The organism is Porcipelethomonas ammoniilytica (assembly GCF_025567485.1).
GTDB lineage: Bacteria > Bacillota > Clostridia > Oscillospirales > Ruminococcaceae > Porcipelethomonas > Porcipelethomonas ammoniilytica.
This window is the reverse complement of the sequence record NZ_JAOQKH010000011.1, coordinates 1-57,671: the sequence shown is the minus strand read 5'-3', so window position 1 is coordinate 57,671 and position 57,671 is coordinate 1. Positions and strand designations below refer to the sequence as shown.

Genomic DNA, 57,671 nt, shown 5'->3' with positions numbered 1-57,671 from the left:
AAAGAACGGATTCTTTTATTGTATTGGCTATTTCTATTCTATAAGAGTTATTGATGTAGTCTAAATTAATTATTATATCATAATCATTGCATTCGGTATACGCTTCAATTGCATTATCTAACAGATTGGCTATAATAGTACATAAATCAATTATGTCTATGTTTGCTATTTCCTCATTTTTACGGAACGTTTCATCAGCCGTACACGTAAAATTAACATTTTTTATTCTACTTTTGCATTTAGTGTATTTTTGTTGTATGATAGCATTTAAATATACATTTTTAATATCGGTATGTAAAATATCTGTTACTTGTAAATCATTGATAATTTGTGAAAAATGTTTTTCTAACTTTGCATAATCATGTTCCTGCAAAAGTGTTGTGGTAGTTAGTGCTACATTTTCCATATCATGTTTTATTTTACTGATCTCTGCTTCTTGTTTTATATAGTTATCTAAATTTGTTTTCATAGCCTGATTTTCAAGTTGGTAAAATTTTATTTCTTCCGCTTTATATCTGTTTTGTGCGGAACGCAACAAACAGTGTAAAACTAATGCATTTATAGTAAGCGCTGTTAAAGAGCTTACGGTGATAACAATAGGTTTAAATTGATTTATGTTTGTCTGGAAAATATACAGTCCGATTGCAAATGAGATTGCGCTAAGCAATAGCATGGAGAACCACTCAAAGTTATTTAGCCTGAAATCAGCGTGTTTTAAATTGCGTTTGTACCATTTATAAAATGCAAAAGTTAATAGAAAATATAATACTTTAGTCAATACTAAAATAACAATTCTGATGAATCCTTGCATATAAATAGTTGTGTGTACCGAACTATTTAAAATGCCGCTGAATATAAGCATAACAGGAATATTAATTAAAAAAATCATATAATTGCTGATGAACGATATATAGCATTTCAGAAACACCGTTCCTTGCAAAAACAGCAATGCGTATATAAAACTAATAAGTATTTGCAGTATGCCGGGGAATGTTTCTGCGATTTTGGGCGGCAAATAATTAACAAGAAAGATACAGTCAATAAACACTGCCAATGTATAAATTATATATTGTAAATATTTATGTCTAGGGTTTTTATAACCCAATACCAAAGTTGTAAAGCCGGTGATTATAATGCACTCTACTAAAGATGCAGCATTTTCAATCAAGCTCCACATATTTATATTTGATTCCTCCTAAGATATAAATATTTATTTAATATGTCATGATATTTTCTGTCACTGTAATTTAATTTTTCTCCATTTTTCAAAATGACTTTATCTTTAATGGTGTCTATGTATCCAAAATTAACAATTGTATTTCTCATTATTTGTATAAATCTGCTTAATTTAAAGTTGTCAGTTAAAGCCGCCATTGTATTTCGTTCGCGCAATACTTTATCTTCTAAATAATAATATGCATAGTGCTTTTGTATCTGTATATACATGATATCTTTGACTAAAACATTTAATATTTTGCCATCGTTGTGAATTTCATAACTAAGTTCATTGTATTTTTGTTCGGCAATTAGTGCGTCAAATGCGGCATATATTTTTTCTTTCCCTGCAATCTTATATATGTATTTATATATTTTCAAATCACATGCAGAATCCCCGTGACTATTGTTGCTGGAAAGAAACATTAAAGTCATATCATTGTTGAATTTTCTAATGTCCTTTGCAGCGTCTATGCCGTTGTAATCTGGCATTTCTATGTCTAGTACTGCAACATCAATTTTATTGTCTAGCGAACAACATTCACTGACAAGATTTTTTGCGTCATAAAATTTAAAAATGGAGCAGCTTAAACCATTTTCCTCAAAGTATCCGTTTACGATTTTCGAAAAATAATCTACAAAAACAGGCTCGTCGTCACATATAGCAATATTCAAAAAAAATCCCTCCTTTATGTCTATTATAGCAGGAGGGAAGAAGTAAGTCCACTGGTATTTTGTGGTATCTAAATTTTGAATAATTGCTAATTTTATAGCGAAATATCCATTATTTTTTAATGATGTTAGTGCCCTCATAGTGCCCTAACTTAGCTAAAAAGCAAAAACAACGCCGCTTACAATTCCTTGTAAACGGCGTAAATACGGGGATTTGAAATGGTCTGAGTGACGGGACTTGAACCCACGGCCTCTACCACCCCAAGGTAGCGCGCTACCATCTGCGCCACACCCAGACATAAGGTAAACAAGCAGTTTACCATTTATAAGATTATATCATATTGGATTTATTTTGTCAATAGAAAAAATTGAAAAACATATAAAAATATTTTGACGTTTTATCAAAAAAATGATATAATAATATAATCAGTATCCATTTGATAAAACGCTTTCATCATTGTCCAGCCAATCTGCAACATTAAATATAGTGTAGCTGTCTTTGGTATTTCTGACAATTACTCTTTCAATACCTGCGTTTATAATAAATCTTTTGCACATAAGGCATGGTTCTATTGCCCCGTCAATTTTACCAGTTTTGGCATCATGACAGGCAAGGTAAATGTCTGAACCCATAAGATCTGCTCTTGAGGCTGAAATAATAGCGTTTTGTTCAGCGTGTACTGCACGGCACAGTTCGTATCTCTGACCTTTTGGAATGTTCATGGAATCGCGGAAACAGTTTCCCGAATCGGAACAGTTGATTCTTCCTCTGGGAGCACCGTTATATCCGGTTGAAATAATTTCGTCATTTTTAACGATTATAGCGCCGAAGTTTCTTCTGATGCATGTACTTCTTTCCAGGACTGTTTCGGCAATATCAAGATAATAGTTTATTTTGTCACGTCTTTTCATAAAATTCTCCAGACATTTTTATTTTATTATATAGTATTTTTACCGATTATGCAAGAGGTGAGCAAATTTTTTTGTAAGGAGTATTGTTTCAATGTTTAAAAGTCATAAGAAGCTTAAAATATTCTGTGTATTATATAGTATTATATTAATAATAAATTCAGTTTTTGTTATAAGACGGCAAATAGAAAGATATGATAAAAATATAGTAAGTCTGGAAAGTTTAAAGATTAAAAGTATTATGTATATTGGAAAGCCCACATGGAATGACTGCTATGAAGAATTCCGTATAGATGACAAAGAGGCGGCTAATGAGCTTTCGGATTATCTGAATTCTTTGGAACTGATTGAAGAAACGGAATCTTATTTTACTGCCTTACGGGAAAAGTATGTAAGAATATATACGCATTCTTATGACATTACAATTTCAGGAAATTATTTATCGGTACATAAAAGCGAAGACTGCGACTGTGTTTACACTGATTATTACATAATAAATTCACGCTATAATTATATAACAGGCAGCAGTACAGCATATAATTTTATCAGTAAGACGATAAGGAAATACGGAGTGGAAATATGAAAAATCTTACAAATATTAATGTTATAAAAGGACTTCTTGAAAAATACGGATTTACATTTTCAAAAGGACTGGGACAGAATTTTTTAATTAATCCGTCTGTATGTCCCAAAATGGCGGAATACGGTTTTGCGCAAAAGGGGTATGGTATAATTGAGATAGGGACAGGCTTCGGTACATTGTCAGCCGAGCTTGCAAAGGGTGCAGACAAGGTTGTGGCAATTGAAATTGATTCAAGACTTATTCCTGTTCTTGATGAAACAATGGGGGAGTTTGATAATTTTAAAGTAATAAATGCTGATATTATGAAAACTGACTTAAGTGCTCTGATTAAAAGTGAATTTCAAGGTATGAAGACTGCGGTTTGCGCAAATCTTCCTTATTATATAACGTCACCGGTAATTATGATGCTTCTTGAAAGCGAGATTCCTGTTGAAGCAATAACTGTTATGGTTCAAAAGGAGGCAGCTCAGAGACTGTGCGCAAAAATGGGTACAAGGGAATCCGGAGCAATAACTGCGGCAGTAAATTATTACGGTTCTGCTAAGCTTTTGTTTCATGTTTCAAGAGGAAGTTTTATGCCTGCGCCTAATGTTGATTCTGCTGTAATACAAATAAGACCGGACAGTAAATACAGAGATAAAATACAGGATAAAGCTCTTTATTTTAAAGTGATCAAAGGAGCGTTTGCACAAAGACGTAAAACCCTGGCAAACTCTCTTTCTTCTTCCATGGAGATTTCCAAAGATAAAATTTACGGACTGCTGGAACAATGTGGATTGGAAAAAAACTCCAGATGTGAACAGCTGACAATGGAAAACTGGACTGATTTTGTAAATCTCCTAAAAAATAGTATATAACCGCAAATTATTATCTGCGAATCCAAAAGATGCCTCTTGCATATGACATTATATTCACCTGTACTTGTATATAATAATATAAGATGCTGTAACAGACAGTAAATAAAAATGGCAGGTGCAAAAAGATGTTAAAAGAAATGGTTATGGAAAAAAATAAGCACATAAGCTCAGCGGTTCTGACAGCGGCTGCATTCATCGGAGCAGCACTGCTTTCGTATTCTACCATGAGTTCGGTTACTTCACCGGTCTGCTGCGGACTTGCAGGAGCATTGTCCCCGGGCTATGCGGCTGCGGTTTTTGCCGGAAGCGCCCTTACATATCTTATAAGCGGTACGGCAGTAAAAAACGGATTTATAATTTGTTCTCTGCTTCTTATACTTGTAGGCAAATGGCTTATGAAAGACGAGAATGTTCCGAAATTCTGCGCAATAGTTACCTTTGTAAGTATGGCCTTTTCAGGTATTGTATTCGGTGCGTTGGTTGACAGAAATATGATGAACGTATTGTTGAATATATTTATTTCAGCTTTGACAGGAACGGCGGCATATTTCATAAAACGTGCGGTTGATATAGTAATTTTTTCAGATGTTTTCAGACTTGAAAAGAAAAATCTTACTGTTTTTGCAGTTGTTTATACTATTGCAGTTTCAGCCTTATGCGGAATTTCAGTTTCCGTGATTAATCTGGGAAGGATTGCCGGAATAGTATTAGTTCTGTTAGCGGCAAAAAGATTCAGGTATTCAGGTGGAGTCATAAGCGGAGTTCTTACTACGGCAGGAATATTTATAAGTTCTCCCGAACTCGGATTACCTGCGGCATTTCTCGGTATTGCCGGACTTGCCGCAGGTTATGCGGCGGATTACAGCCGCATAACTATTGCCGCAGTTTTTCTTGCGGTTGACTTTTGCGGTCAGCTTCTTACCGGTATGAACGACGCTTCGTTTTGTATGCAGGCGGACGCTGTTGTGGGCGCAATAATTTTTATGCTTCTTCCGGCAAAAATTGTAATGTCCGGCGGTATTGTACTGGACGGGGATTCCGACGGAAGCGGAAGCGAAGTAATTCGTGCGGAAATGGATTTTGCCGCACTGTCGCTTTTGGATGTAAGAAAAAATGTAGAGGAAATTATTGAGGCTCTTGAAAGAAAATCTGCTCCTTACAGCGCAATAAACGAGGTTAGCTCCAGAGTATGCGGAAAGTGCAGAAACAAGCTTAATTGCTGGGAAAAAAATTATGAAAAGACAAATTCTTACTTTATTAAAATTGAAAAGCAAAAGGATATGGATATCGAATTTTTTCCCTCCGGACTGGAATGCTGCCGCAAGCGTGAAATAATAGATAACTTTGCAAGATGCAGAAAAGAAGAAGCCGTAAATAAAATGATGTCTGCAAGATTAAATGAAAACCGCAGCTTTTTGTTTTCACAAATGGAAACCACAGAGGATATTATTTCTTCAATATCTGAAAATCTTAAATTCAGCTACAGCAAAACTATGACCCGTGACCTGTGCGCCGCACTGGATAAATACGACGTCAATTATTCTACTGCTATAGCTTATTATAATCAAAATGAAAGACTTATTATTGAGATATATACTAAAAATGCTGAACAGGAAGACGCTGAGGCAATTTCTGATATTTTAAGCTGCGAATTGCGTGTGCCTATGGAATTTTCCGAACCTGTTTCATGCTCTGGAGAAACCCGTTTAAGATTTAATCAGCAGACAAAGTACAAGATCCAGTATGCGTCGGCTCAGAGCAGTGCGGAAGAAAATCAGCCTTCAGGCGATAGCTGCGGATTTTTCTGCGATGGTCTTGGAAACGCTTATGTGTTTATTTCTGACGGAATGGGCAGCGGAAGTCAGGCGGCAGTTGATTCCAGAATAGTATCCAATTTGTTTAAGCGTCTTGTGCGGTCTGGTATCGAATGCTCTGCGGCGGTAAAAATGATTAATTCAATTATGCTGGCAAAATCAAATGAAGAAAGCTTTGCAACACTGGACATAGGTAAAATCAATCTTGAAACCTGTGAGCTGACACTTTATAAATCAGGAGCTGCTTCAACTTTAATAAAGTATTCCGATTCAGTTATGATGTTTAATTCACCGTCAAATCCTATAGGAATAATACCTGATTCAAAAATTTCTCAGCGTGAATGTAATTTTAACGAAGATGATGTTCTTGTTATGCTGTCAGACGGCGTTGACGAATCTATGTATGTTTATATAAAAGAGCAGCTTCAGACTGTTTATGATCTTAAAACTATGACTGAAAACGTATGTGCGGGAGCTAAGAAAAAGTTTTCGGAAATCCCCAAAGACGATATAACCGTTGCGGCGGCAAGGGTAGTACTCAGAAGCGGAAACTAAAAATGTTAAATAATAAGCATTTTTGCATAAATATTGTGTTTTAAAAAAACAAGAATTTTGGCATTGTGCACTAAATTATACAACTGAAACTATATAAAATATATGAAGTTTATTTAATTTGACTAAAAAAGCTTGAATACTTGACAGAATAATGTTAAAATATATGTAATAAGGAGGAATTAGAATGAATAAAAACTATTCCAGCAAATTACCGGAAACTTATAAATTTCCTTTATATCTGTTTTATCAGGGCAAAAATTGTGAGGCATATAAGTTTTTCGGCGTTCATGAAGTTGAAAAAGATAATAAAAAATATCATTGCTTCAGAGTATGGGCGCCAAATGCCGTAAGCATTTCAGTAGTCGGGGATTTTAACGACTGGAACAAATCCTCAGCCCCTATGAAGCAGATTTCAGACGGCGTATGGGAATGTTTCCTGCCGGCGTTAGAACAATTTTCAAGCTACAAATATTGTATAGAAACTAAAAAGGGTGAATTCCTTCTTAAATCGGATCCTTATGCAAATCATTTTGAAACAAGACCGGGAACTGCATCAAAAATTTTTAAAAGCAGTTATGAATGGTCCGATAAAAACTGGATGAAAGAAAAATCAGAAAAAGTAATATATAAAAGTCCGGTTAATATTTATGAGGTTCATCTTGGTTCGTGGAAGCTTAATGAGGAAGGCAAACATTTCGGATATATTGATTTTGCACGCAATATTATTCCGTATATGCAGAAAATGTCCTACACTCACATAGAACTTATGCCGCTGACTGAATTTCCTTTTGACGGTTCGTGGGGGTATCAGGTTACCGGTTATTTTGCTCCTACGTCACGTTTCGGAACTCCTGATGATTTTAAACGTATGATCGATATGTTCCATGAAGCCGGTATAGGCGTTATTCTTGACTGGGTTCCTGCGCATTTTCCTAAAGATGCCAGCGGGCTTTATGAATTTGACGGTACCTGCTGCTATGAATACACGGATGAAAGAAAACGGGAGCATAAATCATGGGGAACCAGAGTTTTTGATTACGGTAGGGGAGAAGTATGCTCGTTCCTTATTTCAAGCGCTAACTACTGGATTTCAGAATACCATCTCGACGGTATAAGGGTTGATGCTGTGGCTTCTATGCTTTATCTGGACTATGACAGAAGAGACGGAGAATGGTGCCCTAATATTTACGGCGGCAAGGAAAATCTTGAAGCTATAGAATTTTTAAAACATCTTAATGAAGCTGTATTTCAGAAGAATCCGGACGTTCTGATGATCGCTGAAGAATCAACGGCTTGGCCTTTGGTTACAAAACCTACCGATATGGGCGGTCTTGGATTTAATTTTAAGTGGAACATGGGTTGGATGAACGATATGCTGCAATATATGTCATTGGATCCGATTTACAGGGCGTTTAATCATGATAAGCTTACATTTTCATTTTTTTACTGTTTCTCGGAAAATTATATTCTTCCCATATCTCATGACGAGGTTGTACACGGAAAATGCTCAATGCTGGAAAAAATGCCTGGTTCATATGAACAGAAATGCAGTTCTTACAAGGCATTCCTGACATATATGATGGCGCATCCAGGTAAAAAGCTTTTGTTTATGGGTCAGGAATTTGCCCAGACATGCGAATGGAATTATGAGTCTCAGCTTGATTGGGGCGCTCTTGAAGATGAAGGACATAAAAATATTCATTTATTCTCGGAAAAGCTTAATAAATTTTATCTTCAAAATGCTCCGCTGTGGCAGAATGACGATTCATGGTCAGGATTCAGCTGGATCTCAAACGATGATTACCAGCAAAGCGTTATTGCATTCAGACGTTTTGACGATAACGGAGATGAAATTATTGTTGTATGTAATTTTGTTCCGGTTGAAAGACTTGACTATAAAATCGGCGTTCCTTATGAGGGCGAATATAAACTGCTTTTTAATTCGGACGCTGCTGAATTCGGCGGTAGTAGTATAACAGCGAAAACTATGAAGTCCAAAGCATATATGATGCATGGATTTGATGACAGTATTTCTATAGATCTGGCGCCGCTTTCTGTAATTTATCTTAAACCTGTTCCTAAACCAAAGAAAAAAAATACTGCTGTTGAAAAATCAGACAATAAAAAAACAAATAAAGTAAAAGCTGTCGGTATAGATTCTAAAGTTGATAAAAATAAAAAGTAATAATATATGAGTAAATTGCCGTAAAACCAGTGCGGCAATGGTCAGGAGGATATAATGTATATAAAAAAGGAATGTGTAGCTATGCTGCTTGCCGGAGGTCAGGGAAGCAGATTATATGCTTTGACTCAGGATATGGCAAAGCCGGCTGTGCCTTATGGAGGAAAATACCGCATTATTGATTTTCCTCTTTCAAATTGTACTAATTCAGGAATAGATACAGTCGGAGTACTGACTCAGTATCAGCCTCTGGTGCTTAATGACTATATCGGCAACGGTCAACCATGGGATCTTGACAGACTAAACGGAGGAGTACATGTTTTACCGCCGTATCAGACGTCTTTCGGAGCTTCATGGTATGAAGGTACAGCAAACGCTATCTATCAGAATATGAGCTTTATAGAAAGATACGATCCGGAATATGTTATTATTCTGGGCGGTGATCATATTTATAAAATGGATTATTCAGAAATGGTGAATTTTCATAAAAAGAACAATGCTGATTGTACTATTGCCGTTCAGGAAGTTTCAATGGAAGAAGCTACAAGACTGGGTATTATGACATGCGATCCTGATTTCAGAGTTGTTGATTTTGAAGAAAAACCTAAGAAGCCTAAGTCTACGCTTGCTTCAATGGGCATTTATGTATTTACATGGTCAAAACTAAAAAAATATCTTACCGATAATGAAAATGCCAATACGGGATCAAAAGATTTTGGTAAGGATATTATTCCTTCAATGCTTGGAAATGATGAAAGGCTTTTTGCTTATTCATTTGACGGTTACTGGAAAGATGTAGGCACACTTGACAGCTTATGGGAAGCAAATATGGATTTATTGAGTCCAAGCGTTCCTTTGGATCTTTATGACAACAACTGGAAAATTTATTCAAGAAATAATAATATGCCGCCTCAGTATATAGGAGATACCGCAGACGTTGAAAATTCAATGATATCCGAGGGAAGCACTATTAACGGAAAGGTTGATTTTTCTGTGATTTTTTCCGGTGCAACAGTTGAAGAAGGCGCTACTGTTAATTACAGTATTATTATGCCGGGAACTGTTATAAAATCCGGCGCAGTTGTTGAATACGCTATTGTCGGTGAAGACTGTGTTGTACATGAAAATGCAAAAATCGGTCTTAGTCCGGAGACAGTTGAAAACCGTGACGAGTGGGGTATAGCTGTTGTAGGACATAATGTTGAAATATCAGAGGGAGCAGAAGTTCTTCCTAAACAGATAATATCAAAAAATGTGTAAGGAGGACAATTTAATATGATTTCTACAAATGATGTTTTGGGTCTGATATTTGCAAGCATGCATGATGACGCAGTAATAGACCTTACAAAAAAAAGAACGATGGGTTCAATTCCTTTCGGGGGAAGATACCGTCTTATAGATTTTCCGCTGTCTAATATGGTAAACTCGGGTATTACAGAAGTTGGCGTTATAACAAAATCTAATTACGGTTCACTGCTTGATCATCTGGGTTCCGGAAGAGAGTGGGATCTTTCAAGAAAAAACGGAGGTCTCCATCTTTTGCCGCCTTTCAGCCATGTTGACAGCGGTATTTACAGAGGCAGACTTGAAGCTCTGAATGGAGTTTGGGATTTTGTTGAACATACTTCCGCTGAATATGTGGTTATGTCTGACTGTGATGTGGTAACGACAATTGATTTTAAAGACGTATTGAATTATCACATTGAAACAGAAGCAGATATTACTGTCGTAACAGGAAAAAGCTTTTATGACAGTTCAAAGGAACAGTCTGCAACAGTTATCGGCGTTAATGAAGAAAACAGGATTAATGACGTTATGCTTAATCCTCAGATAACCGGTGAATGCAATGTGTGTCTAAATATGTTTGTTGTAAGCTGTGAATTTTTGAAAAAGATAGTTGTTGATTCTGTAAGCAGAAGTAAATACAGCTTTGTAAAAGATATTCTTCAGGCGTATAAGGACGAATATAAATTTATGGCATATGAGCATAAAGGATATTTTTCTAATATTGATACAATGTCAGGATATTATGAAGCAAATATGGAATTACTTGACACCGACAAGAGAAACAGTCTGTTTACTAAGGCAGCGCCGATTTATACTAAAATCAGAGATAATGGACCGGTTAGATTCGGTTTGGAATCAGATATAAAAAATTCTCTAATTGCCGATGGATGCGTTATTGAGGGTAAGGTTGAAAACTGTGTACTTTGCAGAGGCGTTAAAGTTGGCAAAGAAGCTGTTGTTAAGGATTGTGTACTTATGCAGGATACAGTTGTAGGCGATAAATGCAGCATAAGTTCAGTAATTACTGATAAAAATGTTGAAATCGGCGACGGCAAAGTTCTGACAGGTTCGTCGTCATATCCGCTTTATATAGGCAAAAATGCTAAAATCTGATGAATTGAAAGGATGTAAAAAGTTTTGAATATATTGTTTGCGGCAAGCGAGGCAACTCCATATATAGCTTCCGGAGGACTGGCAGATGTTGCCGGATCGCTGCCTGCTGCTGTTACTCAGAAAGGGCATGACTGTAGGATCGTTCTTCCGCTGTATAAGGGAATTAATCCTCATTTCAGAGCGTCTATGACTTTTATAACACATATGACTGTAGACGTTTCTTGGAGAAAACAGTACTGCGGAATTTTTACAGCTATTTGCAATGGCGTGACTTATTATTTTTTGGATAATGAGTATTATTTTGGAAGAGACGGTATTTACGGATTTTTTGACGACTGTGAGCGTTTTGTATTTTACAGTAGGGCGGTTCTGGAAATGCTCAGGTATATTGACTTTAAGCCTGACATTATTAACGCTAATGACTGGCAGGCTGCAATGATACCCGTGTATTATGAAGTTTTCTATAAATATCAGCAGGGATATGAAAACATAAAAAATGTATTTACTATCCATAATATTCAGTATCAGGGTAATTACGGAAAGGAAGTACTTAATGAAGTTATGGGACTTCCGATGTATCATATGAGTCTGCTTGAATATGACGGTGGCGTAAATATGATGAAAGGCGCTATTGAAACGGCTGATAAAGTAACTACTGTAAGTCCAAGCTATGCATGGGAAATTCTTGATCCGTGGTATTCTCACGGTATGGACAGAATTTTGCGTACAAAACAGTACAAGCTCAGCGGCATTTTAAACGGTATTGACGTTAACGGATATGATCCGGAAACTGACGAGATAATTGAAAAAAATTATTCTGCCAGAAGTACCGTAGGAAAAAAAGTCTGCAAAGCAAAGCTTCTTGCAGAATTGGGTTTGCAGGAGGGAAACGAACCAGTTATAGGGATCGTAACCCGATTTGTATCGCATAAAGGTATTGATCTTATAAAGTATGTTTTTGAGGATCTCATTAAAGCCGGCTTCAAATTTGTAATTCTTGGCAGCGGTGAAAAAATTTATGAAGATTTCTTTAAGGAAATGGAATGGCGCTATAAGGACAAGGTCAGCGTATCATTGGGATTTATTCCGGAGCTTTCAAGAAAAATATATTCCGGTGCGGATATGTTTCTTATGCCGTCACAGAGCGAGCCTTGCGGATTAGCACAGATGATCGCTATGAGATACGGTACTATTCCTATAGTACGGGAAACCGGCGGACTTCGCGATACTGTCAGAGACTGCGGGGGAGAAAACGGCAACGGATTCACATTTAAAACATATAATGCCCACGATATGTTTGACGCATGTATGCGTGCAAAAGCGGCTTATGAGGATAAAAGAGGCTGGAATAGAATCATTAAGCGTGATATGGCGGAAGATTTCAGTTGGGCAAATTCTGCTGAACTTTATATTAAGCTTTATCATGAGCTGACTGATAAATAATAAACAGTTTGAATGACGTGTAAGCGGAAGTTTTCACGTCATTTATTTTATCAATAGGGAAGGAGATTACTATGTCAAAAGTTTTTTGGAACGGCGGAGCATTGCTTGCACCTGTTCCTCCGGCGCTTGTATCCTGCGGCACGCCGGAAAATCCCAATGTACTTACAATTGCCTGGACGGGAATTATTAATACAAAGCCTCCTATGACTTATATTTCAGTCCGGCCGTCAAGGCATTCTTATAATATTATTAAGGAATCAGGTGAATTTGCAATTAATCTTACTACTTCGTCAATGTGTAAAACAGCAGATTACTGCGGTGTGAAAAGCGGCGCTGAGATAGATAAATTTGAAAAATGCGGTATTACTGCAGTCAGTGCAGTTAAAATCAGTTCGCCGATTATTGAAGAATGTCCGGTAAGCATCGAATGTATTGTCCGGGAAATAAAGCCGCTTGGTACTCATGATATGTTTATTTCCGAAATAGTCGGAGTTGATATTGAAGAAAAATATATTGACAGTAAGGGAAAATTAAATCTTCAGCAATGCGGACTTGCCGCTTATGCTCATGGCGAATATTTTGCTTTGGGAAGGAAACTTGGGGATTTTGGTTTTTCTGTAAGAAAAAAGAAGAAGCGTAAATAATTAAATATAGAATAAAAATTTTAGAATAGTATTGACATCTTGAGCCACATATATTATAATATTATTGTGGCACACAAAGTGAGGTGAAATTATGCCACCTAAAATGGGCAGACCTAAATCAGAAAACCCATTAAAAATTGAAGTAAAAGCAAGAATTGATGCTAAAACCAATGAAAAACTTATCAAGTATTGTAAAGAAAACAATGTTACACGTACTGAAGTTGTACGTGAGGGTATTAAGAAGGTCATAGAAAAAAATAATCAAGAAAATATTTAAAAAGGTATTGACAAGATTGTGGCAACATAGTATAATTAGTTTGTGGCTTCAAAGAATGTGAGGTGAATAAATTTATGCCATGAAAAAAGGTACAAAACTTACAGATAATCCAAAAGATTTTACACTTCGAGTTCGGCTTGATAAAGGTACATTGCAAAAGCTTGATGAAGTATGCAAAGATCAGGGATCAAATCGTTCAGAAGTTGTAAGAAATGGTATTGAAGAACAATATCAAAGGATTAAAAAATAACGATAACGCCCACACCATAGCAAGTTAAGCGTTACCGTTATCAACACAGCTCCCTAATGGAAAAATCCAAAAGGAATCCGCTAAATCTATTATAGCATTCCTTTCGGGAGTTGTCAATAAAATTTCAAAATAGCATTGACAAATGTCCGTACATATGTTATTATATAGGTACGGACAAAAGAAAAGAGGTGAAATAATGTCCCCAAAAGGCAGACCAACGCAAGATAAACGGGATAAACGCTTTGAAATAAGATTGTCAACGGAAACATATAAAACATTGGAAGAATGTTCAGAACGTCTTAATATAACAAAAGCGGAAGTAGTTCATAAAGGTATTGCATTGGTTAAAGAAGAGGTCGATAATAAAATTTCAAGAAAGTATTGACAAATATGTGGCAGCATGATATAATTGAAATGTGGCAACAAGAAGTGAGGTGAGTTAATGTCAGCCATGAAAAAGGGTACAAAACGTACAGATAATCCAAAAGATTTTACACTTCGAGTTCGGCTTGATAAAGGTACATTGCAAAAGCTTGATGAAGTATGCAAAGATCAGGGATCAAATCGTTCAGAAGTTGTAAGAAATGGTATTGAAGAACAATATCAAAGGATTAAAAAATAACGATAACGCCCACACCATAGCAAGTTAAGCGTTACCGTTATCAACACAGCTCCCTAATGGAAAAATCCAAAAGGAATCCGCTAAATCTATTATAGCATTCCTTTCGGGAGTTGTCAATAAAAATTTTAAATTGAAAGGAATTTATAAAAATGGTAGATTTATTATTCGAATTTGATGATTGTCTTGTGATTTCAAAGGGAGTTGAAGAAATACTATTTGCATTCGTTAATGAAAAAGGTTTTAGTATTGAGGATTATTCAAATGCATTTTATGTTTTACAAAATATAATGAATTATAACAATAAAACTATGAATAATATATTACATAAATTGGAAGAAATACAATTTGCAAAATAACAAAAAGGGTACTGCTTTTGCAGTACCTTTTTCTAATTAAAATCAGCTTTTCTGATTAATAAGGTTTTGTTCATGTTCTTCCAGAGCGGAGCTCTTAGTGAATTTACCGACTTCAAGTTCACCCTTGCTTTCGTTATCGTCGCCCTTCTTGGACTTGTAAACGAATTTCAGAAGAATAGGAGTAATAATAGTGGTAACAACGACCATTATTACGATAGGTGCAAAGTACTTTTCATTCATCAGTCCTACTGCAGCGCCTTTGCTTGCTACAATGAGGGCAACTTCTCCTCGAGATACCATACCAACGCCTATGCGCAGACTGTCTTTATTTGAAAATTTACATATTTTAGCGCCAAGTCCGCAACCGATCACCTTAGTAATTACTGCGACTATCAGAAGTATAACGGCAAACAGGATAATAGACGCACTCATTTTCGGAAGTACAACTTTCAATCCTATGCTTGCGAAGAATACCGGTGAAAGCAGCATGTAGGAAAGAGTATCGAATCTGTTGGAAAGATATGTCGCTCTGGGACCGTTTGAAAGTGCAAGTCCGGCAACGAACGCACCGGTGATATCGGCAACGCCGAAGAAGTGTTCAGCACTAAATGACATCAGCAGACAGAATACAAAGCCTATAATTACATATCTTCTCAAGTCCTTCTTTGATCTTCCCGACCATTTATTAAACACAAAGTTAAAGGCGATCGCAACGACGATTGCAAAAATAAAGAATAAAAGAATTTTCAGAAGAACCATTCCGATATTTACCGATTTGTCAGCGCTTGACGTGATTACCGTAAGGGCAATAATGCCTAAAATATCATCAATTACGGCAGCTCCTAGTATCGCATTGCCTGACTTGGAGGAAAGGCGTCCCATTTCCTTAAGTGTTTCAACTGTAATACTAACAGATGTAGCAGTGAGAATAATACCGATAAAGATATTTTGCAGCATAGGACTTGCAAGTCCGTCAACACTGTCTTTATTGAATATAGACGCAATACCCCATCCGCCAAGCAGAGGTACAATAACACCCAACAGCGCTATTATAAATGACGATGCACCGGTTTTTTTAAGTTCTTTTATATCTGTTTCCAGTCCTGCGCAAAACATTAAAACAATAACGCCGATTTCAGAGACCTGTGTTATAAATTCAGTTTCTTTCAGGACTCCAAGGCAAGCCGGACCTAAAATAAGTCCGGCCATAAGCGCTCCCACAACCTGAGGAAGCTTGACTCTTTTGGTAACCAGACCAAAAATTTTTGTGCTGAGCAAAATTAATGCCAGCGAGAGCAGATAACCATACTCCATAAAAATCACTCCTCTTTACAACTCAAAAGCGACTCACAGACAGAAATACACAGTCTGCAAATCGCCGTTGATTTCCTTTGAATATTTCTTTGAGTTTGCATGAGGAATACTGAATAAAGCCTGTATATAAATTATACAAAATTTAATCAAGATTCCAATTAATTTCTTTTGCAAAACTCATTTTAAATATTCCTAATTAATTATATCACTTTAAATAAAAAAGTCAATAAATTTTTAAAAAATTACTTTTTTAACAATAGTTTCATATAAAGCAATAAAAATATTTTTCTGTTAATATTGAATTTAATTATTGAAAATTATTCTTATATATGTTATAATAAAAAAAATATTAAGTATTAGTGAAAAATATAGCCACATTTGATGACTTCAGCTTCTAAGACAGCGGACATCTTTGGAAAATTATATAAAATATGCGTACCGTACTACAATAATATTTATAAAAAATTAATGCAGGAATGGTGATATATGAATACAACAGAATCAAGGGAAGATTATCTTGAAACAATATTACTTTTAATGAAGAAGAAAGGCATGGTTCGTTCAATTGATATTGCAAATGAGCTTAATTATTCAAAGGCAAGTATCAGCCGTGCAGTGAACCTTTTAAAAAATAACGGTTTTATAAATGTAGACGACAACGGTTATATCAGCTTTACCGGTATAGGACTTCAGCATGCAGAGGCTGTTTATGAACGTCATACTACCATTAAAAGATTCTTTATGGATGTTTTAAACGTATCTGAAGAAACAGCTGAACAGGATGCGTGCAAAATTGAACATATTCTCAGTGAAGAAAGCTATGAAAAGCTTAAGAACTTTAAAAAATGACTTGTCTGCCGTAATTCTGATTAATTGAAAGGCGTTTTTATGAAAAAATCTTTTTATAGGTCGGTTGTCATATCCATACTTATTTGCAGTTTGATTTTTGGATTTTTGGCATTTTATTCTACAGGTGTTGTTGATCGTGCCCAGACTCGTGAATTGCTGGATATTCGGATTAATCAAGTCGGAGATAAACTTGACGATAATATTTATGAATACAAAAATATAACAGAGCAGATATATTCAAATTATAAATCAAGATCAAGAGTTATGGCAATGATGCTTTCAAAAAACAAATCCATTATGACTGACGATACTTCCTTTGAAGAACTCCGTATGGCTATCGGAGCAGACGTTATCAGCATTACTGACAGCAGCGGTTTTATAAAGTACAGTACAAATCCCTCAAGTGAAAACAGTAAGGCTTATGAGGATTTTTTCCCTGCAATTGAAAATAAGGTTTTTTCCGAAGCAGTGTTGAATACTCAGGATGAAAGAACAAGTGTAATTACCGGATGCTCAAGACTTGACGCTCCGGGTATTATTCAGATTGAATTTACGCCCGATAATGCTGAAACACTTCTTGACCTGACAGATGTATCCCGTACTTTAACAGAAATTCCGGTTCTTGAAAACGGTCATATGGCAATTATTGACACTGAAAGTAAAAAATATCTAAGTCATACAAATTCCGGACTTATCGGAACAGAATCTCTTTTTACAGAAGATGATTTTAAAGATGATAATGGTTGGTTTTCGTCTGAATTTGAAGGTCAGGAGGTTTTGGTAAAATATGCTATACATGATGATAAAATAATTATAGGAATGGTCTCATATAATGAAATATACAAAAGAAGAAATACTGTTGTTAAATGGCTTATGTTTGTGATACCGGTGACTTCAGCAGTAATAACCCTTACTATCAGAGATAAAATATTAAAAACTGCAAACAAAGATAATAAAATATAAAAAACCTGTTTTAATTAAACAGGTTTTTTTATATTAACAGATTTAATCATAACAGCAAAGAGCTATAATTGTTATGTTATCCTGACTTCCATTATCAATAGCAAGCTTTACTAATCTTTCAAGGCGTTTTGGAAGCTTTGCCGGAAGATCCAGAATATCCTCCATTTCAGTACAGCTTACATAATCGGACAAACCGTCTGAGCAGATAAGTATAAGATCGCCATATTTCATTATTTCATTTAAATTTTTTATATCCGGCTTTGGCTCGGCAGAAATATTACCCATAACGGGGAAAATTATATTTTTATGTACATGATGTTTTTTTTCATCAGCAGTAATTGTACCTTCTTCGTAAAGAAGCTGTACAAGGGACTGATCTCTGGAAATCTGTTTTATATTTCCACGTCTGTATCTGTACATTCTGGAATCGCCTACGTTTACGGTATTAAGATTGTCGTTTTCATCTATTGCTATAGCGCATAGAGTTGCCTGCATATTTTTTGTTTTGTTATCCTGAATACCGTAATCATATAAATTATGGTGAACATTCAGAACAGCTTTTTTCAAATCTGTTTCAGAATTAAAATCTATCTGACTTAAAAATTCCAGACATTTTTTTGAAGCGATTTCTCCGTAATTTTCTCCGGAGACGCCGTCTGATACAGCTGCTATAAACGGCGCTTTTACCATAAAATCAATATTGCCTTCCGTTATTACTTTTCCGTCTATCATATAGGCGTCTTCATTGTGTTTCATTATTCCTTTATCGGTTATTCCACAGCAGTAGTACATTATTACCTCTCTTAAAGAAAAAGTTTCCAATTTAGTACCTAATAATTATACAATACTGCGTATAAATTTTCAATATCTAATTGCTATAAAATACTTTACAAGTTGGTGACAAAATACAAAAACAGACATAATTATATAATATCAGGCAGTTCTCGTTAAATTGTATATTTTTTTGTGGGGCAGGGAGGAAAGAAATATAGAATCAAAATTTTATCAGGGATAAATTTATATGGAGTTCATGATATTGAGTAAGCTCTGATAGCTGTCAACATCATGATACTTGACCTTGCTTGTTGATATTTCATTGAACAATTTCTTAGCGCAAGAAATCTTTGCCTGTTCAATCGGTCTGAGTTCAAGACTTTTCATTGTACCTTTAGTTTCAGCAATAAAAAATATATGTTTAACCTTGCCTTCATAGAAAGCAATTGCCCAGTCGGGGGAATAATTTCCAACCGGAGTCGGGATCCGGAAAGTTTTCGGAAGTTTTGCATAAACGCATACTTCTTCAGCGGAGTCCAAGTCCTTTGCGAATTTCTTTTCAATACTCTTATCTGCTGAGCCATCGGTAAACACATAATCCTGAATGGACTTTTTGGCAAGGAAAGCCTTGTCAAAACTTTGCGTGTTCTTCTCAGCAGTAAAGATTGAACTGTCATATTCACCTTCAATAGTATCGTATGTTATATGTTCAACAATCATTGTAGCTTTCTGTTCATTGATAAGTCTGATGACCTTGGAGATAAATTCTTCAGGATTATTTCTGAACATAAAAAATTTGTCTGTTCTTATTCCCTGTAAAATGGCGGCAACTGTTTTACGGGTGAGTATTGCGCCGTCTGCCACTTTACCGATAAGATCATATTTTATTTTACTTGTTTGTGCGTGTTTGAATGTCTGTGTTCTTGTCTTTTCTCCTGTAAATGAAGTAAATCCTTCAATTTCATATTCATTCATTTCGGATTTCTGACGACCGACAGTAGTAGTATATTGAAGCTCGGAAACAAAGAGTTTTTGGTCAATATATGCGATTGCCTTTCTGATCAGCTCTTCACTGTCAAACTTTACAGTATATGCATATTTATGATTGATTTCTTTCCAAAGAGCTTGAAACTCTCTTTTGAAAAAATTTTCATTAAGCGGGTTTTTCTTGACTTTAGGCTCGTGTCCGTTGGTAAACATACTTTCCAGTATGCTGTCGTCATACACAGACTGAATAAGAGTATGAATGCCTTCGGTCATAGGTTTAAGTTCTTCAGGAAGATCTTTAACTGTTTTCATAGCAACATCAGAACGGTATTTTTCGGTTACTTTGCGTTTCATATCTACATATCCATTTTGGATAAGGTAGAATTCAATGGCATTGGCAGTGTTTTCATCGATAAGCGTAGGTATATCGTCAACTTTGATATACTTGCCCTTAAAATATTCACTGGCAGCAACATTAGGTCTGTCATAAAGAACTGTCTTAATATCTGATTGCAGATCAACTACAAAAGTCTTATAGCTTTCACTTGCAACAACTGTAAGTATATTGACGTCATGTACTGTTTCACCGCAGCTTTGCACATCCATTCTGTTACCGTTCCGATTGACGCAGAGTCGGAGACCGCGGCCTACTTCCTGACGTTTTGCCGTGTTGCTGTCAGAATGCTTTAGCGTACAGATCTGAAATACATTTGGATTATCCCATCCTTCACGAAGTGCGGAATGTGAGAATATAAATCTTGTTGGTTCTTCAAAGGAAAGCAGTCTTTCCTTATTTTTCAGAATAAGGTCGTATGCAGAAATATCGTCTGAAAATTCACTTCCGCGTTTAAGTCTGCTGTCAATGTTTCTGCCTGTTTTTTTATCTATACTAAAATATCCTTTATGTACTGCGCTTACATCACTGCAACTGGATTTCAGATACTTTTGATACGGTGTGTCAGACAGTCTGATATATTCATTCAGTATGTTTATATATTCCTGCTCAAACATCTGACCGTATTCGCCGAGTATCTCGTTGCCGTCTTGATCATATTGGCGGTATTTTGCGACTTCGTCAATAAAGAACAGTGATAGGCATTTAATGCCCATATTAAAAAGCTTTTCTTCTTTTTCAAAATGGGAAATAATTGTTTCTCTTATCTGAATGCGGCGCATATCCTTTTCAGAAATGTCACCGACAATATCGCCGGTTTTGATGATTTCGCCGTTTGTAAATGTAACCGTTCCATACAGAGGATCAATTTCGGAAACGATATAGCCCTTGTACTGTTCCATTTTCCGAGAAACAAAGTAAATGTCGTCTCCGACGCCGAGAATACGTGTTTCACGGTTAATAGACTTATTATATTTTATTTCAAGTTCAATTTTTGCCATAGGAGGCTTTTTGCTTGAAAGAACGATTTGCTCAAGGTATAAATAGCTGTCAGTTCCTCTGAGATTTTTTATTTCAAAGCCTTTGACTTCGATTCTTTTGACCAACTTCTTGTTAAATGCATCTAAAGCGTCCAGAACATAAATGAGATTATGCTGTTTTGCATGGGTAGCCGAATAGTTAAGCGAGAAAAGAGGATTGAAGTTTTTAAGCGCTTTTTGAGTTATGTCTCCGCCCATTTTCTGCGGTTCGTCCAGAATGATAATCGGTCTGTTTGCTTTGATAACATCTATTGGTCGACGGGAACCGAACTCGTCACGCTTAGAGTAGATTATACGGGCTTCTTTACTTCTTCCGTCTTTTTTCAGGGAAGAAGCAAAAGCCTGTGTGTTAATGATCATCACACTGATACCGTTGCTTGAAGAAAAATTATCAAGTTGATTCAGGTTTGAACTGTTGTAAATAAAGAAACGGGCTTTTTTGCCGTAATGCTCCATAAAGTGATCGGAGGTTATCTCAAAAAATTTTTTAACGCCTTCACGGATAGCAATACTCGGTACAACCACAATAAATTTGCTCCAACCGTATTTTTTATTCAATTCAAACATAGTTTTGATATACACATAAGTTTTGCCTGTACCGGTTTCCATTTCTATATCGAGACTGCATCTTCCCAGATTTTTTATAAGAGACGGAGAGAGCTTAATATTGTTCTGACTCTGCAAGGTATGAATGTTACTCAAAAGCTGTTCATCAGACAGTTCCACTTCTTCATTTTTATAACCGGCGTCATTGGCAGGGTCGTATAGTTCGATTTCTTCCTGCGTTAAATCCCAGGCCATCTGATAATCGCTAGGATTCATTTTTCCCAAGTCACGAATATAGCTGTTTCTATCGTGAAAGCTCTGACCGTTAAAGACATTAACAACGGCGTCGACAGCGTCTGTCTGATATTGTTGTATCTTAAAATTAAACTTCATTACAGCACCTTCCTTATTGTGTCAGGACTGTATGAAGCAAAAATCTGTTCAAAGTTGGTTGCAACACTGTCATTTGCCATAGAGCTGTCACGCATAACAAAATAGTACGGCTTATGTTTTGCGATTTCAGTTATAACATCTTCTGTCACATTCTCATCAAAGCAGGCGATAAGGTAATTATTCTCAACATTGAACACCTTTTTACCTCCGATAACGCTTTCTTCAATTTTGCTTGAAAGCAGAATTCCCAGATCAAGCATTACCTGAAACAGCAGATCTTCAGGAGTTCTGTCCTCTTTAATATTATCAACAAGATTGTCAAGAAAGTACGAATAAAAATCCTCAGGGTTATAGTAAACGTCTTTCATATTTGAGCTGTCGAGTTTGAGAACCCGGAAACCGCCGTCAAATTTAGCTTTCGGATTTTCTTCTGCAATCTTCTTTGCGGCACGGCGTATACGCTCTTTGCCGATTTCGCATATATTCTTATAGCCTGCCTTGTACGCTTCGGATTTTTCAGATGTTTCTTCCGGTATTTGTACCATAATGAATTTACGCTTTCCGCCGTCTTCTGCATTAATCTGTAGTACAGCATGCGCAGTTGTTGAAGAACCAGGGAAAAAGTCCAAAACAATATCTCCATACTGTACATTTCCTACTTTCAAAATTGCTCTAAGTAACTCTACGGGTTTGGGATTCGTAAAGATATTTTTGACACCGAAAAGTTCTGTCATGCAATCATTGGCACCTTGATTATGTCCGAACTGTTCATGCGGCCACCAGTTAGTTGCGCATTGCCCTTCTTCTTCTCTTTCAAATTGATAGTATTTTTTTCGAGGCATACCATCGCCATTTTTAGGAAAATAAATTCTTCCTTCAGTAAGAAAACGTTTGTAGGTACTTTCTTCACCCATCCAATCACCTTCAAGAGCCTTTCCTGATGGCGTAGTAATGGTGTAATGACTACCAGACTGATCTGAGCCAACTTTCCATGGTTTACTTGCCCAAGGACCGTTAGGGTCATTATCTGGATTTGTAAATGACGCAGTAATATCAAGTTTTCCCACACCTACAGATTTAAGATAAACGCTATTTTTGGCATAAACTAAAATATGTTCCGTGACTAATCCGATCATTTTTGTTTTGTCATTAGGTTGATTGTGTCTTCTTCTCCAATGAATATGACCTTCAAAGTTTACTATTCCAAATATTTCATTGCATATTTTCTTGAGATTTTCAACTTCGTTGTCATCTATAGAAATAAATATAACACCATCTTCTGTTAGCAAATCTTTAGCTAATCGCAAACGTGGATATATCATGTTTAACCAATCGGTATGAAAACGCCCGTTAGTTTCATTATTAACGTGCATATCAAATAATAAGTTTCCATCCTCATCACGCTGACCGCTCGCTTCGGAAAATTCAGTTCCACTGGAAATGAAATTGTCATCATATACAAAGGTGTCTTTGCCTGTATTATAAGGCGGGTCTATGTAAATCATCTTTATCTTGCCGAGGTATGTTTCTTGCAACAGTTTTAATACTTCAAGGTTATCGCCCTCAATATAAAGGTTTTCGGTGCCGTCAAAATCAACGCTTTCTTCTCGGCAGGGGCGGAGCGTTTTATTTATAGGCGCATTTGCAAGCAGAACAGATTTTTTCTTGTCAGGCCAGGTAAATTGGTAGCGTTCTTCATTTCCGTCAATCACCTTGCATGAAATCTCCTGCATTAGCACATCTTTATCTATAGCACGGACAACTTTGCCGGTTGTTTCATCTATGGCTTCGGTTACTGCGTTCGGAAACATTTCAGCAAGTTTTTTGTAGTTTTCGTCCGCTTTGTTCGAAGTACGCATTTTAAGTTTGAGCATTTAGTTTTCCTCCTGTTGTTATTACCAAAAATTGACAAATTATTAATATTATACCAAAATTTGTATTGAAAATCAACAGGGAATCCGAGAATAAAACAATTGGTATTAGTTTTGGAAACAGCATAGTTTTTTGGAAAATAATATATAGTAGGTTAACAACTGAGAAAAGCTGGATTTAAACGGCGTAAATACGTCATTCATGTTGAAATTTGGCCCAAATTTTGACAGCGAATAGCACGAAAATTATTAAATTATATAGTCAAAATGCATAAAATTTTAAATGATATTGTGAAATTTATTGACATTTTTTATTGCATATAGTATAATTATAAAAAATGTTGTGTATTTTTACATTATGGGAAAGATCGTATAAAGATTTCGTATAAGGTTGTCATACATATTTTGTACAGCTTCAAATTAAAATTATATTAATTATATTTTTACAGGAGGTAAAAATGAAAATTATAAAAAGACTTTTGTCTGTACTTGTATCATCTGCCGTGCTGTTTACATTAACAGCTGCGCTGCCTGAGCAAAAATCTAATGCTGCTGCTGAAGTTATAATTGATATTAACAAGGAATATCAGACTATACGTGGCTTTGGCGGCATAGATCATCCGGAATGGACGGGAAGCAGCCTTACGGATTCACAGAAAAAAACAGCTTTCGGAAATGGTGATAATGAACTCGGTCTCACTATACTTCGTGTGTTCGTTAATCCTGATAAGAATCAGTGGTACAAAGCTCTCCCAACGGCACAGTATGCTACGAAAATGGGTGATGTTACTATTTTTGCGTCACCTTGGGAACCACCTGCAGATCTCGCAGAATCAGGAGGAAGTAATGGTAAACTCCACATTCCAAAATCAAATTATGCTGCTTATGCACAGCACCTTAATGATTTTGGTACTTATATGAAAGATAATGGCGTTGACCTTTATTCAATATCAGTTCAGAATGAGCCGGACTATGCTTCTGAATGGACATATTGGTCAACAGATGAAACAACTGATTTCATTGCAAACTATGGAGACATGATAACAAGTACAAGACTTATGTCTCCTGAGTCTTTCCAGTATGCACCTGAAAATGCGTCATGGGTACCTGACGGCGGAAAGAAATTTTACAGAAAGATACTGAATAACAGTAAGGCTATGGAAAACTGTGATCTGTTTGGCACTCATATGTACGGTACTGCAAGAGAGTGGATGGACTTTCCCGATCTTGAAAACTCAGGTAAGGAAATCTGGATGACAGAAGTTTATGTTCCTAACAGCGACGCTGATTCCGCTAACCGTTATCCTGAAGCTATACAGGTGGCGGAAAATATCCACAATGCTATGGTTGTCGGAAATATGAGCGCATATACATGGTGGTATATTCGCAGAAGTTACGGTTTAATGACTGAAGACGGTAATATCAGCAAGCGTGGTTATTGTATGGCACAGTATTCAAAATATGTGCGTCCCGGAGATGTTAGAATTGACGCTATCGAACAACCGGCAGAGGATGTTTTGGTTTCTGCATACAAGGGCGATGATAATCAGGTTACTATAGTTGCGGTTAACAAAAGCGACTCAGAATATACTCAGAATTTCGTTATAGACAATGACCGCAATATTTCAAATGTTGACCGTTACAGAACCTCTTCCAGTGAAAACCTTTCTCCTACACTGAATATGAATTATTCTGACCATAACTTTTATGCACAGCTTCCGGCAAACAGTGTTTCAACATTTGTTGTTACCCTTTCTGATGAATCGATCACTCCGAATGAATATGGCTGGTACTTTGCAGACGGCTTTGAAGGAGACACTTGTGACTGGAATATAAGAGGGGCAGGATCAATTATTACAAGCGGAAGAACCTCATACGTTGGTGATGAATCATTGTTAGTCAAGGACAGAACAAACGCATGGAATGGAGCTTCAAAAACTTTAAGCCGTGCATTTAAAGCCGGAAATGAATATAGCTTCAGTGCAAATGTAATGTATTTTGACGGCAGTGCAACAGATAACTTTTACCTTAAGCTTGAATATACTGATGCAAGCGGTGATAAAAAATATGATACTATTGCACAAGCAACAGCAATCAAAGGCGAATGGGTTCAGCTTGCAAACAAAAATTATAAAATTCCGGCAAACGCTTCAGATTTACGGATTTATATCGAAACAGCCGAAACAACAAATAATTTCTATATTGATGAGGTCATCGGTGCAGTTGCAGGAACAATAATTATAGGTGCCGGAGAATCTCAGAATTTAATACTTGGCGATATAAATTCAGATGGTTGTATAAACGTATTTGATTATATTATTGCCAAAAGAGGACTTGTAAACGGATTCAGCAAGTCATCAGAAAAGGTACTGGCAGATGTTGATCAGAACGAAGATTTTAACGTAGATGATATTATTCTCATTCAGAAATTCATTCTTGGACAGATAAACGAATTTCCGGTTGCTGAAAAGCCGGTTGTCGCTCCTTCCGAATATATGAAAAATGCCGAAGAATCTCTTTCAGAGTATGCTCTTGCAGGCTGTACGGAGGAATATTCATGGGTTAAATATGGTACGCTTACAAAATATCAGTATTACTCAACAACACGAGAGAGAATGACAAATGTAAATGTTCTGTTGCCGCCGGGATATTCTGAAAACGAAAAATATCCTGTACTTTATGCAATGCATGGTTATTGGGAAAATGAGGATTCTCTTGCCGCAATGGGTAAAGTTCGAAATATGCTTGGAAATCTTATGTCAACGGGCGATGCTGAAAAAATGATTGTAGTTTTTCCGTATATCTATACAAGCAAGGAACAGGAGAACTGCTCGGGTCTTGATTTGCAGAACTCTCTAAATTATGATAATTTCATAAATGACCTCACAACCGATCTCATGCCTTATATCAACAGTAATTTTTCAGTTAAAACAGGACGTGAAAATACGGCTATAACCGGATTTTCAATGGGTGGACGTGAATCGCTTTTCATAGGTCTTACACGTTCGGATCTGTTTGGATATGTCGGTGCTGCTTGCCCTGCTCCCGGACTTACTCCCGGCGTAGATTTGAGTATGCATCCTGGTCAGCTTCAGGAAAATGAGCTTAAGCCTGCTTATGATATGCCATATCTTCTTATGATTACAGGTGGCGGAAATGATGGAACGGTAGGAAATCAGCCGTCATTATATCACAACATTCTTAATGGCAATGGTGTAGAACATATCTGGCATGAAGTTTCTGACGGAGGTCATGACGCTTCAAGTGTTCAGCCGCATTTCTATAATTATCTCAGGTTTATCTTTAAGGCAAATTAAAAAGTTCTTTTGTAGCCAGTACTAAAGGTAAAGTTTCGCCAGCTTTTTCAAAGACTGAGGGGTAATGGGGCAAAGTATTCTTATCACCGTCCGCATGCGGCGAAATTCCTTGCCTTAGAGCGCTACGCAATAGGGGACGCCCTGCAAGAGAGGGCGATTCATGAATTGTTTATAGATTGGCTTTTTCGACAAACTGAAAGCTGCAGTTTAACTGCAGCTTTTTATTTATATAAGTTTGATTTAAGAAAAAATTTACCTGACTCAATTGAGAAAAAGCAAAAAATGTGATATAATAAGAAAAAAATGCAGACCTCTGAAAAGAAGTAATGTAAAAATATGAATAAATGATTGACATAACTTTTCATAAGGATTGATATAAGGTGATATTATGAGTGTTGAAACTGAAAAAATGATTGCAGAGCATTTATTTTCAAAACGTGAGAATGATTTTGAGCATACTTCGTTTGATCGGGAAATTGCATTTTATGAAAGCATATGTTCCGGTAATATGGAGCTTGTGAAAGTATTTATGAAACCGATTTTCTGTGATGGGTGCGGGGTTTTAAGCGAAGATTTTCTGCGTAATTTGAAATATCATTTGGTGGTTCTTGCAGCAATAGTTGCAAGATACTGCATAAACAGAGGAATGACTCCTGAAGAAGCATATAATCTCAGCGATTTTTATATTATGAAAGCCGATAAATGTCAGAATGAAAGCGAACTTAGTAAAGTTCATGTGGAAATGATAGAAGGTTATACTAAAAAAATGCGTAAGATAAAGCTTGACGGAGTTTATTCTAAGCAGATAGTTCGTGCGATAGAATATATTATACGTCATCTTCACAGTCATATTTCACTTGAGGAAACAGCAGATAGTCTGAAAATAAGCGGCGCCCACCTTTCAAGACTTTTCAAAAAGGAAACCGGAATAACTTTCAGTGATTATGTTAACAAGCTGAAAATTGAAGAATCAACCTCTCTTCTTTTATATACGGAATATAGTGACATTGAAATAAGTAATATGTTGGGATTCAGTTCGCAAAGTTATTTTATAAAAATATTCAAAAAATATACAGGAACAACTCCTAAAAAATATAAAAAACAATATAAATTATCAATTATGCAGGTCGCCGAATAGAGCGACCTGTTTTTATGAGTATCATATTTTTATTATTTTTATCATAAAAATTGTATACTTTACGGCTTTAATTAAGTATTATTAAAATTGTAAATATCGGAAAAAAGCAGTGGTCTGGCACTGCTATTGCTGAAAGGAAAATAATTATGAAATTAGGAAAATTTAAAAAGCTGACAGCAGCACTTGCTGTATGCGCTGTGATGGCTTCGGCTCTGCCGGTTGTACCAAATATGGTTTCAGCAGCTTCAAACATTATAAGTAATTCAACTTTTGATTCTGGAATAACCGGATGGAGTACATATAAGGAAAGCGGCGGCGTTTGTTCGTTAAGCACTGAAAACGGTCGTCTTGCTCTGACTGTAAGCAATGTCGGAAAAGTTAATTATGCCGTTCAGGTTTTTTATGATATTGTTCCGCTTTATCAAAACGGAGTATATCGTCTTAAATACGATATTTCATCTTCTACGGACAGATATATCGAAGGAATGATACAGCAAAACGGCGGAACTTATCAGGCTTATACATGGAAAGGTCTTGAACTTACTTCTGTTCCTCAGACCGTTGATTATGAGTTTACTATGAAAGCTGAAACAGATATCATGTCTAAGCTTGTTTTTAACTGCGGTATTCAGGAAAAACATGAGGGTGTTCTTCCTGAGCATAAGATTTATATCGATAATGTTTCTCTTGAACTTGTTGATGACAGTAAAGTCGATTATTCTGCTACAAGACCATATGAACCTCCTATTGTAACAAATCAGGTGGGATATAAATGCGGCAGCAAAAAGACTGCTGTTTTCCGTGGCGCAGACAGTGAAAATCAATTTTCTGTAGTAGACGCAGCAACAGATAATATCGTCTATACAGGGAGTCTCTCGGAAAATATCAGCAATTCGTATGCTGGAGAAACAAATAAAATCGGAGATTTCTCTTCTGTTACGCAGTCCGGAAAATATTATATAAAGTGCGGAAATCTTGACAATTCCTATACATTTGAAATATCTGACAGCGTCTACACAAATCTTCTTGATGATAGTGTAAGAATGCTCTATTTGCAGCGCTGCGGAGAAGTGATAACAGACAGTGATTTTGGTCATTCTGCCTGCCATACAGGTATGGCATACGTTTACGGAACAAATGAAAAAATAGATGTTTCCGGTGGGTGGCATGACGCCGGAGATTACGGCAGATATATTGTTCCGGCAGCTAAAACTATTGCCGACCTTCTTTACGCTTATGAAGCAAATCCTAAGCTTTACAGTGATAATATTGGTATTCCTCAAAGTGGAAACGGCATTCCTGATATTCTTGATGAGGCACGTTATGAGCTTGAATGGATGATGAAAATGCAGCGTGCAGACGGCGGAGTTTATCATAAGGTTACATGTGAAAATTTCCCGGGTTATGTTTCTCCTGAAAAGGAAACGGATCAGCTTATCGTCACACCTGTTTCCACAACGGCAACAGCCGATTTCTGTGCTTCAATGGCTCTTGCATATGAATTCTATAAGGATATTGATTTGAATTTTGCAAACAGCTGTCTAGAACGTGCCGAAAAAGCATGGAGTTTTCTTGAGGCAAACCCGAATCTGATTTTCAAAAATCCGGAGGATATATCTACCGGTGAATACGGTGATGTTTCTGACAAAGATGAGCGTTACTGGGCAGCGGCTCAGTTATACCGTGCAACAGGAAACAGCAAGTATGAAAATGCTTTAAATGGTATGTCTGCTTCAATAGGTTTGGATTGGGCTCTTGTTGGTGATTACGGAAATCTCGCAATCCTTACAGCCGACAATATCAGTAAGGACTCTTCAATATACACAAAGGCAAAGAGTGCCGTGATTTCACAGGCGGATACATTTGTTAACTGTTCTTCAAATTCTCCTTATGGGGTTGCTATTACAAAGTTTAATTGGGGAAGTAATATGACTGTTGCAAATGCCGGAATAATACTTGGTGCTGCATATAAAGTAACCGGAAATACAGATTATATGGACGCTGCAAATGCTCAGATGAATTATCTTCTTGGAACAAATCCGGTTGGAGAATGTTTCTTTACAGGTTATGGAACGGTTTCTCCTGAAAATCCGCATCACAGACCGTCTATGGCAGCAGGAAAGGCAATGAAGGGAATGCTCGTGGGCGGTGTAAATCAGAATCTTGAGGACAGTGCTGCTAAAGCTTATTGTCAGGGTCTTCCGGCTGCTAAGTGTTATGTTGATAACTCCGAAAGTTATTCGACTAATGAAATTACAATTTACTGGAACTCTCCGCTGACATATCTTGTTTCTCTTACAAGCGAAAATGAAACTGCCGAAACAGATTTTATTCTGGGCGATATAAATTCAGATGGACGTATTAATGTATTTGATTTCATTATTGCAAAAAGAGGTCTTATCAGCGGCGGATTTTCAAATGCAACGGAGGCAAAGGCAGCTGACGTTAATCAGGATGGAAAATATTCTGTTGCAGATGTTATTCTTATCCAAAAGTTTCTTCTTGGAATGATAGATTCTTTCCCTAATGAAGAGGAAGTTCCAGTAGTTCCTCCTGTAGTTGGAGGAATAAAGGACTATGGTACAGCTATAAATGAGAATGCTTCAGTTATCGCTGATTTCAGAAAGGGCGAAACACCAGTATTCTTTGCGTCTGACGGTTGGTCTAATGGAAGCTGTTTCGACTGCGGGTGGTATAAAGAAAATACCTCGTTCGATGGCGGCGTTCTTAATTTAACCATTGATAAGGATTATTCCGGTAAATATAATTACTCAGGAGCTGAATACAGAACAGCAGACACTTATCATTATGGATACTATGAAACATCTATGCAAGCTATAAAAAATGACGGGGTTGTTTCTTCATTCTTCACTTATACAGGCCCTTCAGAAAATAATCCATGGGATGAAATAGATATAGAAGTACTTGGCAAGGACACGACGAAGGTTCAGTTCAATTACTATACAAACGGAGTCGGTAATCATGAATATATGTATGATCTTGGCTTTGACGCTTCTGAAGGTTTCCATACTTACGGATTTGATTGGCAGCCGGATCATATCACATGGTATGTTGACGGAAAAGCAGTTTATACGGCATATAATAATATCCCTTCAACTGCCGGAAGAATCATGATGAACGTATGGCCGGGAACAGGAGTTGATGAATGGCTAAATCATTACGACGGAAAAACTCCGCTTACAGCACGTTATCAGTGGGTAACATATAATAAGGGGTAATTTTAATGAGAAGTTTCGTTGGATATGAAAAGGGAATTAATTTTGGCGGATGGTTTTCTCAATGCGAACATACAAAAAAACATTATGACGAATTTATTGGTGAAAGTGATTTTGCCGCAGTTTCTTCATGGGGTATCGATCATGTCAGAATCCCGATAGATTATGATCTTATTGAAAACGGAAACGGTGATATTCAGGAAAGCGGAATGATGTATATTCAGCAATGCATTGACTGGTGTAAAAAATACCGACTGAATATGATTTTGGATCTTCATAAGACTTACGGTTTTTCTTTCGATGAGGGTGAATCTGAAAGTGGATTTTTTGAATCGGAAGAACTTCAGGAACGTTTCTTCCGTCTTTGGGAAGAAATTGCAAAACGATTCGGAAAATATCATGATTGCGTTGCATTTGAACTTTTGAATGAAGTTACCAATAAGGAATACTGTGATATATGGAATGAAATTGCTGATAAATGTATTTTTCGCATAAGGACTATCACTCCCGAAACATATATACTTATAGGAGGATATGATAATAACTGCATAAAGGCTCTTAAAGATTTGAAGCAACCTTATGACAACAAAATTGTTTATAATTTTCATTGCTATGAACCATTTATTTTTACTCATCAGGGTGCAAATTGGGTCAATAATATGCCGGAAAATTTCAGAACGGAATATCCGGCGTCAGTTCAGGAATATATCACAAAGCAAAGCAAAATGAATCTTAATGTTGTTGACCTTATTTCTGATGCAAAGGTAGAAACTGTTGGTGAGGAATTTTTTGAATCCTTATTTTCTAAAGCTGTTGAAATTGCAGAAAAAAGAAACGTTCCGCTTTATTGCGGAGAATATGGAGTTATAAATCTTGCTGCTCAAGAAAGTACTATTGAATGGTATAAAGCTATTAATTCTGCATTCAAAAAATATAAAATTTCACGAGCTGCCTGGTGTTATAAAAAAATGGACTTTGGTCTTATTGATAATAATATATCTGAAAAAATAAAAAAATATTTATAAATTATTTATTTCTGACGTTATGCAACTGAAGGGAATATAAAAATGACAGATTAGAGAAATTTGTGCTTGATAATAAAACGCAAAAGAATTGATCTATAAGTTTGATAAACACAATTTTTTTGACGGTTTTATATTCATATTTCTCAACGGTGATAAAATATTTGATAGTGTTATCAACCTGCCTGCTACCGTCTCCGAATAAGCAGTTTTCAGCGCAAAATAAAACCCTCGAAACGACATAGTTTCGAGGGTTGATAACTATATTACTTGTAAAACTTTCTCTTCGAGACTTTTTAAAAATTTTCCACGCAAATAAAAGCGATGTAAAATTATCTCTTTGAGAACTGCGGTGCACGACGAGCAGCTTTGAGACCATATTTTTTTCTTTCCTTCATTCTAGGATCACGAGTTAAGAAACCAGCCTTTTTGAGAACAGGGCGAAGTTCAGGATCGTAAACCAGAAGGGCTCTTGAAAGACCATGTCTGATAGCGCCAGCCTGACCGGTAACACCGCCGCCTGTAACGGTGCAGACAATATCAAATTTATCTGTAGTTTCAGTTAAATTAAGAGGCTGACGAACAATAAGCTTTAATGTTTCAAGACCGAAATACTCATCAATACTTCTTCCGTTAATTGTAATGTTACCGGAACCCGGATATACTCTTACTCTTGCAACAGAATGCTTTCTTCTTCCTGTACCATAGTAATATTTAACCTTTGATTCGTACATTTAAACCGCCTCCTTATTATAATTCATAAGCAACAGGCTTTTGTGCCTCGTGCTTATGTGCTGAATTTCTGTAAGTTCTTAAACGTTTGAGCTGATTTCTGCCTTGAGAATTGTTAGGAAGCATACCATTTACTGCAATCATCATTGCTTTTTCCGGTTTTGTTTCCATAAGTTCTTTGTAGCTTACAGACTTGATTCCGCCTATCCAGCCTGTATGCCAGTAAAACTTTTTATTTTCAAGTTTTTTACCTGTTAAAACTGCTTTTTCACAATTAATGATAATTACGTGATCTCCACAGTCTACATGCGGAGCAAAAGTTGGCTTATGTTTACCTCTGAGAATATGAGCAGCCTGAGCAGCTACACGTCCCAACGGCTTATCTGCTGCATCTAAAACATACCATTTACGGCTGACTTCAGCTGGTTTTGGCATATAAGTTGACATATTATAAATCCTCCATTATTGTATTTTGTCAAGCCTGAACCGGACTGGGTTAATCCTGTTCTTCGGACATCCGCAAGTTCAAATAAAAATGAATATGTCCGAATTAATGATTCTTGACGTAACGATAAACATTATATCAAATTAAAAATAAAAAGTCAATAGTCAAATTGCCGAAATTTTAATTTATATCCCTTTCACGCTTGTTTTCTCTCTGTTTTTCTCTATTTCTCTTGTTATCTTAAATTTCATTTCAGTTTTTGAAGTGCTTTCGTCAGTTTGAGAGTTTTAATCTTGGAGGATCGTTTCCGGCAAGCGCTTTTGCTATAGTCATTTCTATCTGATACAGCTTTTTTATGATTGCCGTTTTTTAAAAAACTTTGAAAAATAGGATTGACTTTTTTTTGTTTTTTGGTATAATATAAGAAGAATATATAAACGCTGTGACAGGAATGATTGTTTGTTTCGTTCTTCAGAGAAGAAGCGGTCGGTGAGAGCTTCTGTTCGTAAAACAAGTGCTACCCTTGAGCTTTCGGCTAAATCCGAACGTATTTTCTGCGTTAAAGGAAACTAAAGGAAAGTAATTTATTTACTTTTGAAATTGGGTGGTACCACGAGGCCTTCGTCCCATTGCAGGACGCAAGGCTTTTATTATTTTTTACAGCTTTTATGAAATTTTAAAGGAGTTTTTATTTATGAAATGGCGTGGCGTAAATGAATTACGTGAAATGTATCTTTCATTTTTTGAAAGTAAAAATCATACAAGAATGGCTAGTTCCTCACTTATACCTCAGGGAGATAACAGTCTTTTACTGATCAATTCCGGTATGGCACCTCTTAAAAAGTTTTTCTTGGGACAGGCTGTTCCTCCGAATAAGCGAGTTACAACATGTCAGAAATGTATCAGAACGCCTGATATTGAGCGTGTTGGTAAAACAGCAAGACACGGCACTTATTTTGAAATGCTGGGAAACTTTTCCTTTGGAGATTATTTTAAAACTGAGGCGATCGAATGGGCGTGGGAATTTCTTACAGAAATACTTGAGATTCCGGCTGAAAAGCTTTGGATTACTGTTTTTGAAAGCGATGATGAAGCTGAACAGATTTGGAAAAATAAAATAGGCATACCTCAGGATAGAATAATTCGTCTCGGTAAGGAGGACAATTTCTGGGAACACGGTTCAGGTCCTTGCGGTCCTTGTTCCGAAATTCATTTTGACAGAGGAGAAAGCTACGGTCCTTTTGAAAGCTTTGAACAGGCAAGCGAATGTGATAGAATCGTTGAAATATGGAATCTGGTATTCAGTCAGTTTGACAGTGACGGAAACGGTAACTATGCTGAAATGGAAACCAAGAATATTGATACCGGTATGGGGCTTGAAAGACTTGCTTGTGCAATTCAGGGAGTTGATAATCTGTTCGAGGTTGACACAGTCAAGAATATAATGGGCAAGATCTGTGAGATTGCAGATGTACAATATAAAAATGATGAAAATACCGACGTATCTTTGCGTGTAATTACTGACCATATCAGAAGCACAACATTTATGGTAGGAGACGGTATTACACCTGCAAATGAGGGCAGAGGATATGTGCTTAAAAGACTTCTGAGAAGAGCTGCCAGACACGGTAAAATGCTGGGAATAAACGAGCCTTTTCTTTATAAAGTCTGCGATACGGTAATTGAAGAAAACAAATCTGCTTATCCGGAACTTGTTGAAAAAAGGGAACTGATTAAAAAAATTATTAAGCATGAAGAAGAAAGCTTTGCTAAGACAATCGATAAAGGTACGGAGCTGCTTAGTCATTTTATCGACAAAATTTCAGCAGATGAAATAAAAAATGTGCTTTCAGGAGACGATGCATTTAAATTAAGCGATACATATGGTTTCCCGCTTGATCTTACAAAGGAAATTGCCGCTGAAAATGGAATCGAAGTAGATGAGAAGCGTTTTAAGGAATGTATGGAAGAACAGAAGCGCAAGGCAAGAAGCGATAGGGCATCTAAGATTAAAACTTCATGGAGCGATGAAAACACGTCTGCTATTAATGTTCCGGCTACTGAATTTACAGGATATACAAGATTTAAGCATGACGCTGAAATCCTTGAAATTTTTGTTGACGGTAAATCGGTTGACAGTATTTCAGAAGGACAGGAGGCTGTTATAATACTTGACCAAACTCCGTTCTATGCGGAAAGCGGCGGACAGTCTGCCGATACCGGTGAGATTAGTACAGAAGATGCAGTATTTGCCGTGTATAATGTAACTAAGACTGAAAATGGTCATTTTCTGCATTTCGGAGCGATTGAAAAGGGAAGTATAAATAAAAATGATACTGTTTTTGCTGAAATTGACGTAGAAAAAAGAATGTCAGCTATGAGAAATCATACCGCTGCACATCTTCTTCAAGCAGCGTTAAGGGAAGTACTGGGCGAGCATGTACATCAGGCAGGTCAGCTTGTAAATGCTGAAAGATGCAGATTTGACTTTTCTCACTTCAGTGCAGTAACGCCTGATGAAATTTTACGGATTGAAAACATTGTAAATGATGAGATTTTAAATTCAATTAACGTTGTAACTAAAGAAATGCCTATTGAGGAAGCAAGAAAATTGGGAGCTATGGCGCTTTTTGGTGAAAAATACGGAGATATTGTAAGAGTAGTGGATATCGGAGGAAAATCAATCGAATTCTGCGGCGGTACTCATGTTAAAAATACTTCAAATATCGGTCTTTTCAAAATCGTTTCCGAAAATTCTGTTGCTTCAGGAGTAAGGCGTATTGAGGCTGTGACGGGTAACGGCGTATTGCTATTTATGAATGAACTTAGAAATTCAATTAATGCGGCATCGGCAGTCCTTAAGATCGCAAATCCTGCAAAGCTTGCTGAACGCTGTCAGGCATTGACAGAAGAATTAAAGGAAAAGGATAAGCAAATACAGAAACTTAGTCAGCAGCTTGCAGGAAGTCAGCTTGCAAATATGTTTGACAATGCCAAAGAAATCAACGGAATAAAAATTATCTCCGCTATGCTTAACGGTACTAAGCCTGATATGTTAAGGCAAATCGGAGATAAGGTTAAAGAACAAACAGAAGATTTTATTGCGGTATTTGCCGGAATTGCTGACGATAAAGGTACTCTTTACTGCGTGTGCGGAAAAAATGCGGTTTCCAAGGGTGCAAATGCCGGTAAGATAGTTCAGAGAATTGCCGCTATTACAGGCGGTAAAGGCGGCGGACGTCCTGACAGCGCTATGGCAGGTATAGGCAAAAATTATATGGTTGACGAAGCACTTGGCGCTCTTGAAAGCATTGCTAATGAATTTCTTAAATAAGGGGATATTTTAAATGGATTGTTTATTTTGTAAAATAATTGCCGGGGAAATTCCCAGCGATAAGGTATATGAGGACGATATGGTATATGCATTTAAGGATATTGAGCCGGTTGCGCCGGTTCACTATCTGATTATTCCTAAGGAACATATCAGCGGAGCTTCTGCTGTAAATTCTGAAAATTCAAAATATGTTGCGCATATTTTTGAAGTGGCAGCTAAAATTGCCGCTGATGAGGGCTTTGCGGACGGTTATAGAGTGATAACAAACTGCGGTGATGATGCAGGGCAAAGTGTTCATCATCTTCACTTTCATGTACTTGCCGGCAAAAAAATGGGCTGGAGCAGTGACAGCGCAGTATAAATTCGGAGGATAAAATGAAAACTTATACACTAAATGTAGCGGGTCTTACAAGAGAACTGCCTATTTGTCCTATTAATGATAAGCTTGATATTGCCGCCTTTATAATGTTTTCAGATGTGGAGCTTACCTTAGAGTGCGCTAAAGAACTGCTAAAGAAAGTTCCGGAATTTGATGTTATTGTAACTGCTGAAAGCAAGGGAATTCCTCTGGGATATGAAATGGCAAGACAGAGCGGTAAAAATTATATCGTTGCGAGAAAATCTGTTAAGCTCTATATGAAAAATCCTGTGGCGGTGGAAGTTAAATCTATTACGACTGATAAAAAGCAAACGCTATATCTGTCCGAAAAGGATATGAATGAATTAAAAGGCAAAAGAGTACTCATTGCTGACGACGTTATCAGTACGGGCGAATCATTAAATTCACTTGTTGCTCTTGTTGAAAAGGCAGGCGGAAATATTGTATGTAAATCGGCAGTACTTGCCGAGGGCGATGCAGCCGACAGAAAAGATATTGTTTTTCTTGAAAAGCTTCCGCTGTTTTTTAAATAAAATTGAAACGTAAAATTGTATATGCCGGTGCGGCATGGGGAACAGGTTTGTTATTGGCTTCATTTCTGCATCCGGCATTTGATTTTATTATTATTCCTTTGTGCGTAATATTATTGGCGGTAATGAAATATCTTTTTAAGCAAAAGTTTAAGGAGATATTTTTAATATTAACAATATTGTCGGTTTCTGTAGGATTTTATAGGATTTATGATATGTTTGTATATAAACCTGTAGTTGATTACGCAGGGAATAATATAAGCTTCAGCGGTAAAATACTGGACTTTACAGAATATTCGGGCGACAAAACAAGCTATTTGGTAAAAGGAAAAATTAATGATGATGTGACTGCAAAGATAACGGTATATTCAGATTCATATAACTGCCGTATAAACGATAAATTTTATTTTACGGGAAGTCTTACGACTCCGGAAAATGATTATCTTTTTAATGAAAAGGATTATTACAAGTCAAAAGGCATATATCTTATGTCCGATAAAATATCAGAAATAAAGATAATACCTGATGATAAATTTTCGTTGGTAAGGATTTTAAGAGATTATAGGAATTATGTTACTGATTTTATTACTTCATATCTTCCGGAAGATGAAAGCGCTTTGCTGACAGGTATGCTGTTTGGCGATAAATCTCTAATATCTGACGATGACGATGAATTATTTTACAGAACTGGAATAGGTCATGTTATGGCGGTTTCTGGACTGCATCTGGTATTATTTTGCAGTATTTTTTCATTTGTATTTGATAAGATGAAATTAGGCAGAATAAGCAGATTTGTATTGCTTGAGATCGTTATGCTGCTGTTTGCGGTGTGCAGCGGACTTTCATTATCAGTTATGAGGGCGGCTTTTATGATGACGCTTGTGTATGCTGCTCCCATATTTTTCCGATATTCTGATACTTTGAATTCGCTTTTTATTTCATTGATTATTCTTACTGTTAGTTGTCCGTTTGCGATCAGAAATCCGTCATTGATACTGTCATTAACCGGTGCTTTCGGAGCAGGTGTATTTGCACCGTATATAACGGGCAGAATGAAAGACGGTAATTTCTGTCAGAGAAACATTAAAAAAGTAATTTACATGTTTTGCGTATCCGCAGTTATTTTTCCTGTATCGGTTATGTGCTTCGGTGAAGGTTCATTCTTTTCACCGATAGCTAATATTTTTCTTACGCCGATTTGTATGGCGGCATTGTTTTTGGCGTTAATTGCTTCCTTAACAATTTTTCTGAACCCTGTTTTACTTATAAAAATTGCCGGATTATTGTGTCATATTGAATTGAAAGCAGTAAGATTTATAGGTCGGCAGGAGTTTACATATATGAATTTTGACAGTAAAGCTAAAGTATTTGCAGGTGTTCTGCTGATATTCTGCATACTGACTTATTTCATTTTTAAGGATCATAAAACTGAAATTATAGCTGTCATTACTTCAATGGTTATTTTTTGTACCAGTGTGTCTGTATTTAATTTTATAGGCAGGAATGATGTAAAAATAGCTCTACTGGGAAAGAATTCAATTGATGTGATTGTTGTTTCACATCAGTTTTCAGCAGATATTATTGATATTTCCGGTAAGAAAAATAATTGCAGCTATGTATATAAATACCTCAGTGACAGTAATATATCAAACATTAATAATGTAATTATAAGAAAATCTCCATATAATTCTATGTCGTCGTATAATTCAAATTTATCATTGTTTAAGGTAGGCAGAATTTTTATGCCTTATGGAGCAATTGTAAGAAATGATATGAAAGTCTGCGGTGTGTTTCCGGAGTTTACCGATTATAAAAATATAAATTTTAAGTATGAGGATTATTTCATAAATATTTCAGATACTGAAATTACCGTAAATTACGGTAAATTTTCCTTTGTGTGCGATAATTATAAAAATACTGATTTTGCAGACGTCTTTGCCGAATATGATAATTTGTTTGAACCTCCTGAATGCCGCACGCTTATAATTCCGGAATATGAAAATGAGACAAATGAAATTAATGCAGTATGTGAGACAAATATTGTTATAAAAGTCAATAGCAACGGTGAATTTTCAGTGGGAGGATTATAATTTATGCCTGAAGTAAATTCTTCTGATATTTTAAAAAAACTTAAAGCAAATGAGCTAAGCAACGTTTATTATATTTACGGTAAAGATATTCTTACTGTTGAGGGAATAACTAAAGCTGTCCTGAAAAAAACTCTTGGTAAAAATTGGAACAATGATTGTACTAAAATAGAAGGAAAAAATATTGATATAAGCAGTCTTATTGATATTATGGAAATTAGTCCGATGTTTTCTGATTTCAATGCAATACTTATTAATGATCTCAATGCAGAGGAGCTTAGTGCCGACAAAGTCCAGCAGCTTATTGACGCAATAGAAAACTTACCGGATCAGACTATGTTAATAATAAATATTACAGGATTTGACGTAAAAAACGGAAAAAGATTTTTTTCCGGAAAAAATAAAAAACTGACAGACTGTATAATGAAAAAAGGTTTAGTGTGCGAATGTGGTTTAAAAACAATGCCGGTAATGGTAAAATCAATAATGGATACTGTTCAGAAACAAGGATGTACTATATCGAAAAAAAATGCTGAAAAGCTTGCAGAATATTGTCTTCTTGATTCAATGCAGATTCGTAATGAACTTGAAAAGCTATGTGCATACAGAGAGAATGCTGAAATAAGAATGGAGGATATTGATTCTCTGGTTTCAGGACAAATAGAAACTGATTCTTTTAAGCTTGCCAAAGCCGTGACCTCAATGAATTCAGGACAGGCTTTTTTTCTGCTGAACGATCTGCTTGATAAACGAAACGAACCAGTAGCGGTACTGTCGGCGATTTCTATGGCGTTTCTTGATTTATACCGTGCAAGAACGGCAATGACTGTAGATAAGCGTCAGAATGATATAATAAATGATTTTAAATATAAAGGAAGAGAATTTGCGGTTAATAATGCATACAGAGACTGCCGTAAAATCTCACTTGAAAATATACGCAGATGTATTTGCATACTGCGTGATACAGACAGAAAATTAAAGCAGTCATCAGCGTCTCATAAGATTATTCTTGAAAAGGCGCTGACTGAAATGCTTATAGCAGCCAGAAGATAAATAGGATGTGTTGAAATGATAAAGATTGAGCAGGCAATAATAGTAGAAGGGAAGTATGATAAAATAAAAGTCTCTTCTTTTATTGACGCCGTAATAATAGTAACTAATGGTTTCGGAATTTTTACAGACCGTGAAAAGCTGGAGCTTATAAGATTTTATGCCATGAAAACAGGTATAGTTATTCTGACTGATTCCGATAAAGCAGGTTTTGCAATTAGGAATCATATTAAGGGAGCTGTAAGAAACGGCAAAATTTATAATGTCTATATACCAGATATTATGGGAAAGGAAAAAAGAAAAGTTAAACCCTCTGCGGAGGGAAAGCTCGGAGTTGAGGGCGTTGAGAAAAATATAATACTTAAGGCTTTTGAAAAGGCAGGTATTCTGACTTCTGAGTGCGAAAAAGACGATACTCAGAAGATAACTAAAACGGATTTGTATTTGATGGGACTTTCAGGCGGTAAAAACAGCGCTGTGTTACGAAAGCGACTTCTTGAGTATTTAAAATTACCTTCATTACTTACTGCAAATTCCATGCTGGAGGTTTTAAATACTATGATGGACCGAGAGCAGCTTCAAAATATAATAGCAGACAATATAATTTTCGGAGGATAAAAATGGTATTTTCAAGTATTATATTTCTTTACTTTTTTCTTCCGTGTATGCTGATTATTTATTATATTTCTCCAAACAAAACTAAAAATATTGTCCTTTTGATTTCCGGATTGTTTTTTTACGCATGGGGCGAGCCGGTCTATGTTTTTCTGATGCTGCTGACGACTTTGGTGGATTATACTGCCGGAAGAATAATTGACAGGTTTGATTCATCGAAAAAAATACGAACCCTTGCTCTGATTTCTTCGCTTATAATTAATTTGGGAATTTTATTTACTTTTAAGTACAGCAGCTTTTTTGCCGGAATATTCGGAATCGAATTAAAAAAGCTTCCGCTGCCTGTTGGTATATCTTTTTATACTTTCCAGAGCATATCTTATACGATTGATATGTACATGAGAAAAATTAAAGTACAGAAAAATTTCATTAATTATGCGGCATATGTAACATTGTTTCCCCAAATCGTTGCCGGACCGATTGTACGATATGAGGACGTACAGAATGAGATCAATAGTCGTAAAGTCAACATATATCTTCTAGGCGAGGGCGCTGGAATTTTTATAAAGGGACTTGCAAAAAAGGTTCTGTTGGCGAACAATATAGGTTTGCTTTGGACTGAAATTAAAGGCATGGATTATTCCGAGATTTCAGTATTAACTGCATGGCTTGGAATATTGGCATTTACATTCCAGATATACTATGACTTTTCAGGGTACTCTGATATGGCGGTGGGACTTGGAAAAATGCTTGGTTTTAATTTTCCGGAGAATTTTCGTCACCCGTATATTTCCCGAAGTATTTCCGAATTCTGGAGAAGATGGCATATTACTCTGGGTTCATGGTTTCGTTCTTATGTGTACATACCACTTGGCGGTAACCGAAAGGGTAAATATAAAACGCTGAGAAATTTACTGATAGTCTGGGGACTGACAGGACTATGGCATGGTGCAAGCTGGAATTTTATTTTATGGGGACTTTATTTCGGAATTATTATTATAGCTGAAAAACTATTTTTAGGTAAATATCTTGAAAAATTAAATCCGATAATTAGTATTATTTATACTTTTGTTCTTGTAGTATTGGGATGGGTGTTATTTGATACAAATAATCTTACTGATTCTCTTCAGTATTATAAGGCGATGTTTTATGGAGACGGAAATATATTAGATTCCTTTGCACTGTTTCAGCTTAAAAATTATGGGATGATTTTTATATTCTGTATTTTAGGATGCGGAGGATTGTTGGGTAAAATCCTGAAAAAGATACAGCTAAGTGAAATTGTTTCAAAAGTTATAAATTATGCCATGCCTTTGGTTCAGATAGCGGTAATGCTGGTTTGCACGGCTTATCTGGTAGATGCCAGCTATAATCCTTTTTTATATTTCAGATTTTAGGAGGATATAAAATGAGCAGTAAACAGAAGATTTTATCAGCGATTTTATTTGCAGCTATAATTGTTGTTATGCCTGTAATTTTTATATTTTCAAAAAAGAGCAGCTATTCAGCCCAAGAAAACAGAATGTTGTCAAAACTGCCGAAGCTGAATGTTTCAGCAGTTTCAGATAAAAGTTATATGCATGATCTGGAAAAGTACTTGTCAGATCATTTTCCTGAGAGAATAAAATGGGTGCAGGCTAAAATGAGTCTTGATAGATTTACCGGTAAGGATTTAATAAATGGGATTTATATAACCGATAGTATGCTTATAGAAAAGCTTCATGAGCCTGATTATGATGAAGTAAAAAAATCAGTACAGGCAATAAATAACTTTGCAGAGCATTACAAAACAGATGTTTTTGCTATGATTGCTCCTACGTCGGCAGGTATCTATCAGGATATGCTTCCGGAATTTGCTCCACAGCTTGACCAAAGAAAATTTATCAGTGAAAGTTGTGAAAATTTCTCCGAAAATGTTAATGTTATTGATATTTTCAATACAATGATCTGCGAAAAAGATAATTATATTTATTATAGAAATGATCATCATTGGACAAGTTATGGCGCTTACTGTGCATATAAAACTTCAATACGGCAGCTGGGAGATATTGCTGTGGAGCCGGATAGGTTTGATATTGAACATGTGAGCAGTAATTTTAAAGGTACGTTTTATTCGAAGTGTCTTTATGATAAAACGGCGGCGGATGTAATTGACATTTTTAGTTGCAAAAACGGCGCTGAGATTACTGATGTGATCTGTAATGACGGGGTTTCCGAAACCCATTATGACAGCATTTATTTTATGGATTATCTCGGCAAAAAGGACAAGTACTGTGTATTTATGGGCGAAAACAGAGCGTATACAAATATAAAAACTAATGCTGACAACGGTAAAAAGCTTCTTATTATCAAGGATTCTTACGCAAATTCGTTTATACCGTTTCTTACTCAGCATTATTCGGAAATAGCAGTTATTGATCTGAGATATGTAAAAACTTCCATTAGGGATTTTGTAGATCCTGACGATTATGAACAAACACTTTTTCTGTATAATGCTTCAACCTTTGCAGAAGATAAAAATATTAAAATAGCAGGATTTTTTAATTGAGATATGTGAGGGAAAATAAATGAAGATACTTATTATAAGACACGGCGACCCTGATTACACTATTGATTCGCTGACTGAAAAAGGGAAAACAGAGGCTGAGCTTTTATCTGACCGTATTTCAAAAATGGACATTAAAAAGTTTTATGTTTCTCCTCTTGGAAGAGCCAAGGCAACGGCTGATTATACGCTGAAAAAAATGAATCGTAAAGCAGAAGAATGTAATTGGCTCAGAGAATTTGAAGCTCCCATTATCGGTTCAGATGGAAATAAGAAAATAACATGGGACTGGATTCCTGCTGAGTGGACAGCAGAAGAAAAATATTACCGTCGGGACTTGTGGCATACTACCTCAGTTATGCAGGATGGCAATGTAATTAGTGAGGCTGAACGTGTTTACAGAGGACTTGATGAAATTATTGCATCTCACGGTTATGAGAGAGAAGGAAACTGTTATAAAGCAGTTGATCCGAATTGCGATACTATAGTGCTGTTTTGTCACTTTGGAGTAGAATGTGTTATGCTGGGACATCTGCTGGGTATATCTCCCATGGTATTGTGGCATGGGACTTGTGCTTTGCCGACGTCTGTTACTACGCTTGCAACAGAAGAACGCAGAAAGGGTACGGCATATTTCAGAATGCTTTCATTTGGAGATATTTCGCATCTTTATGCGGCAGGAGAAGAACCGTCATTTTCCGGAAGATTCTGCGAAATGTATGATAATATTAACGAACGTCATGACTGAAAGGAGAAAAATAAAATGATTTATGTTTGCTATCCTAAATGTACTACATGTAAAAAGGCAATGAAATGGCTTGATGATAATAATATAAGCTATGAAGTAAGGGATATTAAGGAGAACAATCCATCGTATGAGGAGCTTCTCGATTGGCACCAAAAAAGCGGATTGCCTTTGAAGAGATTTTTTAATACAAGCGGTCTTATATACAGATCAATGAATTTAAAGGATAAGCTATCGGATATGACAGAAGAAGAGCAGTTAAGACTGCTTGCAACTGACGGTATGCTTGTGAAACGTCCTATACTGATTGGTGATAATACTGTACTGGTAGGATTTAAAGAAGCTGAATGGGAAACGATAAAATAATAATCTGGAGGTTCGATAAATGCAGATAAGAATGGCTCAGCAATGTGATATTGAAGGTATAAGTAATCTTCTTTTACAAATTTGTAATGTACATCATGAGGGCAGACCGGATTTATTTAAAAAAGACGGGAAGAAATATTCTCCGGAGCAGCTTAAAGAAATAATTAATGATGAGAACAGACCGGTTTTGGCAGCGGTTGATGAACAGAATAATGTTTTGGGGTATGCGTTATGTATTATAAATGAAAGTGTTGGGGATTCTGCACTAACTGATATCAAAACACTGTATTTGGACGACTTGTGCGTAGATGAAAAGATCAGAGGAAACCATATCGGTGAAAAAATATATAACGCTGTTATAGAGTATGCTGAAAAAATCGGCTGTTATAATGTAACGCTTAATGTTTGGGCATGTAATGAGCGTGCTATGAAGTTCTATGAAAGATGCGGCTTGAAACCACAGAAAATAGGAATGGAAAAAATTCTGTAATTAACGATTTATATATTATTTTATCGGTATATTTACCGGAAATATTTCATAAGCATTAATAAGACAAGTCGCATAAGCGGCAAAAATTACTGTAAGAGGTGTGCTTATGAAAAAGATAAATAAGAAAATTGTCAGAAGACTGGTATGTGTTGCTTCTGCACTGGTTCTGGCGGGAGGAGCGTCTGCATATTACATAAATAAATCTCAGCAAAAAACTATCGCTACGATCGGCGCCGCTAAAAATGATAAGCCGATAATTATTCTTGACGCTGGGCATGGAGGTATCGACGGAGGATGTTCTTCGGCTGACGGAGTACCGGAAAAGGGAATCAATCTGAATATATTGCTTAGCTTGCGTGATATGTTTGAGTTATACGGATATGACGTTGAAGTGACAAGAGATACAGACCGTTCCATTCATGATGATGGAGTTGAAGGTATTGCAAATCAGAAAAGCTCGGACATGGATAACAGGCTGGCATTGTTTAACAAATATCCAAATGCTATTTGTATTTCAATACATCAGAACCAGTTTACCGATCCGAAGTATAAAGGCGGACAGATGTTTTATTCTGAAACTAATTCACAGAGCAAGTATATTGCGCAGGCAATACAGGATAAATTTGTTGAATATATTCAACCGGACAATGACAGGGAAATAAAGCAGTGCGGTAAAGAACTATTTCTTTGCTATTTCTGCAACAATCCCACTGTAATGGTGGAATGCGGATTTCTTTCAAATCCGGAGGAAGCTGAAAATTTAAAAAATGAGGAATATCAGAATAAAATTGCTTTCAGTGTTTTTGCGGCGGTAAACGAGTATCTGTCGAAAAAATAAACTTGGAAAGGACGTTAAAATGGCGAAATCCAAAATTATATTTGAGTGTAATCAATGCGGTTATCAGTCGGGAAAATGGAACGGAAGATGTCCGGATTGCGGTTCATGGAATAGCTTTGAAGAGGTTGAACAAATAACTTCTTCAAAAACTTCCCCTTCAAAAAAGACTGCTGATCTTACTGATAAAATACTGGAGCTTTCAGAAATAGATGTTGATGCAGATGTCAGATACAAAACAGGAATAGGAGAATTTGACCGTGTTCTGGGAGGCGGTTTGGTAAAAGGTTCAATAGTACTGCTGGGCGGTGCTCCGGGCATAGGAAAAAGTACTCTTTTGCTTCAGATATGTCAGTATCTGGGCGAAAATTATTCCATACTTTATGTTTCGGGAGAAGAATCCGCAAGACAGATAAAAGTAAGGGCTCAAAGACTTGGCGTGGATACGGAAAGTCTTTACATATTGACAGTGACAGACGCAGAGGCAATATGCGATACTATTTCTGCCAGTCAACCGGATATTGTAATTATTGATTCTATTCAGACTATGAACATATCTCAGATCGCTTCCAGTCCTGGAAGCCTTACACAGGTGAGGGAATGCACTAATTTATTTATGCATACTGCTAAAAGTCTGGAAATTCCTATAATTATTGTAGGACATGTAAATAAAGACGGCGCTATTGCCGGTCCTAAGGTTATGGAGCATATTGTCGACGCTGTTTTATATTTTGAAGGGGAACGAAATCTTACTTGCCGTATGCTGAGAACCATTAAAAACAGATATGGTTCTACAAATGAAATCGGCGTTTTTGAAATGTATGACAAGGGACTTGAAGAAGTAGAAAACCCTTCGCAGATGCTTTTATCCGGACGTCCGGAAAATGTTTCGGGAACATGTGTTACATGTACTATGGAGGGACTAAGACCTATTCTTGCGGAAATACAGGTACTGGCAACAAAAAGCGGCTTTTCCGCTCCCAGAAGAATGTCTAAGGGATTTGATTTTAACCGTATGGCAATTATAATTGCAGTACTGGAAAAGCGTGCGGGAATGTTTTTCGGTTCACTTGACGTGTATCTGAATGTAGTGGGTGGATTCAGTATTAATGAAACAGCAGGGGATCTGGCAGTGGCGCTTTGTCTTTATTCAAGTCTTTTTGATAAACCAATAAATGAAAGTACTATTGCATTTGGTGAGATAGGTCTTGGCGGAGAAGTCCGTGCGGTATCGAATATTGTACAGCGTATAAAAGAAGCAGAAAGAATGGGGTTTGAACAGTGTCTGATTCCGGCACAGTCTTTTAACTCTCTTAATAGTCGGGAATATGGCATAAAATTAATCGGCGTATCGGACGTGAAAGAAGCATTCAGGATTTTTAAATAGAGGAATTTATATATGGCATCGGAAAAATTAAATTCATATAAAAAAAAGAAATGTAAATCTGATGAAATTAATGAATTTTACTATCATGACGCTGTTATAGATTCTGTTGAAGTCAATGGCAGTAATATGATTTGGAAAACATCAGGTGTTTGTATTAAAACCAGTAATTCTCAAAACAATGAGACTTATGATACTATTGCAGACAATCTGGAAATGAGATTTATTAATTTTCAGATAATAGATATTATAAAGTGTGGTTATGAACAATATGATAATAACAATATACTTATAGCTAGTTATGCGAATAAAAAGCTTGAGGGAAATGAATTTTATTTAGTGGTTGACAGCATGTTTGACAGTAAATCGTATTTAAGACTGTATGGCGGAGACTATGAGGCAAATAATTATTGCTTTGATATAGAAATAAATAATGAACTATATGGTATTATTCTTAATTATGATATGTTTATTGCTGAGTGGGATTATACTACCAATGAAGCATGGTATGTTTAGTAAAAAAGAACTTCATTATTGAGGTTCTTTTTTACTGTTTGAATTATTTTACATATTATGTTATAATATAAATAAATTTATTTGAAAGATATAAAAAGGAAAGTGAAAATATATGAGACAATGGACAGCGGAGCAGTTGGACGCTATCACCGCAAGGGAGCGTTCGGTAATAGTGTCTGCGGCAGCCGGAAGCGGAAAGACGTCCGTATTAGTAGAGCGTCTTATAAGAATAATTGCAGACAGGGATAATCCTGTTCCCGTTGAAAAAATGATAGTTGTAACGTTTACCAATGATGCTGCTGCGGAAATGAAGCAGCGTTTATCTGTGTCACTGTCAGGTCTTATAAACGACAGACCGTTTGATAAATGGCTTTCAAGGCAGCATGCAATGCTTGGAAATGCTTCAATATCTACAATACACTCATTTTGTTTTGATTTAATAAGAGATAATATTAATATGCTTTCTCTGGCTTCTGATTTTCGTATTATAGATGAAACGGAAGAAAATATTCTGAAAGACAGTGTGCTTAAGGATTTGGTTGACGGTTACTATGAAAAGTATCCGGAAATGATGGAAATGCTGAATAATAATTTCTGCGGAAACAGTGATGCGCCGCTTTGCAGAATGATTCTTGAGCTGTACGGCTGCATTTCTTCAATACCGTTTTTTAAAAACTGGCTTAAAGGATTAGATGGGCAATACGACAGTAATATTTATTTACAGGAGTATATTAAAAAGCTGAAAAACACATTGTTTGTATGCAGCAACAAACTGAATACGGCATATGAAAAAGCTTCTGAAATTTCAGATGACAAGCTTATGACGCTTCTTAGTGACGATAAAAATATTGTGAACAAAGCACTATCGGTTTTGGAAACGGACGATTATGAGGAGTTATCAGATTATTTTTCTTGTGTGAAATATAAGAATTTTCCAGCAGCCGGAAAAAATTATGCTTATCCCGAAGAAAGACAGTTCATAAAAAAAATAAGGGATTCTGTTAAAGAAACAGTAAAGTCGATAGCGGATAATAGGGCGATGCTGGTTAATGCATGTGACGATATTAAGCGTCATAAAGAAATTATGTCTGCACTTTCTCAGATTATAATTGAATTTTCAGAAAATCTTTATAAGGCTAAGGAAGCTAAAAATGCTATTGGATTTGACGATGCAGAACAAATAGTACTTAATCTTCTTGCCGAGTGCAGTGAGGATGGAAAAATAATTAGAACAAAGCTTGCCGAAGAGCTGTCAGAATACTATCAGGTGATTATGATTGACGAGTTTCAGGATTCCAATAACCGTCAGGATATGATTTTCAGATTGCTTTCGCATAACGGCAGCGCTGAAGAATACGGAAATAATCTGTTTTTTGTTGGAGATGTAAAACAATCTATTTACCGTTTCCGTCTCGCTAATCCGGATAATTTTATAAATGCGGTCAATAATGCCGTTCCTTATAAGGAAAATGATAAGAGAAATTCATATATTAAACTAAACAGAAATTTCAGAAGTTCTGAACAGGTTATAAATTTTGTAAACTATGTATTTAAAAATATAATGACTGAAAGCGTGGGAGACATTGATTACAATAAAAATGAATACCTTATAAAAGGTGCAGAATTTTATGAAAATAATCGTAATACTCATATAATGTTGATAGATAAGTCGGACGAAAGCTGTGAGGATACAGAAGCTGTGTGCATTGCTGAAAAAATCCGCAGAATGCTTGATGAGAAAATTTCTGTCAGCAGGGATAACGGAAAATCGTCAAGACCTTGTGAAATGAAGGATTTTTGTATTTTGCTGAGGAACAGAAAAAAAATTCCCGTTTATGCAAGAGAACTTGAGAAGCGTGGGATAACTGTCAGCTGCGAGGAGGTTTCTGGTTATCTTAAATCAAGAGAGGTATCGGTACTGCTGAATCTTCTGAGGGTAGTGGACAACCCTTTGTCAGATATACCTATAACGTCTGTAATGCTTTCGCCTATGTTTATGTTCAGCGCCGATGAAGTTGCTGAAATACGGCTTATTAATAAGGAACATAATATTTACACAAATTTATATGATGCTCTGGGAATTGAAAACGACAAACCTATTTTTTCAAAGGAGGACATGATATATACAAAATCTAAATTTTTGTATGATTTTATAAATGAACTCCGTTTACTTTCAACTTTTTATACACTTCCTGAACTTATTCAAAAAATTTATGACAGTACGGATTTTACATCGGTCATTCAGCTTTATAAGGACAGTGAAAAGAAAAAAGCAAATTTAAGAATGCTTTTGGAATATGCCAATTCATATGAACTGAATTCGGGAAACGGTCTTTCAGGATTTATAAGATATATAGATAGCGTAATGGAATCAAAGGGTGATTTCAGAAGCGGAAATGTATCAGCATCATCTCAGAATGCAGTATATATAAAGACTATGCATAAGTCTAAGGGTCTTGAATTCCCGTTTGTTTTTATTGCTGAAACGTCTACAAAATTCAGTATACAGGATAAGCTTAAGCCTTTTCAGTTTTCTTATGACTGCGGTATTGGGTTTAAGCTTCAGAATAAGGAAAAGTATGAAAAGTTTACTACTATACCATATGAATATATTTGCGGATATAATCAAAATAAAATGTTGAGTGAAGAAATGCGTCTTTTATATGTTGCTTTGACCAGAGCAAAGGAACGGCTTTTCATTACTGTTAATACGGCGGAAAGCGAAGTCGGTAAGGCTCAGGAGTATGCGGCGGATATTTATATGAATCAGGGAATTACAGAGTCGCTTGTATCCTCTGCAAAATCTATGGGCGATTGGCTTTTGATGACATTGCTGTCCCATAGAAAATCCGGCAGGCTCAGAGAAGTATTTGGTATTTATGAAAGTTATGTCAATGATGACGATTTTGAAATCAGTTTTGAAGAATTAAAGCCGGACAATGATTATGAAACGATTATAGATACAAATGAGGGTAAAGACAGTATTGAGGATAATAAAATTTCAGACAGACTACGTGCAGCTTTTGAATTTAAATATGATTTAAAATTGTCTGAACTGAATTCAAAGCTGTCTGTATCTGATGTTGCCAAAAATGACGACAGCGTTAACTTTATACTTAGCAGACCTGCGTTTATGATTGAGTCCGGCAAATTAACTGCCGCTGAAAAAGGTACTGCTCTTCACAGATTTTTACAGTTTACAGATTTTAAAAATCTGGAAGCTGATTTTGAAAAAGAAAAAAAACGCATGCTTGATTTCGGTTACATTTCACAAAAACAAAGTGAATCGATACAGTATGAAGATATTGACGCCTTTTTACATTCTGAAATATATGAAATGATAAAAAAATCATGCAGAACAATACGTGAGAAAAAGTTTCTTATTTCAATAAACGATCTTGAACTGGAAAATGAGTTCGGTAAGAAATATAAAGGTACGGGAGGAATTCTTAACGGTATTATTGACATGATAATTGAAAATGAAGATCATTTTGTATTGGTAGATTATAAAACAGATAAAATTGACAATCTTAATATTATTGCTGAAAAATATAAAAATCAGATTTTTCTTTATAAAAAAGCTTTGGAAAAAATAGAAAAAAAACCTGTTAAAACCGCGCTGATTTATTCTTTTTACAAAAAAACTGAAATTAGAATATTTTAATTTGACATTTTACTGGAAATATTAAAGAATATATGATATAATCGTAATGGTACGATTAAAAAATGAAAAAGGAGAATAGTATTATGGCTAATTATTCCAGAAGGATTGTGGCTGACGGAATTGGGTATTCAACTATAATCGATCCGAAATTTAAAACAAACAAAGTGCAGATTATGTTTATTACGGATTTACTTGATGAAACGGCGTCAGCCAATGCTCTTGCAATTGGTATAATGGGTTCGTCAAACAGCAGATATAAAAATATCAGTGAGATCACGGCTAAATTAAATTCACTTTACGGAGCAAATATCAATGTTGATATAGTAAAGCAGGGGGACTTTCAGAAGCTTTGTATTGGCGTTACGTCAATTCATAACAGATATGCTCTTGAAGGCGAGGATATAAGCGGAGAAGTACTGAGAATTTTATTGGACTGTGTATTTTCTCCGAACGCTCAAAACGGTGAATTTGACAGCGAGCCATTTGAATTCAGAAAAAAAGATCTTCTTGATTCTATTGAAGCTGAAATCAATAATAAAAGGGGATACGCTGTACGCCAGGCTCAGAAGTTTACATTCAAAGGCGAAAACAGTGAAAATTCTTCTTACGGCAATAAGGATAAGGCAAAGTCCGTAACTTCTGCGCAGGCTTATGAAGCTTATCAAAAACTGTTATCAGACGCTCAGATTGAAATCTACTTTGTGGGTCCGGAGGAAAATCAGGATATTGAAGAAAAAATTTCAAAGGCTTTCTCTTCAATAAAAAGAAATTCTGTTAAGAATAAATTTGTTAATTTCAGTCCTGTTAAGGAAGAAGTTTTCAGGTATGAAGAAAAGCTTGATGTTAATCAATGCAAGATGGTCATGGCTTTTAAATCTCATAATAAGGACACATATGCAATGAAGCTTATGAATACAATTTTCGGAGGTACTCCTTTTTCTAAGCTTTTCCTTAATGTAAGAGAAAAGCTCAGCCTTTGCTATTACTGTGCGGCAGGGTATAATCAGCTTAAAGGAACGGTTTTTGTAGATTGTGGTATTGAAGAAGAAAATATTATAAAAACTGAAAATGAAATTTTAAATCAGCTGGAGGAAATTAAAAAGGGAAATTTCTCAGAAGAAGATGTAAATAATTCTATTCTGAGCATAATAAATTCTCTGAAGGGCGTTGGAGATACTCCATTGTCATATATTAACTGGTATTATGGTTGTTTTATAAACGATGAAGTAATAAGTCCGGCTGAATCTATAGAAAAATATAAGGCAGTTACAAGAGAGCAGATTATTGCCGCTGCGGAATCCTTAGAGCTTGATACTGTTTATGTAATGAAGGGAGAGTAAGAACAATGGAAATTCAGGAAATACTTTGCAGTCAGACAGGAGACAAGTGCAATTATATAAAACACCCTTCCGGACTTGACATTTATATATGTGAAATGAATGGGTTCAGTACAACAGAAGCATTATTCGGTACAAAATACGGTTCTATTAATACAATGTTCAAAACAAAAGCAGATAAGGAATATACGGTCGTTCCGGAGGGTATTGCGCATTTTCTTGAACATAAATTGTTTGAAAATGAAGATTGCGACGCTTTTGCACAGTATGCCAAAACAGGAGCTAATGCAAATGCGTATACTTCCTTTGACAGAACATGTTATCTTTACAGCTGTTCCGATAATTATCTTGAATCGCTTAAAATTCTGCTGAATTTTGTACAGAATCCTTATTTTACTCAGGAAACTGTAGACAAGGAACAGGGAATAATAGGTCAGGAAATTAAAATGTGCAACGATAATCCCGGTTGGAAAGTCCTTTTTAACATGCTTCAGGGAATGTATCATAGTCATCCTGTCAGAATTGACATTGCCGGAACTATTGAAAGTATTGCAAAAATTGATGCAGAGCTTCTTTATAAATGCTACAATACTTTTTATAATCTGCATAATATGGTATTGGTACTGGCAGGCAATGTCAGAACTAATGATGTTCTGTCTGTGGCAGACGAGCTTTTGAAGCCTTGTGAAAATATTGAACTGGAAACGGTTTTTCAGGAGGAGCCTTATGAGATAGTCAAATCTGAGGTGACTGAGCATCTTCCTGTTGGTTCTCCGATCTTTAACATAGGAATAAAGTGCAGACCTCTTTCGGGATATCAAAGATTAAAAGCCAATATGGAATGTTATATTGCAGGAAGCGTTATTTCCGACCCGTCTGCTCCTCTTTACAAAAGACTGATTGACGAAGGTCTTATTAATTCTACCTTTGGATTTGAAGTGTTTGACGGAGACGGATTCTTTACACTTATTTTCAGTGGGGAATCTTCCGATCCGAAGCTGTTACTGTCACGTCTTACAGACGAAATCGAAAGAGTAAAAGCCGAAGGACTGGATAAGTCGCTGTATGACAGTATTAAAAAATCCACTTACGGCGGAATGATAATGGAAAGCAATAATGCTGAAGCGGTAGCCGGAAATCTGATATCTGCTTTTATGTCAGGCGTAGAGCCGTATGATTCTATTAAAGTTCTTTCTGAAATGACCTATGACGATGTTCAGAAAACATTAAATGAAAGATTTGATATAAATAATCTTACTTTATCGGTGATTGAATGACAGGAGGGTATGATATGACTGCAAGTTCACTTCTTGATCCGGATCAGATAGTATTTCCAAAACTGGGTCTGGATTTTAGAATTAATGATACGGCGTTTACTGTGTTCGGGTTCGATATTAAATGGTATAGCCTTTTAATAGTATTCGGATTAATACTTGCAATGATCTACGGTTTTTCTCAAATGAAAAAATACGGTATTGATCCTGATCGAGCTATTGATGCAATATTAGCGGGAATTTTAGGCGGTCTGGTAGGAGCGAGAATATATTATGTCGTTATGAGCTGGGATAATTATTCTGGTGATTGGAAAGCTATGTTTAATACAAGAAACGGAGGACTTGCCATTTATGGGGGAATTATAGGAGCTGTTTTGGTGGGTGGACTTGTAGCAAAGCTGCGAAAGGTGAAGCTTCTTCCTCTTTTGGATATTGCAGGTGTTGGTTTTCTTATTGGTCAGGGCGTCGGACGATGGGGAAACTTTACAAATCAAGAGGCGTTCGGATGCAATACAGACAGTATTTTTGGTATGAACGGAGGTACGATTCAACGTTTTATTATTAATAATTATGATGATCTTACAACTGGTTCAGGTGTTGTGATGAATCCGTCAAAGCCTGTTCATCCATGCTTTTTGTATGAGTCAGTCTGGTGCATTCTGGGATTTATTCTTCTTGCAATTTTTGCGGCAAAATTCAGAAAGTACGACGGTCAGATTTTTCTTATGTATATTGGATGGTACGGTTTGGGAAGGTTCTTTATTGAGGGACTGCGAACAGACAGTCTTATGCTTGGAAATATCAGGGTTTCTCAGATTTTAGCTGCTGTATGTGTAGTAGCTTCTGTAATATTGCTGTTTATATTTGGTTCAAAGGTAAGACGTATGGGCGATGATTATCAGCTGTATTGCAATACTGAAGAATCTAAAAATCTGCTTAGAGAGGCTGCGGCACGTTCTGGAAATAAATCAGTACCTGATAAAACTGAGCATGAGATAGCAGACGGTGCGGAATCCATCACTGACGAGGAGCAGGGAATTGATTTTATAGAAGAAAATAAAATAAATGAAACGATAGAATCGGAGGATGAATAATGGCAAATTTAATTAATGGAAAAGAAGTTTCAGCGTCTGTTAAATCAAAAGTAAAAAATCAGACGGCTGAATTAATTGAAAAGAGTGGAATTACTCCCGGATTGGCAGTTGTAATTGTCGGAAATGATCCGGCATCGAGAGTTTATGTAAACTCCAAGAAGAAAGCGTGTTCGGAAGTAGGATTTAATTCTTATGAATATGCATTACCTGAAGATACTACTCAGCAGGAACTTCTGGAACTAGTAGAAAAATTAAATGATGATCCAAAAGTAAATGGTATTTTATGTCAGTTACCATTGCCAAAGCAAATCAATGAAAATGCAATTATTAATGCTATAAGACCTGAAAAGGATGTTGATGCTTTCCATCCGTTTAATGTAGGGAAGATAATGATTGGCGAATTTGCTTTTCTTCCTTGTACTCCGGCAGGAGTAATGGAACTAATTGACAGTACAGGAGTTGAAATATCAGGTAAAAATTGTGTTGTTATAGGCAGAAGCAATATTGTCGGAAAGCCTATGTCTATGCTTCTTTTACATAGAAGCGGTACGGTTACAATTTGTCATTCAAAAACTCAGAATCTTACTGAGATTTGTAAAAATGCAGATATACTTGTTGCAGCAGTCGGAAAAGCTAATTTTGTTACTGCTGATATGGTAAAAGAAGGAGCTGTAGTTATTGATGTCGGTATGAACCGATTGGAAAATGGTAAATTATGCGGTGATGTTGATTTTAATGAAGTACAAAATAAAGCTTCCTATATTACTCCTGTTCCGGGTGGAGTCGGACCTATGACTATCGCTATGCTTATGCAGAATACTCTTACTGCCGCTAAATTGCAAAATGATATAAAATAATAAAAAAATACTCCGTAAACTGCGTATTTGCGTTGTTTATGGAGTGCTTTTTATTTTTACTGATATAAATACAGTTGTGTAAAAACTACAGTATAAATACTTTCTGTCGGATATGCAACATAAAGTCTTAAAAATTAAAAACCCCACTTGAACTTAATAAAGCAAGTGGGGACTTTTAATGAAAAGATGGTAAACAGTCACAAACTGTATTTATATTCTACACTTTATATTTAAACAAAATATAGACATAATGTAAATATTTGATTAATTTAATATTTATATGTTGATTTTTGTAAATTATTGGTATATAATGTGTTTGTAAGCATGCTTAAAAAAATTAATTTAAGGAGAATCATTATGAAAAAAACAAATAAAATTATTTCCGCTTTGCTTTCCATTGTTTTTATTGCTGCATTTTCAATTACATCAAATGATAGTATTCTTGTATTTAAGAATCTATCAATATCAGCCAGTGCGGAAACGACCAGTTCAGGATTTGTTTACACTGTTTCAGGAACAACTGCAACAATAACAGGTTACACAGGCTCATCAGAATATCTTACTATTCCATCTACGATCACTAACAATGGTGTAACATATACCGTTACAAGTTTAGGTCAAAATGCTTTCAAAGAGAATAGTACTATTAAGCGAGTTTATATTTCTTCCGGAATAAAAAGTATCGGAACAATGTGTTTTTATAAATGCAGTAATTTAACATATATTTCTATTCCGAATACTATACAAAGAATGGATTCCTGTTGTTTTC

General features: G+C 36.0%; 48 protein-coding genes, 1 tRNA gene and 1 other annotated feature (1 of these 50 running past the window's edge). Of the genes, 39 read left to right on the top strand and 10 right to left on the bottom strand.

The features are described 5' to 3' along the window. From OCV67_RS09480 to OCV67_RS09465, 4 genes are all read right to left on the bottom strand, one after another. Positions 1–1,177 carry the 5' portion of a sensor histidine kinase gene (locus OCV67_RS09480; RefSeq protein WP_147643746.1) on the bottom strand. It extends 155 nt beyond the left edge of the window, so 1,177 of the gene's 1,332 nt are visible here — the first part of the coding sequence; its start codon is at positions 1,175–1,177; its stop codon lies off the left edge, out of view. A gap of 2 nt (positions 1,178–1,179) precedes the next feature. Continuing rightward, on the bottom strand, positions 1,180–1,890 hold the full coding sequence (locus OCV67_RS09475; protein WP_178085079.1) for a LytR/AlgR family response regulator transcription factor: 711 nt from the start codon (positions 1,888–1,890) through the stop codon (positions 1,180–1,182). Between the two features lie 217 nt (positions 1,891–2,107). Next, positions 2,108–2,183: transfer RNA gene (locus tag OCV67_RS09470), tRNA-Pro, on the bottom strand. 130 nt (positions 2,184–2,313) lie between these two features. After that, positions 2,314–2,799 carry a deoxycytidylate deaminase gene (locus tag OCV67_RS09465; RefSeq protein ID WP_147643744.1) on the bottom strand — a complete coding sequence of 162 codons (486 nt, stop codon included), beginning with the start codon at positions 2,797–2,799 and terminating at the stop codon, positions 2,314–2,316. A 91-nt stretch (positions 2,800–2,890) separates the two neighbouring features. Between OCV67_RS09465 and OCV67_RS09460 the strand changes: the two genes are divergently transcribed. The 13 genes from OCV67_RS09460 to OCV67_RS09400 all read left to right on the top strand — a co-directional run bounded on the left by OCV67_RS09460 (position 2,891) and on the right by OCV67_RS09400 (position 14,779). After that, positions 2,891–3,379 (top strand): hypothetical protein, encoded by a 489-nt coding sequence (locus OCV67_RS09460; RefSeq protein ID WP_147643743.1) that lies wholly within the window; start codon positions 2,891–2,893, stop codon positions 3,377–3,379. Beyond that, positions 3,376–4,236: a 16S rRNA (adenine(1518)-N(6)/adenine(1519)-N(6))-dimethyltransferase RsmA gene (gene rsmA, locus OCV67_RS09455; RefSeq protein ID WP_147643742.1), complete on the top strand. Its 861-nt coding sequence runs from the start codon at positions 3,376–3,378 to the stop codon at positions 4,234–4,236. Before OCV67_RS09460 ends, rsmA begins: the two co-directional genes overlap by 4 nt. 125 nt (positions 4,237–4,361) lie before the next feature. Next, positions 4,362–6,605 (top strand): SpoIIE family protein phosphatase, encoded by a 2,244-nt coding sequence (locus tag OCV67_RS09450; protein ID WP_147643741.1) that lies wholly within the window; start codon positions 4,362–4,364, stop codon positions 6,603–6,605. Positions 6,606–6,789: 184 nt separating this feature from the next. Beyond that, the gene (gene glgB / locus OCV67_RS09445; RefSeq protein WP_147643740.1) at positions 6,790–8,790 is read left to right on the top strand and encodes a 1,4-alpha-glucan branching protein GlgB; all 2,001 of its coding nucleotides are present in this window, start codon (positions 6,790–6,792) and stop codon (positions 8,788–8,790) included. 54 nt (positions 8,791–8,844) lie between these two features. Continuing rightward, entirely contained in the window at positions 8,845–10,047 is a 1,203-nt protein-coding gene (locus OCV67_RS09440) for a glucose-1-phosphate adenylyltransferase (RefSeq protein ID WP_178085078.1), read from the top strand. A 15-nt stretch (positions 10,048–10,062) separates the two neighbouring features. Continuing rightward, positions 10,063–11,187, top strand: a complete 1,125-nt coding sequence (gene glgD / locus OCV67_RS09435) for a glucose-1-phosphate adenylyltransferase subunit GlgD (protein WP_147643738.1) — start codon at positions 10,063–10,065, stop codon at positions 11,185–11,187. A gap of 24 nt (positions 11,188–11,211) precedes the next feature. Beyond that, positions 11,212–12,630: a glycogen synthase GlgA gene (gene glgA, locus OCV67_RS09430; RefSeq protein WP_147643737.1), complete on the top strand. Its 1,419-nt coding sequence runs from the start codon at positions 11,212–11,214 to the stop codon at positions 12,628–12,630. 71 nt (positions 12,631–12,701) lie between these two features. Further along, positions 12,702–13,274, top strand: a complete 573-nt coding sequence (locus OCV67_RS09425; protein ID WP_147643736.1) for a flavin reductase family protein — start codon at positions 12,702–12,704, stop codon at positions 13,272–13,274. Between the two features lie 91 nt (positions 13,275–13,365). After that, positions 13,366–13,551 carry a CopG family transcriptional regulator gene (locus OCV67_RS09420; protein WP_147643735.1) on the top strand — a complete coding sequence of 62 codons (186 nt, stop codon included), beginning with the start codon at positions 13,366–13,368 and terminating at the stop codon, positions 13,549–13,551. Positions 13,552–13,630: 79 nt separating this feature from the next. Next, positions 13,631–13,801, top strand: a complete 171-nt coding sequence (locus OCV67_RS09415; protein ID WP_147643734.1) for a ribbon-helix-helix domain-containing protein — start codon at positions 13,631–13,633, stop codon at positions 13,799–13,801. A 196-nt stretch (positions 13,802–13,997) separates the two neighbouring features. Next, complete coding sequence (locus tag OCV67_RS09410) at positions 13,998–14,186, top strand: hypothetical protein (protein ID WP_147643733.1); 189 nt, start codon at positions 13,998–14,000, stop codon at positions 14,184–14,186. Between the two features lie 57 nt (positions 14,187–14,243). Next, positions 14,244–14,423: a ribbon-helix-helix domain-containing protein gene (locus OCV67_RS09405; RefSeq protein WP_147643732.1), complete on the top strand. Its 180-nt coding sequence runs from the start codon at positions 14,244–14,246 to the stop codon at positions 14,421–14,423. Between the two features lie 149 nt (positions 14,424–14,572). Continuing rightward, entirely contained in the window at positions 14,573–14,779 is a 207-nt protein-coding gene (locus OCV67_RS09400) for a hypothetical protein (protein ID WP_147643731.1), read from the top strand. Positions 14,780–14,821: 42 nt separating this feature from the next. Here OCV67_RS09400 and OCV67_RS09395 read toward each other — a convergent pair whose 3' ends face one another. Then, positions 14,822–16,093, bottom strand: coding sequence for a cation:proton antiporter (locus tag OCV67_RS09395; protein WP_147643730.1), 1,272 nt, complete (start codon positions 16,091–16,093; stop codon positions 14,822–14,824). 486 nt (positions 16,094–16,579) lie between these two features. Here OCV67_RS09395 and OCV67_RS09390 point away from each other — a divergent pair, with 486 nt between their 5' ends. Both OCV67_RS09390 and OCV67_RS09385 read left to right on the top strand, forming a co-directional pair. After that, positions 16,580–16,942 (top strand): metal-dependent transcriptional regulator, encoded by a 363-nt coding sequence (locus tag OCV67_RS09390; protein WP_147643729.1) that lies wholly within the window; start codon positions 16,580–16,582, stop codon positions 16,940–16,942. A 39-nt stretch (positions 16,943–16,981) separates the two neighbouring features. Next, a complete protein-coding gene (locus OCV67_RS09385; RefSeq protein ID WP_147643728.1) occupies positions 16,982–17,905 on the top strand; it encodes a cache domain-containing protein in 924 nt (307 codons plus the stop codon). Positions 17,906–17,947: 42 nt separating this feature from the next. On the opposite strand, the gene OCV67_RS09380 is transcribed toward OCV67_RS09385, so the two are convergent. From OCV67_RS09380 to OCV67_RS09370, 3 genes are all read right to left on the bottom strand, one after another. Then, positions 17,948–18,697 carry a PP2C family protein-serine/threonine phosphatase gene (locus tag OCV67_RS09380; protein WP_147643727.1) on the bottom strand — a complete coding sequence of 250 codons (750 nt, stop codon included), beginning with the start codon at positions 18,695–18,697 and terminating at the stop codon, positions 17,948–17,950. 225 nt (positions 18,698–18,922) lie between these two features. Beyond that, positions 18,923–22,039 (bottom strand): type III restriction-modification system endonuclease, encoded by a 3,117-nt coding sequence (locus OCV67_RS09375; protein ID WP_147643726.1) that lies wholly within the window; start codon positions 22,037–22,039, stop codon positions 18,923–18,925. Continuing rightward, entirely contained in the window at positions 22,039–23,913 is a 1,875-nt protein-coding gene (locus tag OCV67_RS09370) for a site-specific DNA-methyltransferase (RefSeq protein WP_178085077.1), read from the bottom strand. The genes OCV67_RS09375 and OCV67_RS09370 overlap by 1 nt, the downstream gene beginning before the upstream one ends. A 455-nt stretch (positions 23,914–24,368) precedes the next feature. Between OCV67_RS09370 and OCV67_RS09365 the strand changes: the two genes are divergently transcribed. The 4 genes from OCV67_RS09365 (at position 24,369) to OCV67_RS09345 (ending at position 32,626) form a co-directional block, all read left to right on the top strand. After that, positions 24,369–27,227, top strand: coding sequence for a carbohydrate binding domain-containing protein (locus OCV67_RS09365; RefSeq protein WP_147643725.1), 2,859 nt, complete (start codon positions 24,369–24,371; stop codon positions 27,225–27,227). Between the two features lie 388 nt (positions 27,228–27,615). After that, on the top strand, positions 27,616–28,365 hold the full coding sequence (locus OCV67_RS09360) for a helix-turn-helix domain-containing protein (protein ID WP_147643724.1): 750 nt from the start codon (positions 27,616–27,618) through the stop codon (positions 28,363–28,365). Positions 28,366–28,511: 146 nt separating this feature from the next. Next, positions 28,512–31,604: a beta-glucanase gene (bglS, locus tag OCV67_RS09355; RefSeq protein WP_178085076.1), complete on the top strand. Its 3,093-nt coding sequence runs from the start codon at positions 28,512–28,514 to the stop codon at positions 31,602–31,604. Between the two features lie 5 nt (positions 31,605–31,609). After that, on the top strand, positions 31,610–32,626 hold the full coding sequence (locus OCV67_RS09345) for a glycoside hydrolase family 5 protein (RefSeq protein WP_147643723.1): 1,017 nt from the start codon (positions 31,610–31,612) through the stop codon (positions 32,624–32,626). Between the two features lie 329 nt (positions 32,627–32,955). Here the strand turns inward: OCV67_RS09345 and rpsI are convergent, their stop codons facing one another. Then, the gene (gene rpsI / locus OCV67_RS09340; RefSeq protein WP_147643722.1) at positions 32,956–33,357 is read right to left on the bottom strand and encodes a 30S ribosomal protein S9; all 402 of its coding nucleotides are present in this window, start codon (positions 33,355–33,357) and stop codon (positions 32,956–32,958) included. Between the two features lie 16 nt (positions 33,358–33,373). Continuing rightward, positions 33,374–33,802 (bottom strand): 50S ribosomal protein L13, encoded by a 429-nt coding sequence (gene rplM / locus OCV67_RS09335; RefSeq protein ID WP_147643721.1) that lies wholly within the window; start codon positions 33,800–33,802, stop codon positions 33,374–33,376. Between the two features lie 431 nt (positions 33,803–34,233). Continuing rightward, positions 34,234–34,432: a binding site (T-box leader), on the top strand. A gap of 62 nt (positions 34,433–34,494) precedes the next feature. Between rplM and alaS the strand changes: the two genes are divergently transcribed. The 20 genes from alaS to OCV67_RS09235 all read left to right on the top strand — a co-directional run. Next, on the top strand, positions 34,495–37,134 hold the full coding sequence (alaS, locus tag OCV67_RS09330) for an alanine--tRNA ligase (protein ID WP_147643720.1): 2,640 nt from the start codon (positions 34,495–34,497) through the stop codon (positions 37,132–37,134). Positions 37,135–37,147: 13 nt separating this feature from the next. Then, complete coding sequence (locus OCV67_RS09325) at positions 37,148–37,495, top strand: histidine triad nucleotide-binding protein (protein WP_147643719.1); 348 nt, start codon at positions 37,148–37,150, stop codon at positions 37,493–37,495. 14 nt (positions 37,496–37,509) lie between these two features. After that, entirely contained in the window at positions 37,510–38,046 is a 537-nt protein-coding gene (locus OCV67_RS09320) for a phosphoribosyltransferase family protein (protein ID WP_147643718.1), read from the top strand. Positions 38,047–38,258: 212 nt separating this feature from the next. Further along, positions 38,259–40,133: a ComEC/Rec2 family competence protein gene (locus OCV67_RS09315; protein ID WP_262644487.1), complete on the top strand. Its 1,875-nt coding sequence runs from the start codon at positions 38,259–38,261 to the stop codon at positions 40,131–40,133. Positions 40,134–40,136: 3 nt separating this feature from the next. Further along, complete coding sequence (gene holA / locus OCV67_RS09310) at positions 40,137–41,183, top strand: DNA polymerase III subunit delta (RefSeq protein WP_147643716.1); 1,047 nt, start codon at positions 40,137–40,139, stop codon at positions 41,181–41,183. Between the two features lie 15 nt (positions 41,184–41,198). Next, positions 41,199–41,798, top strand: a complete 600-nt coding sequence (locus OCV67_RS09305; protein ID WP_147643715.1) for a toprim domain-containing protein — start codon at positions 41,199–41,201, stop codon at positions 41,796–41,798. 2 nt (positions 41,799–41,800) lie between these two features. Then, on the top strand, positions 41,801–43,192 hold the full coding sequence (locus OCV67_RS09300) for an MBOAT family O-acyltransferase (protein ID WP_147643714.1): 1,392 nt from the start codon (positions 41,801–41,803) through the stop codon (positions 43,190–43,192). Positions 43,193–43,203: 11 nt separating this feature from the next. Further along, positions 43,204–44,343 carry a DHHW family protein gene (locus OCV67_RS09295; protein ID WP_147643713.1) on the top strand — a complete coding sequence of 380 codons (1,140 nt, stop codon included), beginning with the start codon at positions 43,204–43,206 and terminating at the stop codon, positions 44,341–44,343. A gap of 19 nt (positions 44,344–44,362) precedes the next feature. Further along, entirely contained in the window at positions 44,363–45,088 is a 726-nt protein-coding gene (locus OCV67_RS09290; protein ID WP_147643712.1) for a histidine phosphatase family protein, read from the top strand. 15 nt (positions 45,089–45,103) lie between these two features. Then, positions 45,104–45,451 carry an arsenate reductase family protein gene (locus OCV67_RS09285; protein WP_147643711.1) on the top strand — a complete coding sequence of 116 codons (348 nt, stop codon included), beginning with the start codon at positions 45,104–45,106 and terminating at the stop codon, positions 45,449–45,451. Positions 45,452–45,470: 19 nt separating this feature from the next. Continuing rightward, entirely contained in the window at positions 45,471–45,941 is a 471-nt protein-coding gene (locus OCV67_RS09280) for a GNAT family N-acetyltransferase (protein WP_147643710.1), read from the top strand. A gap of 106 nt (positions 45,942–46,047) precedes the next feature. Beyond that, positions 46,048–46,779: an N-acetylmuramoyl-L-alanine amidase gene (locus tag OCV67_RS09275; protein ID WP_147643709.1), complete on the top strand. Its 732-nt coding sequence runs from the start codon at positions 46,048–46,050 to the stop codon at positions 46,777–46,779. A gap of 19 nt (positions 46,780–46,798) precedes the next feature. Continuing rightward, positions 46,799–48,163, top strand: coding sequence for a DNA repair protein RadA (gene radA, locus OCV67_RS09270; protein WP_147643708.1), 1,365 nt, complete (start codon positions 46,799–46,801; stop codon positions 48,161–48,163). A 12-nt stretch (positions 48,164–48,175) separates the two neighbouring features. Next, positions 48,176–48,676, top strand: a complete 501-nt coding sequence (locus tag OCV67_RS09265) for a hypothetical protein (protein WP_147643707.1) — start codon at positions 48,176–48,178, stop codon at positions 48,674–48,676. A gap of 112 nt (positions 48,677–48,788) precedes the next feature. Then, entirely contained in the window at positions 48,789–52,340 is a 3,552-nt protein-coding gene (addA, locus tag OCV67_RS09260) for a helicase-exonuclease AddAB subunit AddA (protein ID WP_147643706.1), read from the top strand. Positions 52,341–52,423: 83 nt separating this feature from the next. Then, entirely contained in the window at positions 52,424–53,680 is a 1,257-nt protein-coding gene (yfmF, locus tag OCV67_RS09255; RefSeq protein ID WP_178085075.1) for an EF-P 5-aminopentanol modification-associated protein YfmF, read from the top strand. 5 nt (positions 53,681–53,685) lie between these two features. After that, positions 53,686–54,954 carry an EF-P 5-aminopentanol modification-associated protein YfmH gene (yfmH, locus tag OCV67_RS09250; protein ID WP_147643704.1) on the top strand — a complete coding sequence of 423 codons (1,269 nt, stop codon included), beginning with the start codon at positions 53,686–53,688 and terminating at the stop codon, positions 54,952–54,954. 14 nt (positions 54,955–54,968) lie between these two features. Beyond that, positions 54,969–56,045, top strand: a complete 1,077-nt coding sequence (gene lgt / locus OCV67_RS09245) for a prolipoprotein diacylglyceryl transferase (RefSeq protein ID WP_147643703.1) — start codon at positions 54,969–54,971, stop codon at positions 56,043–56,045. Beyond that, positions 56,045–56,902, top strand: a complete 858-nt coding sequence (gene folD, locus OCV67_RS09240; protein WP_147643702.1) for a bifunctional methylenetetrahydrofolate dehydrogenase/methenyltetrahydrofolate cyclohydrolase FolD — start codon at positions 56,045–56,047, stop codon at positions 56,900–56,902. Before lgt ends, folD begins: the two co-directional genes overlap by 1 nt. A gap of 357 nt (positions 56,903–57,259) precedes the next feature. After that, positions 57,260–57,671, top strand: a 412-nt coding sequence (locus OCV67_RS09235) for a leucine-rich repeat protein (RefSeq protein WP_178085074.1), incomplete at its 3' end; no start/stop codon positions are given.

Bases quoted from the DNA above. Each gene is read 5' to 3' on its own strand.
- alaS (WP_147643720.1), top strand. From the start codon at position 34,495: ATGAAATGGCGTGGCGTAAATGAATTACGTGAAATGTATCTTTCATTT.
- OCV67_RS09465 (WP_147643744.1), bottom strand. From the start codon at position 2,799: ATGAAAAGACGTGACAAAATAAACTATTATCTTGATATTGCCGAAACA.
- OCV67_RS09450 (WP_147643741.1), top strand. From the start codon at position 4,362: ATGTTAAAAGAAATGGTTATGGAAAAAAATAAGCACATAAGCTCAGCG.
- glgD (WP_147643738.1), top strand. From the start codon at position 10,063: ATGATTTCTACAAATGATGTTTTGGGTCTGATATTTGCAAGCATGCAT.
- OCV67_RS09375 (WP_147643726.1), bottom strand. From the start codon at position 22,039: ATGAAGTTTAATTTTAAGATACAACAATATCAGACAGACGCTGTCGAC.
- OCV67_RS09345 (WP_147643723.1), top strand. From the start codon at position 31,610: ATGAGAAGTTTCGTTGGATATGAAAAGGGAATTAATTTTGGCGGATGG.
- OCV67_RS09410 (WP_147643733.1), top strand. From the start codon at position 13,998: ATGTCCCCAAAAGGCAGACCAACGCAAGATAAACGGGATAAACGCTTT.
- rsmA (WP_147643742.1), top strand. From the start codon at position 3,376: ATGAAAAATCTTACAAATATTAATGTTATAAAAGGACTTCTTGAAAAA.
- yfmF (WP_178085075.1), top strand. From the start codon at position 52,424: ATGGCTAATTATTCCAGAAGGATTGTGGCTGACGGAATTGGGTATTCA.
- folD (WP_147643702.1), top strand. From the start codon at position 56,045: ATGGCAAATTTAATTAATGGAAAAGAAGTTTCAGCGTCTGTTAAATCA.
- OCV67_RS09280 (WP_147643710.1), top strand. From the start codon at position 45,471: ATGCAGATAAGAATGGCTCAGCAATGTGATATTGAAGGTATAAGTAAT.
- glgB (WP_147643740.1), top strand. From the start codon at position 6,790: ATGAATAAAAACTATTCCAGCAAATTACCGGAAACTTATAAATTTCCT.
- OCV67_RS09385 (WP_147643728.1), top strand. From the start codon at position 16,982: ATGAAAAAATCTTTTTATAGGTCGGTTGTCATATCCATACTTATTTGC.
- OCV67_RS09380 (WP_147643727.1), bottom strand. From the start codon at position 18,697: ATGTACTACTGCTGTGGAATAACCGATAAAGGAATAATGAAACACAAT.
- OCV67_RS09275 (WP_147643709.1), top strand. From the start codon at position 46,048: ATGAAAAAGATAAATAAGAAAATTGTCAGAAGACTGGTATGTGTTGCT.
- OCV67_RS09420 (WP_147643735.1), top strand. From the start codon at position 13,366: ATGCCACCTAAAATGGGCAGACCTAAATCAGAAAACCCATTAAAAATT.
- yfmH (WP_147643704.1), top strand. From the start codon at position 53,686: ATGGAAATTCAGGAAATACTTTGCAGTCAGACAGGAGACAAGTGCAAT.
- radA (WP_147643708.1), top strand. From the start codon at position 46,799: ATGGCGAAATCCAAAATTATATTTGAGTGTAATCAATGCGGTTATCAG.
- OCV67_RS09300 (WP_147643714.1), top strand. From the start codon at position 41,801: ATGGTATTTTCAAGTATTATATTTCTTTACTTTTTTCTTCCGTGTATG.
- OCV67_RS09320 (WP_147643718.1), top strand. From the start codon at position 37,510: ATGAAAACTTATACACTAAATGTAGCGGGTCTTACAAGAGAACTGCCT.
- OCV67_RS09290 (WP_147643712.1), top strand. From the start codon at position 44,363: ATGAAGATACTTATTATAAGACACGGCGACCCTGATTACACTATTGAT.
- OCV67_RS09390 (WP_147643729.1), top strand. From the start codon at position 16,580: ATGAATACAACAGAATCAAGGGAAGATTATCTTGAAACAATATTACTT.
- OCV67_RS09460 (WP_147643743.1), top strand. From the start codon at position 2,891: ATGTTTAAAAGTCATAAGAAGCTTAAAATATTCTGTGTATTATATAGT.
- OCV67_RS09370 (WP_178085077.1), bottom strand. From the start codon at position 23,913: ATGCTCAAACTTAAAATGCGTACTTCGAACAAAGCGGACGAAAACTAC.
- OCV67_RS09395 (WP_147643730.1), bottom strand. From the start codon at position 16,093: ATGGAGTATGGTTATCTGCTCTCGCTGGCATTAATTTTGCTCAGCACA.
- holA (WP_147643716.1), top strand. From the start codon at position 40,137: ATGCCTGAAGTAAATTCTTCTGATATTTTAAAAAAACTTAAAGCAAAT.
- OCV67_RS09285 (WP_147643711.1), top strand. From the start codon at position 45,104: ATGATTTATGTTTGCTATCCTAAATGTACTACATGTAAAAAGGCAATG.
- OCV67_RS09425 (WP_147643736.1), top strand. From the start codon at position 12,702: ATGTCAAAAGTTTTTTGGAACGGCGGAGCATTGCTTGCACCTGTTCCT.
- rpsI (WP_147643722.1), bottom strand. From the start codon at position 33,357: ATGTACGAATCAAAGGTTAAATATTACTATGGTACAGGAAGAAGAAAG.
- OCV67_RS09440 (WP_178085078.1), top strand. From the start codon at position 8,845: ATGTATATAAAAAAGGAATGTGTAGCTATGCTGCTTGCCGGAGGTCAG.
- bglS (WP_178085076.1), top strand. From the start codon at position 28,512: ATGAAATTAGGAAAATTTAAAAAGCTGACAGCAGCACTTGCTGTATGC.
- OCV67_RS09315 (WP_262644487.1), top strand. From the start codon at position 38,259: ATGTTTGTATATAAACCTGTAGTTGATTACGCAGGGAATAATATAAGC.
- OCV67_RS09360 (WP_147643724.1), top strand. From the start codon at position 27,616: ATGAGTGTTGAAACTGAAAAAATGATTGCAGAGCATTTATTTTCAAAA.
- addA (WP_147643706.1), top strand. From the start codon at position 48,789: ATGAGACAATGGACAGCGGAGCAGTTGGACGCTATCACCGCAAGGGAG.
- OCV67_RS09325 (WP_147643719.1), top strand. From the start codon at position 37,148: ATGGATTGTTTATTTTGTAAAATAATTGCCGGGGAAATTCCCAGCGAT.
- rplM (WP_147643721.1), bottom strand. From the start codon at position 33,802: ATGTCAACTTATATGCCAAAACCAGCTGAAGTCAGCCGTAAATGGTAT.
- lgt (WP_147643703.1), top strand. From the start codon at position 54,969: ATGACTGCAAGTTCACTTCTTGATCCGGATCAGATAGTATTTCCAAAA.
- OCV67_RS09295 (WP_147643713.1), top strand. From the start codon at position 43,204: ATGAGCAGTAAACAGAAGATTTTATCAGCGATTTTATTTGCAGCTATA.
- OCV67_RS09305 (WP_147643715.1), top strand. From the start codon at position 41,199: ATGATAAAGATTGAGCAGGCAATAATAGTAGAAGGGAAGTATGATAAA.
- OCV67_RS09415 (WP_147643734.1), top strand. From the start codon at position 13,631: ATGAAAAAAGGTACAAAACTTACAGATAATCCAAAAGATTTTACACTT.
- OCV67_RS09365 (WP_147643725.1), top strand. From the start codon at position 24,369: ATGAAAATTATAAAAAGACTTTTGTCTGTACTTGTATCATCTGCCGTG.
- OCV67_RS09265 (WP_147643707.1), top strand. From the start codon at position 48,176: ATGGCATCGGAAAAATTAAATTCATATAAAAAAAAGAAATGTAAATCT.
- OCV67_RS09400 (WP_147643731.1), top strand. From the start codon at position 14,573: ATGGTAGATTTATTATTCGAATTTGATGATTGTCTTGTGATTTCAAAG.
- OCV67_RS09405 (WP_147643732.1), top strand. From the start codon at position 14,244: ATGTCAGCCATGAAAAAGGGTACAAAACGTACAGATAATCCAAAAGAT.